Below are 41,351 nucleotides of genomic sequence, written 5' to 3'. Positions count from 1 at the left end.
TGGCCTCCGAAAACAAAACACCCTGCGAAAGCGTAGCCCTCGCAGGGTGTGGGGGTGACCATCTCATTAAACCGGCTATTCAGAGCCGGTTTTTTACATCCCTCGTTCAAACCACACGACGCGGGACCAGAATTCGATTGGAGCGGGTGAAGGGAATCGAACCCTCGTTATCAGCTTGGGAAGCTGGAGTAATGCCATTATACGACACCCGCTCAGAGCGGCTGACTTTGTACCAGATGTGCGCACGGATTTGAAGTTTTTCTTCGCATAGGGTGCGGTCAGTCGTCTATGCAAGCCTCAAACCAGAGCGGTCGTTCGCGGCAACCCCCGTCGCGGAAGTGGCGGGGGTTGCTCGCGAGGACTCGGTTTCAGATTGCCAGTGCATGGTAGCCCTGCACGTAGTTGTAGCGCGGGCGACTTTGGTGGTGGCCCGGTGTGAGGAAGCTCAGCAGGGCGTTGCGGCTGTCACGGCAGGCGGCCTTGTGTTCCATGTCCAGGAAGTGCCCGGTGGCTTGCACGGTGCTGAAGCTGCTGTGCTGCACGTGGTTGGCGAAGAGCCTGGCGTCGGCGGCGGTGGTGTATTCATCCCATTCACCGTTCAGGAACAACACCGGTATGTTGATCTTTTTCGCGGCCTCTACGTAGCACTGCTGATTGCTTCGCAGCACGTCAACGATGTGGAAATGCATCTGCCCATACTCATGTTCGGCCAGGCTGCTGACGTGGCGATAGTTGAAGCGCTTGAACAACGGCGGCAGGTGTTTGCCAATGGTGTTGTTGACCAGATGCCCCACGCGGTCGCGGTCCAGGTTGCCCAGGTAATCGACCCCGCGTTCCAGATAGTCGCGCATCGGCGCGTTGAGCACCGGTGAGAACGAGCTGATCACGGCTTTCTCGATGCGCCGCGGACGTTGGGCGAGGGCGCTCAAGGTGGCGGCGCCGCCCCAGGAAAACGACAGCACGTGTTCGGCCGCGAAATGGTCGATCAGTTCCAGGAGAATCTGGCCTTCGATCTCTTTCGTCAGCATTCTCTCGTGCCGGTTGTGTGCTTTTGACTTGCCCGCGTAGGGCTGGTCGTACAACACGACGTTGAATTGCGGATGGAGGTTTTTGACGGTCTGTGCAAACGACGCAGTGGTGGCCATCGAGCCGTTGACCAGGATAATGGTCTTTTGTGCGGCGTCTGCGCGATAGAACTCCGTGTAAACCCGATACTGACCCTGTATATCCAGCACAGCGATTTCTGGCCTCATGTCATAAGACTCCTGGCAAGCGGGTATGCGCGCAATGAGATTGCACGACCAATGTGACAGCTAGGCATACGCCTGGAAGATAAAGCCCATGTCGATCCGAGCAGACTGGTCGACGGGTATTGTTATAGGCGGGCAGTTCGCCGGGGAACAGGATGGAAGCCGAGGGTTCCGGCCGGCAAAAAGTTTCTTAGAGGTATAAGGTGACTCGCCGGTCACATTTTGGCCGACGGTTTGATTCAAGCAGGGGGGCGGCGGATGCGCAAGTCCCCATCTGAAAATTGTTCGACACTTTCTGCCCAGCGGTAGTGAGCTTCAGATCAGCGCGATTTCTTCCGGGCTCAGGGCGCGGTATTGGCCCGGCGCCAGGCTGGCGTCAAGCAGCAACGGGCCCATGCGCTCGCGATGCAGGCGCAGTACCTTGTTGTCGAAGTGGCCGAACATCCGCTTGACCTGGTGATAGCGCCCCTCAACGATGCTCAAGCGCGCCGACCTCGGCCCCAGCAGCGTCAGTTCTGCCGGTTGTGTGGTGAGGTCTTCGAAGGCGAAGTACAGCCCCCGGGCGAACGTGACGGCGTACTCGGCGGTAATGAGTTGTTCAGTCTCGACGTAATAAACCTTGGGCAGCTTGGTTTGCGGCTGGGTCAGGCGTCGCGACCAGGCGCCATCGTTGGTGATCACCAGCAACCCGGTGGTGTTGAAGTCCAGCCGTCCGGCGATGTGCAGGTCTTCTTTATCCGGTTCGCCCAGCAAGTCGAGCACGGTGCGATGTTGCGCATCACGGGTCGCACTGACGCAACCGGGTGGTTTGTGCAGCATGAAATAGCGCGCCGGACGACCGGCTTGCAGCACTTCGTCGTCCACTTCGACGCGACTGAATTCGCGCACTTGGGCATGGGGGTCGTTCACGGCCTGACCGTCGATCCGCACCCGGCGTTCGACTAATAGCAGGCGGACCTGCTGGCGATTGAAACGCGGCAGATTACTCAGAAAACGATCGATGCGCATGAGCGGTACGGGGACGGAGCAAGGGCGGGTATCTTACGTGATCGATCGGGGCGTGGCATGCAATTGAGCCTGGACCTGGGCGCAACGCGGGCACAGGCAGGATCGGTCCCGCAGTTCGGCCGGCAAGGCCTCGAGCACAGCCGGGTCGATGTGCACGCTGTAGCACCAACAGGTGCGGTCAACGGTTTGCGGATTGGCCAGGGTGCAGTCATTGGCCCCGCCGCAGGCTGGGCAAAGTTCAGGTTTATTCATAACTGGAATGAGGCATTTCCACGCAGGTTCGGTTGGACCCGGTCTGTCGGGCGCGTTGCAAGGCATGATCGGCCCGGCATAGGAGGCTGTGCAAGGAGTCTTCGTCCTGCAACGTTGTGAGGCCAATGCTGACGGTCACGAGCAATTGTTTGCCACTGCAGAAGTAGCGCTGTTTTTCGATGTACAGGCGAATCTTCTCGGCGACGTTCAGGCCGGTGTGCCCATCGGTGTCCTTGAGCAGAATGACAAAAGCCTCCATGCTCCAGCGACAGACAATGTCCGAGTGCCGCAGGTTGTCTGCCAGATCCCGAGCGAACCCGGCCAGCAGCTGATCGCTGGCAACGTGGCCGTGGAGGGTGTCCAGGCGTTTGAAGTCGTCGACCTCCAGCAATAGCGCCGACAGCGACTTCGGTTCGCGTTGGGCTTCATGCAGCGCTTGCACCGCCAACAGGTTGAAGCCATGGCGGTTGGGCAGTTCGGTCAGGTTGTCGAGGGTGGCTTGGGCGTCGATGCGGCGTTGGTAGCTGTTGAGCAACCGGTAAAGGATTGCCAGGACAATCAGCGTGATCAGCACGCCGATCAGCAGGTTCAGGTACAGCGTCTTGAGCAGGTTGTCGCGGACCGAGGCGTGGGGGGCGTAATAGCCCAGCAGTGAAATGACCACAAAACCTGTGCCGAGCAGCACCACCACGGCCAGCAGCGGCTTGCGCTGGGAGTACAACGGCGAACGGAGCGGCATGGCGATTCCCTCGGCGCAGACCCAATGGGGTCAGTTTAGTGGCGTTACAGGAAAAGGCATGGGGATTTGCGGTTTGTAGAGCGAGGATGGTGGCCGAAATACGGCAAAGCGCTACATGTTTCAACGTATTGCAAAAACGCACCAGATTCCGATTTTGCTGTCTGAATATTCGTCAGTCACCCAAAGATGACTGCCGCCCATCAGCGTCGCTGATGCGGCCCATTCGCGGTCCAGGAGGCCGCCATGTATCGACGACTGTTTCTCCTTGCGCTTCTCGGTTTGACTCTTTCGGCCTGCGTGCCTTACTACGACGGAGACTCGAGCTATTACCGTTCCGAGGTCTACACCTCACCGACACCCATCTACTACGGCGGAAGCTATTATTCGTCGCCGCGAGGCTACTACGCTCCGCGGTACTACCAGCCGGCGCCGCGCTACTACTCAGCTCCGCGGTACTATCAACCGGCTCCCCGCTATTACTCACCACCGCGGGGGGCATACGGGTCTTATCCAAACAGAGGTGGCTGGGGCGGCCACGACCGGGGCGGCTGGCGTGATGACCGTGGCGGTCGAGGCGGGCGTGATCATTGGGGGCACGGTGATCGCGGCAGATGGGACAATCACCGCTGATTCCGGAGGCAGCAAAAAGCGGCGCGTTGAGCGCCGCTTTTTTGTGCCTGCAATAAATCCTGTAGGACAACGCTTGTGGGAGCCAAGCTTGCTTGCGACGGCATTGAATCAGTCAACATCTGGGTGACTGACATTGCGCTATCGCGAGCAAGCTTTGCTCCCACAAGTGTCAGCTTCACAGGTGTCCCCGGGTTCTTTACTCGCTGGCCAAATCCGCCAACGGATGTCGACCTTCCCAGGCCTTGTGAAAGTGCGCCTCGACCGCAGCCTCGGGCACATGGTTGATGTCCGGCCAGTGCCAGTGGGGTTTTTGGTCCTTGTCGATCAGTCGCGCCCGCACGCCCTCGCTGAACTCCGGATGACGGCAGCAGTTGAGGCTCAGGGTGTATTCCATCCGAAACACACCGGCCAGGGACAAATGCCGGGCCCGGGTGATTTGTTCCCAGACCAGATGAGCGGTCAACGGGGCGCCTTCGGTCATGGTCCTGGCTGCCCGGGCGATCAGCGGATCAGGATGCTCCACCAACAGGCTAAGGGCTTTCCAGGCACAACGTACGTCGCTGACGTCCAGCCATTCGTCGATTTGTTGTCGGCGCGGTAGCCATTGGGCTTCGGGCAGTCGCGCGACGGCCTCCTGCTGCAAGGCCTTGAGCAGACTGTTGAGTTGCATCTCGATCTGTTCCTGCCAGTTGAGTTGCAGCAGGCCTTCGATCAGGTCGTCTTGTTGTTCGTCCAGCAAAAAGCGGTCGGCCAGGCCCAGGTCGATGGCGTCCCGGGCATTCATGTGGGCACCGGTCAGGCCGAGAAACAACCCGAGCTTGCCCGGCAGGCGCGACAGAAACCAGCTGGCACCGACATCCGGGTACAAGCCGATGCTGATTTCCGGCATCGCCAGGCGACTGCTCGGCGTGACGATGCGGGTGCTCGCGCCTTGCAGCAGACCCATGCCACCGCCCAATACATAGCCGTGGCCCCAGCACAGCAGCGGTTTGGGATAGGTGTGCAGGCTGAAGTCCAAGCGGTATTCGGCTGCGAAGAATTGTGCGGCCAGCGGCGGTACTTCGCCGGGATGGGCTCGGCAGGCCTCCACCAGGCTGCGCACTTCACCGCCGGCGCAGAAGGCCTTGGCGCCGTTACCGCGCAATAATACGCAAACGATTTGTGGTTCCCTGACCCAGGCGTCTAGACGTTCGCGCAGGGCATTGATCATGGGCAGGGAAAGGGCGTTCAGGGACTTCTCGGCATCCAGCGTTGCAATGCCGATGCGAGCACCGTCGATGCCGGTGAGTTCTTCGAAGTGCAGATTCATCGTGACCTCGATCGGAAATTTGAATGATCAGTATGACCGCTGTGGGGGAAAGTGCCGGATCTACGTCAGATCAATTGACAAGACATGTAGGCTTTCCTAGGGTGCGCCCAGTGATTTTTACCGAGTGCAACCATGACTGCTGACGACCGTATCAAACTCGAACCGAGCTGGAAGCAGGCACTGCGCGCCGAGTTCGACCAGTCCTATATGGCCGAGTTGCGCGAGTTCCTGCGCATGGAACATGCGGCCGGTAAGGAGATTTATCCGCCTGGGCCGCTGATTTTCAATGCCCTCAATTCCACCCCGCTGGACAAGGTCAAGGTGGTGATCCTCGGCCAGGACCCGTATCACGGCCCGGGTCAGGCCCATGGCCTGTGTTTCTCGGTGCAGCCGGGCGTGCCAGCACCGCCCTCGCTGGTGAACATCTTCAAGGAATTGAAGCGCGATTTGAACATCGACATCCCGAATCATGGCTACCTGCAAAGCTGGGCCGACCAGGGGGTGTTGCTGCTCAACACCACCATGACCGTCGAGCGCGCCAATGCCAATGCCCATGCGGGCAAGGGTTGGCAGCATTTCACCGATCGGGTTATTGAAGTGGTGAGTGATCACCAGCCTCATCTGGTATTCCTGCTGTGGGGGGCTCATGCCCAGAGCAAGCAGAGGCTGATCGACGCCACCAAACACTTGGTGCTGACGTCGGTCCATCCGTCGCCGTTGTCGGCTTATCGCGGTTTCCTGGGGTGCGGGCATTTCAGTCGGACCAACAAATTCCTCGAACAGCAGGGTGAGGCGCCGATCGATTGGCGGTTGCCGCCGCTGTAGGTGCTGGCGAAGCCTGCGATCTTTCCACTGCGTGTTGAATCTCAAGCGAAAGATAGAGATCAAAAGATCGCAGCCTCGGCAGCTCCTACCGGTTCCAATACCTGAACAACGGCTCCGCCAGAAACAACACGAACAACAGCCGCATCACCTGCAACGCCGTCACCAACGGTACCGACAGTTGCAGCGTCTCTGCCGTCAGGCTCATTTCCGCGATGCCGCCGGGCATCATGCCCAGGGTCAGCGAACGCAGGTCCAAATGGGTCAGGGCGCTGAGGCCCAATGCCGCCAGGGTGGCGATCAGCATTGTCAGGAATGTGCCGACCAGGGTGCGGCCCAGGAACGACGGCGCGCGCCGGAAGAACTGCCGATTGAAATGGCAACCCAATCCGCTGCCGATCAGCCATTGACCGATCTGGCTGGCACCGTTGGGCAGACCGATATGCAGATCCCAGCCAATGCTCACCGCCGCACTTACCAGCAATGGCCCGAACAACCAGGGATTGGGTTGGCGCAAGCGTTCCCAGGTCCAGGCGAGCAGGGCGCCCGCCGGGAACAGGAGTGCCAGCCACCGCCAGTCCACGGTCGTGGCGTGTTGCACCGGGGCGCCGTCGCCCAACAGGTACTTGAACGCCGCTGGCACACACAGCACCACCACCAGCACCCGCAAGCTCTGCCCGGCGGCGACACGGCTCAGGTCCGCACCGTTGCGGGCGCCAAGGTTGACCATTTCGCCGGATCCGCCGGGCATGCTCGAGAAGAAGGCCGTGGCGCGGTCCTCGCCGGTGCGACGCATCAGCCAGACCCCCACCACGCTGGACACGCTGGTGATCAGCGCGCCGAAAAAAATCAGGCCGAAGTGGCTCAGCACCTGCTCCATCACCACGGGGGTGAAGTGCAGGCCGATGCCGATGCCCACCACCCATTGGCCGCACTTGCGGCCGCCGGGAATTTCCATCAGCTGCCACGGCGTCAGGCAGCGCACCAGGATGATCGCCAGCAACGAGCCGACCATCCACGGCAAAGGCCAGCCCACCAGGCTGGCCAGGTAACCGCCGGCCAGGCCGACCAGCGGTGTTCCCCACCATTGCTTGAGGTTTTTCTCAGGCATTGGCCAGGGCACGACGTTGAGCGCTGCGGCGACGCCAGATCCGCAGCAATGGCATGAACAGCATGATCGCCGTCAGGATCCAGCAACCGAAGGTGATGGGGCTCGACCAGAGGATTTCCAGCGCACCGTTGGAAATCGACAGCGCGCGACGCAGGTTCTGTTCCATCAGGCCGCCGAGGATGAAGCCCAGCAGCACGGGTGACAACGGGAAGTCCAGCTTGCGCAGGATGTAGCCGAAGATGCCGATGCCGATCATCAGGAACAGGTCGAACGTGGTGGCGTGTACCGCATAGACACCGATCCCGGTGATGATCGCGATGACCGGCACCAACGCCCAGTTCGGCACCGCCAGGATGCGGGTGAAGACGCGGATCATCGGGATGTTGAGGATCACCAGCATGATATTGGCCACGAACAACGACGCGATCAGGCCCCAGACGATGTCGGGCTGTTGCTGGAACAGCAACGGACCCGGGGTGATGTTGTACAGCGACAGCGCGCCGATCATCACCGCTGTGGTGCCCGAGCCTGGAACGCCGAGTGTCAGCATCGGCACCAGCGCGCCGCACGCTGCGCCGCCGATGGCGGTTTCCGGAGCGGCCAAGCCGCGTTTGTCACCCTGGCCGAACGTGCCGTTGGTGCCGGCGATGCGCTTCTCGGTCATGTAGGCCACGGCGCTGGCGAGGGTCGCACCGGCACCCGGCAGCACGCCCATGATGAAACCGAGCACGCCGCACCGCAGGTTCACGATGAAGACCGAGGCGGCTTCCTTGAAGTTGAACATCATCCGCCCGGTGGCTTTCACCGCTTCCTGACCCCGGTGAGTCTTCTCCAGCAGCAACAGGATCTCACTGATGGAAAACAGGCCCAGCACCAGCACGACGAACTGGATGCCGTCGGCCAGGTGGATGTTGTCCCCGGTGAAACGGTAGACACCGCTGTTGGCATCGATCCCGACGCTGGACAGGAACAGCCCGATCAACGCCGCGATAAACGTCTTGAGCGGACGGTCGCCGGCCATGCCGCCGAGGCAGACAATGGCAAACACCATCAGGACGAAATACTCTGCCGGCCCGAACGCGATCGCCCATTTGGCCAGCAGCGGCGCGAACAGCACCATGCCGCAGGTGGCGATGAGCGCACCGATGAACGAACTCCACGCCGACAACGACAGCGCCACGCCGGCCAGGCCCTGGCGCGCCATCGGATAGCCGTCGAGGGTGGTCATCACGGTGGAGGCTTCGCCCGGAATGTTGAGCAGGATCGAGCTGATGCGCCCGCCATATTCGCAACCCAGGTACACCGCCGCCAGCAGGATCAGCGCCGATTCCGGCGGCAGTCCCAGGGCAAAGGCAATCGGGATCAGCAGGGCCACGCCGTTGATCGGCCCCAGGCCCGGCAACAGGCCGACCACTGTGCCGATCAGCGTGCCGGTCAAGGCCGTCACCAGATTGTAGGGCGTCAGCGCAACGCCAAAACCCTGGCCGAGATAATTCAGGGTATCCATATCAATTCTCCAGGATGTCGAGCAGGCCCAGGGGCAGCGGCACGTCCATCAGCTTGTCGAACAACAAGTAAAGACCGATGGCCATCAGGCTGATGATCACGACGCTGGGGACCCAGCGCCCGCCGTACAGGCGTGCCATCGGTACACCGATAAGAATGCTGGACAGGATGAAGCCCAGGGGCTCGAAGGTGCCGGCGAAGACCAGCAACAGCGCGATGCAGAGGCCGATCTTGTTCAGGGTTTCGCGGTCCAGTTGCGGATCGTCATCGCTGTGCACCACGGGGGCGGGACGGAACACCATGTACACCAGTGCCAGGGACATCAGCCCGAGCATCAACAAGGGGAACGCGCGCGGGCCGACCGGCTCATAGGAAAAGGCGGCCTGATAAGGCCAGGCCATCAGCGCCAGTCCGAGGCAGACCAGCAGCAGTATCGAAGCGAAAATGCGTTGAAGGGTGAGCATGACTAACTCCTGGACGGCGCCGCAGCCAGGCCGGCGCCGTCGTGAGAACAGAGACGGTTACTGAATCAGGCCGAACTCTTTGGCCAGCACCTTGTAATCAGCCACTTGCTTCTTCACGTAGGTGTCCAGTTCCGGGCCGGTCATGGCAAACGGGAACAGCTCGCGCTGGTCACGCAGCTTGGCGAACTCTTCGGAAGCCAGCAGCTTGTCGAAAGCGTCTTTCCACCAGGCGTAGTCTTCGTCGCTGACCTTTGGCCCGAGGTAGAAGCCGCGGACCACCGGCCAGACAATGTCGTAGCCTTGTTCCTTGGCGGTCGGGATGTCTTTCATTTCCGGCTCGTCGATGCGCTTCTCGGCGAACACGGCCAGCAGGCGCATGTCACCGCTCTGGATGTGCGGCATGGAGTCGGAAATGTCCGTACTGCCAACCTGGATGTGCCCACCGAGCAGCGCGGTGGCGATTTCGCCGCCGCCTTCGAGGGCGACGTAGCGCAAATCGCGGGGGTTGATGCCGGCAGCCTTGGCGATGAGGGCGGTCTGCATCCAGTCCTGGCTGCCGACGGTGCCGCCGGAGCCGATCACCACCGAGCCTGGATCTTTCTTCAGGGCCTGGACCAGGTCCTCGAGGGTTTTGTAGGGCGAATCGCTCTTCACGGCGATGGCGCCATAGCTGGTGCCAACGGCGGCGAGCCAGCGCACTGCGCTTTCATCGAAACGGCCGAACTTGCCCTGGGCCAGGTTCAACAGCGAACCACTGGACCAGGCCACCAGCGTGCCAGCATCGGCGGGGCGCTGGGCAACCACGGCGTTGTAGGCCACCGCGCCGACGCCGCCCGGCATGTAGGTGACGCGCATCGGCTTGGTTAGCAGCTTCTGGTTGACCAGGGCGCTCTGGGCCAGTTTGCAGGTCAGGTCGAAGCCGCCGCCGGGGGACGCTGGGGCGATGCATTCGGGGCGCTTCGGCTCTTTGGATGGGTCGGCGGCGAGCAATTGCCCGGCGAACATCAGGCAACCGGCGGCCAGGGCTACTTTACGCAGTGATAAGTTCATTACTGTCTCCACAAGAAATTGTTGTTGTGTGTGGTGAAAACGGGTCGTTGACAGGTACGCGTGCTCATTGCCGACGGCTGGCGAAAATCGTTGCCAGGCTTGACGGCGCAAGGGTCTTTGCAGAAGCGGTGAGGACAAGCAGGCGCTGGGCCTGGGGCTGCATGGACAGCATGATGGGACTCCGCGTTGTTTTTCTTATAAGTCGAAAACACATCAGGGTGTTTTTCGTGCGTGACAGGCAGTCGAAACTGTCCGTGAGAGGACTCTAATGGCCTAACCTTTCGCTAACCTTTCAATAGCTTTCAGTGCGTTTTTGGGCTTCACACTGGCGGATGCGGCTGTAAACTCCGCGCCAAAGAATGGTGCCGGCCATCCCTGAATCGAGGAAAAACCCATGCGTGTCCTGCTCGTCGAAGACCATCTGCAGCTCGCTGATAGTGTCGCCCAGGCGCTCAAGAGCGCGGGGTTGACCGTGGATGTGCTGCACGATGGGGTGGCCGCCGACCTGGCCCTGGGCAGCGAAGAGTATGCCGTGGCGATTCTCGATGTCGGGCTGCCGCGCATGGATGGCTTCGAGGTACTGGCCCGGTTGCGGGCTCGCGGCAAGACCCTGCCGGTGCTGATGCTGACCGCTCGCAGCGACGTCAAGGACCGGGTCCACGGGCTGAACCTGGGGGCCGACGATTACCTGGCCAAGCCGTTCGAACTGACGGAGCTCGAAGCCCGGGTCAAGGCGTTGCTGCGCCGTAGCGTACTGGGCGGTGAGCGTCAGCAGCGTTGCGGTGGGTTGGTGTATGACCTGGATACCCGCCGCTTTACCCTCGACGATGAACTGCTCACCCTGACGTCCCGCGAGCAAGCCGTGCTGGAGGCGCTGATCGCCCGGCCCGGGCGGGTGATGAGCAAGGAGCAACTGGCGGCCCATGTGTTCGGCCTGGATGAAGAAGCCAGCCCCGATGCCATCGAAATCTACGTCCATCGCCTGCGCAAGAAGCTCGACGGTCATGCCGTGGCCATCGTGACGTTCCGCGGCCTGGGGTATCTGCTGGAAAATCGTGATGCATAAGCCCGACAGCTTGCGCTGGCGGCTGCTGGGCAACCTGGCGCTGTTGCTGGTGGTGCTGATGATCGCCAGCGGCCTGAGCGCTTACTGGAATGGTCGTGAGGCCGCGGACACCGCGTACGACCGAACCCTGCTGGCTTCGGCCAGGACCATCGCCGCCGGTCTTTCGCAGCGCGACGGCAGCCTCAGCGCGGATGTGCCGTATGTGGCCCTGGACACCTTCGCCTACGACAGCGCCGGGCGCATCTATTACCAGGTCAATGACATCAACAAGCAGTTGATCTCCGGCTACGAAAACCTTCCCGGTCCGCCGCCGGGCACACCACGCACGGACGATTACCCGGCCCTGGCGCGCTTCTACAATGCCCAATACCAGGGGCAAGACGTACGGGTGGTGAGCCTGCTCAAGGCGGTGAGCGAGCCAAACATGAATGGCATGGCGGAAATTCGCGTGGCGGAAACCGAGGAGGCGCGGGTTCGCATGGCCCGTAGCCTGATGGCCGATACGTTGTTGCGCCTGGGTATGCTGGCAGTTGGAGCGTTGCTGCTGGTGTGGTTCGCCGTCAGTGCCGCACTGCGGCCGCTGGAACGGTTGCGCACCGCGGTGGAGGAGCGTCAATCGGATGATTTGCGTGCGTTGCCGCTGGTGGAGGTGCAGCGTGAACTCTGGCCACTGGTGCGTGCGCTCAACCATTTCACCGAACGCCTGCGCGTGCAGTTCGAGCGCCAGGCGCAATTCATTGCCGATGCGGCCCATGAGTTGCGCACGCCCCTGGCCGCGCTCAAGGCCCGTCTTGAGTTGGGCTTGCGCGCCAGTGAACCGGCGGTTTGGCGGGAAACCCTGGAAACCGCGGCCCAAGGTACGGACCGGCTGACCCACCTGGCCAACCAGCTGTTGTCCATGGCGCGCGTGGAAAACGGTGCCCGGGCCATCGCCGAGGGCGGTGCGCAACTGCTCGATCTGAGCCAGTTGGCCCGGGAATTGGGCATGGCCATGGCCCCGCTGGCCCACGCGCGCGGCGTGGCGCTGGCCCTGGAGGCCGACGAACCGGTCTGGCTGCGGGGTGAGCCGACCTTGTTGAACGAACTGCTGAGCAATCTGGTGGACAACGCCTTGGCCCACACGCCCTCGGGAGGCAACGTGATCCTGCGGGTCTGCGCGCCGGCGGTGCTGGAAGTCGAGGATGATGGGCCCGGTATTCCGTCGCATGAACGGGAGCGGGTGTTCGAGCGCTTTTATCGACGCAACCAGCAAGTGGCCGGTTCGGGGCTGGGGTTGGCGATCGTCGGGGAAATCTGCCGTGCGCACCTGGCCCAGATCAGCCTGCACGACGGGCAAGAACGTGGGTTGAAGGTGCGGGTGAGCTTTACCCCCAACTCAGACTGACTTGTGGGAGCAAGGCTTGCCCGCGATGGCAGCGATGCGGTCTTTGGCGAGACCGAGGCGCCTGTTTCGCGAGCAAGCTTTGCTCCCACAAGTCCTTGAGCCACATGTTGTGGCTGCTCACGTTCATTGGCTGTCGGCCTGGGCTGCTTAATAGAACATCGACCGTGCTTCTTCGATATCCGCGCACCGATCCTTGTTATCCGGGTCGATGCCCAGCTTCCTGAAGGCCGGCACGGCGAACAGGTCGACCCGGCTGAAGGGGTGGTCAGTGTCCTTGTAGCAAAGCAGCGCGGCGACCTGCACCAGGTCGACATAGTCGAGCTGCTTCGAATTCCGGGATAGGTCCTGATACTGCCCCGGAAGCTTCACCAGCCGTTCCGGAAACTCCCAGACGCTGAGCAATTTGTCTCCGAGTACGGGATGGATCGTTTCGATGACATGGTTGAGGCTGACCGGATCCGACAGCAATTCATTGTTGTCTTGCGCGTACGTCAGGATCGGCAGCACGCCGATCTGATGCACCAGCCCGCCCAGTGCGGCCTGGTCGGGCTTGAGTTGCGTGTAGCCACGGCACAACGCGTAGCTGACGCCGGCGATCTGCAGGCTTTTGCGCCAAACCTCGCGCATCTTCTGTTCCACGACCTCGGAACGGGCGTGGAAAATCTGCTCCATCACCAGGCCGATGGCCAGGTTGCTGCTGTAGTTGACCCCCAGTCGGGTGATCGCCGTGTGCAGGTCAGTGACTTCCTGGGTGGCGCGGAGCAGGGGGCTGTTGACCACTTTTATCAGGCGAGCCGACAGCGCCGTGTCCCGGCCGATGACTTTGCTCAGGTTGCTGACACTGATTTCCGGGTCTTCGGCGGCCCGGCGAATCTGTAGGGCCACTTCCGGTAACGTTGGTAGGACCAGGTCATCGTTATCGATGGCCTCCACCAAATCCCGTTGGACCTTTTCCGCCAAATCGCTCATTTACATTCTCTAGGGTGTTGCGATAAATGCTGCGATCAGCGCTGGATTTCGCGGTCGCGGTCCAGTTCGTAAGGCAGTTCCAACAGTTGCAAGGCCGGGCCTTCCAGGGTGCCGAGGTGCAGGTCGCCATCTTCCACCGCTTCGGCTTGCAACACCGCCAGCAGCTCGATGTGTGACTCGGCACGGGCTGCAATCACCACTTCGCCGATGGAACTGGCATGGGTGGGGGAAAACAGGGCGGTGCCGGGTTCCGGCAGCTCGTTGGCGTCCAGTTGCAGGCGATAAAGGCGCCGCTTGAGCTTGCCCAGGTACTGCATGCGGGCGACGATTTCCTGGCCGGTGTAGCAGCCTTTCTTGAAGCTCACGCCGCCGACGGCTTGCAGGTTGAGCATCTGCGGGATGAACAGTTCGCGTGTGGCCGGCATGACCTGGCCGATCCCGGCACGGACCTGGCCGAGCAGCCACGGGTTCAGGTCCACCTCGGCGAGTTCGGCGCGCAGCTGGTTTTTCAATGCATCGGCCTGGTCGGCGGGCGCCCACAATTCGGCGCGGCCAGGGGAAACGCGAATGGCGATCAAGGCTTGATGGCGAACCACGCTGTCGGCATCTGCCGGCAGGTCAAGACCCAGGCCGATCAGCACCTTGTCGGCATTTTCCAGGCCGAAACGAACCCAGGCGGCGCTTTCATCGGTGAGCTTGGATTTGGAGAACACGGAGTATTTCTTCAGGTCCGCCAACTGCGGTTCGAGCAATGGGCTGGCCATGGCCAACAATACGCCGTCACCTTCGAGCAGGATGCGGAAACTCGATTGCATCCGCCCCTTCTGGGTACAGCGGGCGCCGAGGCTGGCCTGGGTGTCGCTCAGGTAGTTGAGGTTGCAGGTCAATTGACCTTGCAGGAATTTGCCGGCATCCACGCCGCGGACTGCAAGAACGCCTTCGTGGGACAGGGTGCAGAAAAAAGCGGAATCAGCCATGGGTCATCGCAGGATAAAAAGTCTGGTGGACATCATAAGGGCGCGCCCTTGAAATGGGTAGTTCACAAAGGATCGGCGGTGACCGAACAAAGCGGTCTGTTGCGCCGCGGCTGGGGCTGTATACTTGCGCTCTATTTGAGGAGCGCTCCATGGTCGAAGATGTTGAACTGAATCGCCTCTACTGGCACAGCCGCCGCGGCATGCTTGAGCTGGACGTGTTGCTGGTGCCATTCGTGAAAGAGGTCTACCCCCATCTGAATGAAGTGGACCGTGCGTGCTACGTGCGCCTGCTTGAGTGCGAAGACCAGGACATGTTCGGCTGGTTCATGGAGCGCAGCGAATCCGAAGACCCTGAGCTACAGCGCATGGTCCGGATGATCCTGGACCGTGTCCAGCCCAAGTAATCGCTTCGAATGCCGCTGGCAAGCCTCCGGGCAACTGCTGGCGGCCTATCTTCTGGCCCAGGGGCTCGCCCTGGTGGTGTTGTTGGCATTGGCCGTTCCTTCCTGGCTCGCAGTGCTGGGCGTTGCCCTTTGCTTGGTCCATGGTGCCTGGACGATACCGCGCCAGATATTGCTGACCCATCGCCAGGCGTTCTGCGGGTTACGTCGCGATGCCAAGGGCTGGCAGTTGTTGAACAACGGCGGGGGCTGGCAAACGGTGCAACTGCGTCCTGACAGCCTGGCGCTGCCCTTGATCATCGTGTTGCGCTTTCGCCTGTCCGGTGAGCGACGGGTCCGCTCGCTGTGCGTGCCCCGCGACGCGCTGGCGCCGGATGTTCATCGGCGCCTGCGGGTGCGGCTCAGATTCAGCCGGCGTAGGTGGGCGGCACCAGAATAGTGTCAAGGGCCTCGGGCAGCAGGCCCGGGTAGTCGAGGGTGTAATGCAGGCCCCGGCTTTCCTTGCGCTCCATGGCCGAGCGGATCATCAGTTCGGCCACCTGCGCCAGGTTGCGCAGCTCGATCAGGTCTCGGCTGACCTTGTAGTTGCTGTAGGACGCTGCACTTGTGAGGCTCAAACCCAAGTAACAGAAGGGTTACAGCCCATGCTTCAACCATCAGCCGCCGCACCTGCAAGAACCCCGTTCAAAATTCAGCTCTCCAAGCCTTGGCATTATCGTCGAGCAGGAATCTATTACCTTCGAGTCAGACCGAAAGGCTCGAACGCTTTAAGCTACACGCTTTCACTACGGACATCGGACAGACCCAAGGCAATGGCTCTAAGTAAGCAGATACAGACCACCCTGAGACGGTTTCACCTCGACAGGCCTGAGGCCACTTGGGAGGAGCTGCGAGATCACCTCAAGGACATCGCGGAGGACATCCTGGCGACCCCTACGGAGTGGGAGCGCATGGATTCAATGGGGCTGGTCTACTCGGATGTCCAAGAGGACCTCTACCGTATTGCGGTCACTTCAGCGTTAACCCATGCGCAGGCCCAGGCGGTCACCTTGAGCCGTCAGATAATGCGCGCAGCTCAGGATCGTGTATTGGGGGACCCCAGGGGCCTTGTGGGGCTCATAGATGAAATGAATAGGCCGCTTACCTCTCATAGGGAGGGTCTTGATTCCCTGTCCCTATCTGTAGGTGCCTCCAAAGATCGCACTAATAGCCGTCGCTCGAAGGGCGAGCCTGCATTGACGTTTGAAGCCCTTGCGGGCCTCTACATGGCGGAACAAGAAAGCAGTCTCCGGGATAGCACCTTGAAAGACATCAAGACTTCTTGCCGCCAGTTGGTCGATGCATTGGGCCCATTGGACTTGAGAAGGCACACCAGGGCAGACCTAATAGGCATGCGGGGCAAGCTGGGTGAAGGTCGTAAGGTTTCGACCGTCAATAAACTCCTAACCCGTCTTTCCACGGTTCTGGCCTGGGGAGTGAATAACGGCTATCTGGAGAAAACCTTCGACAAGAAACTGAAGATCGCAAGGGGTTCTGAGAGTAGCCGAGAGGCATTTACCCAGGAGCAGGTGCGTCAGCTCATGGCGTATGTCAATGGTCTCCCCGTGTCCTCCTGGGAGCGTTGGGCCTTGAGTCTGGCCGTGATAACTGGAGCGCGCCTCAATGAAATCAGCCAGCTCCGCAATGCTGATGTCCGTGAGATTGGTTCCACCTGGGTTATTGATCTCAACACCGATGACGGTAAATCACTGAAGAACAAGCATTCCGTACGTGTCGTGCCCCTTATCGATGGCGCATACGGGTTCGACTTGGGGGCCTTCCTGGGATTTATCAATGGGGCACCTAAGGATGGCCGTATATTCAATGTCAGGTCTGAATATGTCGGTCAGGCCCTTGCGGCAGTGATCCGAAAGGTCCTCCAGACCAAGGCGGGTGGGTCCCTGACGTTCCACTCTTTGCGCCATTCGTTGGCATCGTTGCTGAAGGAGCATGAAGTTCAATTGACTACGGCTCAAGGCATCCTTGGGCATAGTTCGCAGTCGATTACATTTGACCTTTACGGGGGAGGGCAGCGGGTGAGCGTTGAGAGACTGGCAGATGTTCTAAGGAAAGTATTTGAGAAGTCGGACAACCAATTTCCCGAAGCCTAACGACCCAACATAACGCTAATGTAACGAGGCCAACCATGAACGCACTTGTCCAACTCCCGACAACTGTCCGCGCTGTAACTTCCTTTCCGTTCGATGTCTACGGCTATCGCTTGCATGCCGTAGAGAAGCCTGTTGGTTTGAAGGCTGGCATCGTCCCCGCAGGCATTGGGTATATGCCGTGGGTAATCCGCATGCTGAAAATGGCAGATGATCTTCAGCGTCTCACAGTGCGTGAGGAGATGGCGCGTTCGGAGTATCAACGGTTCGGCAGGTGGCCCGCAGATCTTGTGGGAACATGGCGATGGGGCGAGAAGAACGCCTCCTGAGTTATTCTGAATGGTCGCGCCAAGTCCCGTCCAGAGCTGCAAATAGTTACTACCTGATTGTTTAAAACGAAGGGTCGGCCTTAACGGATGGCCCTTTTGTTTGCCCAAGGCTGGGTAGGTCTGCCGAACGATCCAAGAGATACAAGAAAATTGTATCTTTGCCCTACATGATTCGTGTAGGGGCCGCCCAGAAGCCTGCGGCCTCTTTCACGTCGGTAGCCTATTCGCGCAAATACCACAGGTGCGGGGTATCGCTTTCGACATTGACTGATAAATTATCGGCCAGTCTCCCTAAGATGCTTTGGGCTGGGCATCCAGCGCACGACGTTCTGTTCATTGCTACATGGAGCGCAAGGGCGGCGGGTTTGAAAGCCCCGGCCACATGGGGCACTCAGGCGCGGCGGTCCCATGGTGCTGGGAGTGGAATAGCAACACTGATCGATATTCCCTCGGTTAGTCTGCCGACCGACGCGCAAGGGCTATCAGGGCTTGATAGACCTAACCAAAGATCCAAGCGGCAAAAGTACCAGAAAGCAACCTCTGCTCGGTCGATCAAGTTCTTCTGTACGGTGCCTCAGTCAGACGCACCCAAGTCCACCTTCCATGCACCGAGCGGTAATGAGGTGCTGACCTACAGCATTGACACCGGGGCTTCAGGGACGCTCACAGTCAACCTCGGCTCCCTCATCTACATCTACAAGCTGTCCGATATCGTGGGCCGGATCGAGGTAGCTGTATGAAGTTTGTTAAGCAGAGCTTTATGGGCGTCGATTTGGACATCCTGATAGGGCATCCTGAGCATGACATTCTGTTCATCGCCACACAGGTTGCAAGGGCTGCGGGATTGGTAAATCACCGATCAACAGTTGGTAACTTCAAGGCCAGTAAGCACTGCAAGGTTAGGCTCTCTATTGGAGAGGTGTTCGTCCCGTACACAGATCATGTACAGGATATTCCCAAGGCTGAGAATGGGCGCGCCTTCCATTCGACGACGAGCTTGTTGACTGAGCCTGACACCTACCAAATGCTCCTTCGGGGCCACGCTCCGCAGTCCGAGCCATTCCGTAAGTGGGTCACCGAAGAGGTCCTCCCAGCTATCCGAAAGACTGGCTCCTACAACGTCAACGAGAGCGAGACACCCGAGGCCCTTCAGTTCTCCGGGGAGTTCGCAGCGCTACATCAGGCCCTCGCTGAGCTGACCGGGGAGGTCCGCAGTCTCAAGGATGTCATAGCAGGGCTCCAAAACTCCTCACTCAAAGCGACCCCAGAGCCCAGCCCATACGAGGGGCAGGCGGCAGTCGCAGTGTGTGATCCTGCTGGTTTCCAAAAGCGCCTCTATATTGAACTGGCTGAGCCTTACCTTGACCAGATCGCATCGGAACGGGTCATGAAGCGCGCAAAGTTCATCAATTGTTTGGCATAAGCGCCATATGCTGACTGAAAAGCCATCTTTTAGATATTCCTGCCTGAATTTTCTTCCAAGTAACCAAAAAACCTCGCGGGCCAGAATGCGTTGCAACGCACGTTCTGGATGGCACCTGAGGTTTTTGCTATTGGTTTGCCGGATCGCTTCACCAAGGCCCTCTCCGAGGCTTGCAGAAACACTCACTTATGAGAGTCCCAAGTAAAAGCCCTCACTGGAAAGAAGACACACAACCATTGAGGGCCACGACATGCAACAACTCCGCGACTACGACAAGATCAAGGCCGAGGGTGGACCGTATGACTCGCTCATTCAGGCCGCCTCGGAGCAACAAGGGGTTCCTTACGATCTCCTACACAAGCAAATTTTCCTGGAGTCCTCCTTCAACCCCAAAGCGGTGAGCCCCACCGGCCCCCGTGGTCTCGCACAGATGACCCGAGCCACTGGGTTGGCGTATGGCCTGGAGCACGACGAGGATTTTTTCGATCCCGCTAAGTCCATCGAGGCTGCCGCTCGGCACATGAAGGACAATATCAAGATGGCCGGTGGCGATCAGCTCAAGGCCCTCCTGATGTACAACCAAGGGGCAGGACCGAAAGGTTCTCCCCAGCTCCAAGCGTATGACCGTGGGGACTTCTCCGGGGTCAGCGAGGAAGGCTTGAACTACATGCGCAAGCTCATGGACGTGACCAACACCGGCAAGAAGGCCGAGCTGGATGGTTTCGTAAAGCCAGCAGGCGGGTTTGAGGCTCCCGCTGGACTGGAGGCTCAACCTAAGGCGACTCCGGGGAACGTCCCGGATACCCTTGCCTCCTTCGGTTTTCAGGGCAAGGACGTCGCTCCTAAGGCCCCAACCTTTGCCCAGGAGCTGTACGCTACCACCGGCAAGACCGAAGAGACCGACCCGGATAAGCTGTTCTACAAGCTGGGCGAGACCGCCGATGAGGCTATCCAGAACTCCCAGATTGGCGTGATGATCCGAGCAGCCTCCCAAGGCGCCCAGGATGCAGACTTCATGTCGGCTTATCAGATGGCTCGGGATGTGTTTAACGACCCCTTCGAAGGTGGTCGTCTGGAGCGCTGGGAGGAGTCCGACTACGAGAACCTCAGGAACTCGAAGCTTGACCCTCAGTTCTACGATGTGGTCCTTCGGGGCCGCAAGCAGGACTTCGAGAGTAACGTCGCGCTGGCCCTCCGAAACCAAGAGCTATCCGCTCAGGCCGAAGGGGCGGGCTTAGGGGCCCAGCTATTGGGTGGTGCTGCTGGCATTCCCCTCGACCCCTGGAGCTACGTGTCCCCAGGTAAGGCCGCAGCAGGGAACCTTGGGGCCCGCTTGGCTGGCGGTGCGTTGGCCGGTGGCGCCTTGGGTGGTCTTTCGGAGCACGGTGCCGCTAAGGCTTCGGGCCGGGAGGAACACCTGGGGATGGCAATTGCTGGTGGTGCGGCGTTCGGTGGAGTCCTCAATGGGCTCCTCGGGGCCCGACCGGCAAGGAACTCTTGGGATGGCCCAGGGCCGCTTGAGGGTGAACTCCTGGGCCCGGAAGGTGGACCCACGGGCATAGCCCACGATCTTCCTCGGCTTGAGGCGGACTCCCTGGAAGGCATGCTCGGCCAGTTGCAGTTACCCAATCCAGAGGCACCGCTCAAGGGATCCATTCGACGGCTTCAGATGCGTGAGGCTGCGCGCTTGGCGGACGGTGAGGATCCATCAGGGATGCCCTTCCGGGATGGCGAGGAGATCAAGGAGAGCCCGGCAGGGCGCTACATGGATGTTCCTTTCGATCCCGAGGCTGCCCGCACTGCTGAAGGTTCGATCCTGAGTGGTGGCAACCCGATCAACCCCAAGACCCTGGAGACCTTCAAGGACCTCGACCCATTCGGCAACCGGGCCAACCCTGGGTTCAAGCTGGGCGGGGAAACGGAGATTGGATTCAAGCTTGCGTACTCGGAAAACCCTGAGATCCGTGGGTTGGCCTACGATCTCTTCAGGTCCACCACGGGCTACCAGACCGGCTCCAATGGCAAGTTCGGGGCTACCGCCTCGGACATCGTTGAGCGCCTTCGGTCCCAGGACAATGTGGCCCACAATGCGTTCTCTGAGCGGTTCGATGAGATCCTGAAGGATCCTTACTGGCGAGCCCAGGATGGAACTTCAGCAGGTAAGCGGGAGACCGCAAGCCGTCGAATCGTTGAGGCCATGGAGTCCAACGGCGCAAGTAAGGTCAAGCTGACCCCTGCGGAGACCCAGCTTCTCAATGAGCTGCGGGACCATATGACGCAGAAATGGGACTACATCGAGAACCCTGGGCAGTTCGGCAACTTGAGTGCCAAGAGTCTTCTCGAAGAAACCCGTCACGCTGGTTCCTACTACCCGCAACGCTACAGCACAGCCGCGAAGCAGGAAATGATCCGGCGCCTGGGCAGCGGGGAGGCCCTTCAGGAAGCGATCTCACGGTCCTGGCTGGCGAGCTACATGAAGCGCCCTGAGGTCCGTGCTCGGGTCGATAAGATGATCCAAGAGCGAGCCGGGGAAACCCCAATGACACCTGAGGCCATCCGTGAGGCGGTCGCCAAGTACGCTAACGACAAGGCCAAGGGTATCGCTCAGACCGAGCAGTTCAACCGTAGCTCCCTCTTGGATGAACACTTGGACGACTGGGTTGGCATTGAGAACAACGACTACCTCGAAGCCAGGAACCTGTTCGATTCGGACGTGGAGATCAACCTCCCGGACGGCTCCCTGTTTTCCGTGAACGATCTCCGTGAGTTCGACATCATGCGAGTGGTCCCTCAGTACGACCGCAGGGTTAACGGTGACGTGGCCCTGATGGGCGGCACTGGGAAGACCACGAAGCAGATTAAGGACATGGCTACCAAGATGCGGGGCAAAGGCGAGTCGCTCGACTCAGATTTAGCGATTGAATCCAATGCACTCATGGAAGCCTTGAAGATGTTCACAGGTCGGGCTCGTAGAGATCCTGATGACGCCTGGGCCACGGTTGCGCGGTCCTTGAACGACATTGGGTTCACGACCAAGAACGCCTATATGGGCATCCAGAACTTCACCGAGGCAGCCAGTATCATCGTCAAGGGTCACCAGAAGATGCTCCTCAAGGGCATCCCTGTGCTCAAGCGCTGGGCGACAGCCAAGGAGAAGCTGGAGCCTGCGGATATCAAGCAGATGCACGGCTTGATCTTCGGGCGAGAACTGGATGACATCTTGCGTCCAACCCGCCAGGACATTGTGGATCGCCTTCGGCAGACCAGCAGCCTTGCAGCTTCCCAGGTAGCAGGGTCCATCAAGTGGGCTACAGGCGAAGTGGCCGCAAGGTCCCCGTTTACTTGGCTCCTCCGTGAGTCCGGTAACTACATCCTGGACGCTGGCCGTCAGGGCCTCATGGTTGACCTCATCGACCATACCCTGAACAAGACGGCCTCGACCCTCTACAGCCCGGAGAGGCTCCGTTCGGCGTCCATTACCCCTGAGCAATTCAAGGGCATTCAGTCGCTCATCAAGAAGCACTTCAGGCAGGACCCAGAGTCCGGCAAGTGGCGCATTGAGAACGCCGAGAAGCTGGCCGCTGATACCCGCTCGATGGACCTGTGGCGCCTTGGGGACCGGATCGCTGATGAAACAATGCTGCGACCTCATAAGATGTCCTCAGCCTCTATGAAGGCTGGGAGCGCCTATTGGGACATGGCCCTTCAGTTCAAACGGTTCGTCCTGAAGTCACTCAATGCTCGTGTCATTCGTGGCTGGGCAGAGGCCACCCGCAACGGACAGGCACTCGACCAGGGCCTTCTGGTCCTTGTGTCTCTCGGTCTGGCTACTGGCTACTATGTGGCGCGAGTCCAGTTAAATGCTTTGGCTATGCCCGACCGGGCTCGCAAGGAGTACCTCGATAAAGCGATGACCCCTGGAATGCTGGCGTATGCAGGGATCTCCCGCAGCTCCCACGTAGGGGCGCCTCTGGGTGTCCTCAACTTCTTCACGGCCCCCTTTGGATACGATCAGGCCGCGATGGTGCGCACCTCGATCCTTCCGCGTGAACCCAAGGAGAAGCAGGGGGACAAGCCCATCAAGTTCAGTCCCCTTCAGTCTGACCTCATGACCGGCTTCATGGGCCGTGTGGGTGAACAGATCCCGGCTGCGGGTGTGATCGGCAACGGCGCCCAGGCTGCCAACGGGGCAATCCATTTGCTCCGGGGAGATCGCAGGGATGACCTTCAGGGTCACCGCACAGGGATGTACAACGCCCTCAAGCAGTTCGTCCCCAACGATCCGGCCACCCAGTTCTTCATGCAGAAACTTGCCGAGTCTCAAGGCGTGGAGATCAAGCGGTAACTATCGGCTATCCAGCCAAGCGATTTCCTCGCATGACTGCAACTCTTTCAGTCTCCTTAGGTAAAGGTCCTCAGGCATCGAGCCCGAGCTGAAGTGGGTTCTGGCTTTCGCCCTTTCTTCAGCCAAGCAACGTAGAGTTCTTCCCAGCTTTTCGTCCTTAATCCTGCGCGCGATCTGTGGTCGTTTGTCCCACCATGCTTCTTTAGCTATGGCCCCAAACATCCAGAGCATCACCAGCGCGGTGACAGCTTCGGCAAGAGATGTCATGTGCTTCCTTGTCTATCCGGTCATCCGGTCATCCGGTCCACGAGATTACCCGGAGGCTTTGCAGGCAGACAACAGGGGATTTAAAAACCCTCACTTTAAGGGATACACGAAGATAAGCCCGCATGGATCATCATGCGGCCCTTCAGTTTCTCAATGCCAGCTCTCAAGGTTGGCCTCTGCTGACCCGCTCGGGTCGCCTTCTTGTTCTTCGCCAGTCGCTGCCATCACGGGCAAGCCAAGTCGGACAATCGGAGGACAATCGGGAGCTGATGAGCCCGAGCCTAAGGCAGACAGGCGTATCGTGGTGTTTCGCTCTGTGTCCTTTTCGGATGACCTTGGGCCTTTTCGAGAATTGGGGGCGCTCGGACTGACCACGAGAACAGGGGGGGCTTAAGAACTTAAAGATTTCCTGAGGAATCAAATAATTGTCTTGTGAAACAAGCAATTAAATCTCTTAGGTATCTTTAGGTTCCACTCTCCTCTCTGAGAGGTCTCATAGTTGGGACGGGTCTTGTCAGACCGCGATTCCTGATTTCCTTGGGTCTTTCGATTCTCTTCTCGTCACCTCTTTGTCCATCGCTGGGCAGTCTAAGAACACGGTCTTTCTGTTTGCTCCTTGCGCCAATACCGGTCCCATTGTCGTGGGCCCGTGTGCCGGTCATTGGGAGCGAACGCAGGGGGCAAACAAAAGGAAAAACGACAAATGAACATCGACATCACTCATAAGCACGCTGGGCACATCGTCATAATCGAAGGTCACCCATTCAAATCGAACAATGCTGGCAAGTGGGACCTTATCGAGATATGGAAAGCCCTGAAATTGGATGCCAACAAGTCTCCAAGTCAGTGGCGAACCAAGGAAGCGCAGCGTCTGGTAACTCTGCAATTTTTGCATAGTAAGCAGGGACGTCTTGGAGGAACTTGGGCGACCAAAAGGGCGGTCATTGAGTATGCCGCCTGGGTGTCTCCTGAATTCAAAGATACGGTCTTCGATGCCTTCGAGGCGATCCTTGAAAGCCCAGAGGTAGCCCGAGTAGTCGCCAAGATCATGCATGACTCCGGTCGGCTGCACAGCTCCTCGATCCTTGAGCGAATGCTCAATGAGAACCAAGAACGCAACCAGATACTACGGAGCCTCAACCGAGGCCGCACGTTGAGCCGTGAGCAAAAGGAGCGTCGGAAAGTGAGCCGTCAGTTCCGCGCAGAAGCCAAGAGGCAGCGTAATGCAGGTCAGCAGTATTATTGATGGCCCAGGCTTCCAACATACCTCCGATCACTACTGTGCGAAGCCTGCTTGAAGCCATCCAAGTTTCCCGACTCGCATGAAGAAAGGAGTGAGCCCTCGGAAAGCCTTGGGCCGTCCGACCTAAAAGTCTGCTCTGACAGACCCATCCATATCCACATGCCGGCAGTCGGCGGATACCTTCTGATGAAGCTCTGAGATCCTAATGAGGGCCTCGGGGCTTTCTTTTCGAATACCTTACTATTTTTGTAGGGTATTGTGGCCTGCTAAATGGGGCTTTGAAAAATGGGGACAAAATTCCGAGACCCCATCTCATCGCAACTTTGCGCACGGACTCCCCCCATATGCCCCTTCGGATTACTCAGGAAAGCGCCGCAGCAAGGCTCTCCTGGGCAAAGAAAGTGTTAGCTTGGTGTCACAAGTGCTGTTATCGTCAGTGCCCTAAACCTGCCTCACAAGGGCGGCACAAGGATCGTATCCTTAGCCTCCTTCAGTGTCTCAGGGTAGTCGAGAGTGTAGTGCAGGCCCCGTGATTCCTTGCGTTCCATCGCGGAGCGGATCATGAGGTCTGCCACCTGCGCCAGGTTGCGCAGCTCGATCAGGTCTCGGCTGACCTTGTAGTTGCTGTAGAACTCGTCGATTTCATCCAGCAACAAGCGCACCCGGTGTTGAGCCCGTTGCAGCCGCTTGTTGGTGCGCACGATGCCGACATAGTCCCACATGAAACGCCGCAGTTCGTCCCAGTTGTGCGCAATGATCACATCCTCGTCCGAGTCGGTGACCTGGCTGGCGTCCCAGCAGGGCAGGGCGGCGGGAACACTGACCTGTGGCAGTTGTTCCAGAATGTCCGTTGCCGCCGAGCGAGCGTAGACGAAACATTCCAGGAGCGAATTGCTGGCCATGCGGTTGGCGCCGTGCAGGCCGGTGAAACTGGTTTCGCCGATCGCGTACAGGCCTGGTACGTCGGTGCGGCCCTGTTGGTCGACCATCACGCCGCCGCAGGTGTAATGGGCCGCCGGGACCACCGGAATCGGTTCCCGGGTAATGTCGATGGAGAATTCCAGGCAGCGTTCGTACACCGTCGGGAAATGACTCTTGATGAATGCCGCTGGCTTGTGGCTGATGTCCAGGTAGACGCAATCGATGCCCAGGCGCTTCATTTCATGGTCGATGGCCCGGGCGACGATGTCCCGCGGCGCCAGTTCCGCCCGGGGGTCGAAACGTGGCATGAAGCGCTCGCCATTGGGGAGCTTGAGGTGGGCACCTTCACCGCGCAGGGCCTCGGTCACCAGGAAACTCTTGGCCTGCGGGTGATACAGGCAGGTGGGGTGGAACTGATTGAACTCCAGGTTCGCCACCCGGCAGCCCGAACGCCAGGCCATGGCAATGCCATCGCCACAGGCGCCGTCGGGGTTGCTGGTATAGAGGTAGACCTTGGCTGCACCGCCGGAAGCCAGGATCACGAAGCGCGCGCCATAGGTGTCGACTTCGCCGGTACCTCGGTTGAGCACGTAGGCGCCAAGGCAGCGATCGCCGTCCAGGCCCAGGCGTTTTTCGGTGATCAGGTCGATGGCGACGCGCTGTTCCAGCAGTTCGATGTTGGGCCGCTTGCGTGCCTGGGCCAGCAGCGTCTTGAAGATCGCCGCGCCGGTAGCATCGGCCGCATGGATGATGCGCCGATGGCTATGGCCGCCTTCGCGGGTCAGGTGAAACTCGAAGCCACCGTCTTCCGTTGCCGATTGCTCGTCACGGGTGAACGGCACGCCCTGGTCGATCAGCCACTGGATGGCTTCCCTGCTGTGCTCGACGGTGAAGCGCACCGCTTGCTGGTCGCACAAGCCACCACCGGCATTGAGGGTGTCTTCGACATGGGATTCAATGGTGTCGGTATCGTCCAGGACGGCCGCTACGCCGCCTTGGGCCCAGAAGGTCGAACCGTTGGCCAGGTCACCCTTGCTCAAAACGGCAATGCGCAGGTGCTCCGGCAAGGTCAGGGCAAGGCTCAATCCGGCGGCGCCGCTGCCGATGACCAGAACATCGTGTTGGAACTGTTGGCTCATTCGAATAGTTTCCGCTCAAGGCGACCCGGGTCGGGGTGGGCGCGAGATATCCGTTTCAACGGGTCAGGCAGCCATGCAGCCCACTAGTATATAGAGGGGGGGAGCGGCACAATAGCCGGGCATTCATGGCAATGTGAAACCAGCGTGACAGAAAAGCGAGACGCTTCGTCGGATCACGATTTTGTCGGGCAGGCGATGAGATGGCCGTTTCAAGGATAAAACGCGGTTTATCTCATCACGGTTGCTCAATATTCGTTTCGAAGAGCTACAAGTAGTGGGAACTTTTGCCAAGCGCCTACGTTCAATAGACGGTTGTCTGCAGAAGGGAGCAGAGTCGGGTTGGTGCTGGATTTCGTTGGAAATCCGCCCGCAGGCCCGGTGACAGATTATTCGCGCAGCCGGGGTGTCTCGTGCTGCGTTTTTCGTGCGTGCCAGGATCAGCGCGCGCCGGAAACTTGCTTGAAAGGGGGAGAACTTTTGCGAAAAGCCCGAGTCTATGTTTGCAAGCCCGGTCGTTTAGTACTGCAAGCCTCCTTCGAGCTTATCGAGGAGTGTTCATGCTAACCCAGGAAGAGGATCAGCAGCTGGTCGAGCGCGTTCAACGCGGCGACAAGCGAGCGTTCGATCTGCTAGTGCTGAAATACCAGCACAAAATTCTCGGGTTGATCGTGCGTTTCGTGCACGACACCCATGAAGCCCAGGATGTCGCTCAGGAAGCCTTCATCAAGGCATTCCGGGCGCTGGGAAATTTTCGCGGGGACAGCGCGTTCTACACGTGGCTTTACCGCATCGCCATTAACACGGCGAAAAACTATCTGGTTTCACGCGGCCGCCGGCCGCCGGATAGCGATGTGAGTTCGGAGGATGCCGAGTTCTACGATGGCGATCATGGCCTCAAGGATCTCGAATCACCGGAGCGAGCATTGCTGCGGGATGAGATCGAGGGCACTGTCCATCGGACCATCCAGCAATTGCCTGAAGATTTGCGTACGGCTTTAACTTTACGTGAGTTCGACGGTCTGAGTTACGAGGACATTGCGAGTGTCATGCAGTGTCCGGTGGGTACCGTGCGCTCCCGGATCTTCCGCGCCCGGGAGGCCATCGACAAAGCCCTGCAACCGCTGTTGCAGGAAAACTAAAGACAGCGGCGATAGCCAAGAGAGGAACGCCATGAGTCGTGAAGCCCTGCAGGAATCGCTGTCCGCAGTGATGGATAACGAAGCGGACGAATTGGAATTGCGTCGGGTGCTCAATGCCTTCGACGATGTTGAAACCCGCGAGACCTGGGCTCGTTACCAGATTGCCCGGGCGGTGATGCACAAGGATCTGTTGCTTCCGCGCCTGGATATCGCTGCGGCCGTTTCTGCCGCATTGGCTGACGAAGCGACACCGGTGAAGGCTTCTCGCGGACCATGGCGCAGTCTCGGTCGCCTGGCAGTGGCCGCTTCGGTCACCGTCGCCGTGTTGGCAGGCGTGCGTTTGTACAACCAGGATGAGATTGCCGGTGTGCAGTTGGCGCAGCAGTCCAATCAGCCAAGCCTGGCCGCTCCACAGGTCAAGGGCCCGGCGGTACTGGCCGGCTACAGCGAGGGTTCGGAAACCGCGGGCCCTATGGTCAACGGCGTTCTGCAGGGCCAGCCAGGCTGGCACGACCAGCGTCTGCCCAGCTATCTGCGCCAGCATGCCCAGCAGGCGGCCATGAAAGGTACTGAAAGTGCACTGCCTTACGCCCGTGCAGCCAGCCTGGAAAACCGTTAAGGAAGGAACCTTTGCGCGCCATACCTCTATTCACGCTGTTGCTGGGTGGCTGGTGTGTGCTCCCAGCCTATGCCGATGAAGCTCAGGACTGGTTGAGTCGTCTGGGCCAGGCCGAGCAGCAGCAGAGCTTTCAAGGTACTTTCGTTTACGAGCGCAACGGTAGTTTTTCTACTCATAACATCTGGCATCGCGTCCAGGATGGCAAGGTCCGTGAGCGGCTACTCCAGCTTGACGGCTCGGCACAGGAAGTCCTGCGCATTGATGGACATACTCAATGCGTCAGCGGCTCCTTGATCGCGGGGCTGGGCAATACGCCTGACGGAACCACTCGCACCCTCGATCCACAAAAACTCAAGAACTGGTATGACCTTGCTGTCATTGGCAAGTCGCGCGTGGCCGGGCGTCAAGCGGTCATTGTTGCGTTGACACCCAAGGACCAGCATCGCTATGGCTTCGAGCTGCATGTGGACAAGGAAACCGGCCTGCCGCTCAAGTCTTTGTTGCTCAACGACAAGGGCCAGTTGCTAGAGCGATTCCAGTTCACGCGCTTGAATGTCGTCGCACCGACAGACGAGGATCTGCAGGCCAGCGCCGATTGCAAGGTGGTCGCGCCGGATGCCAGTAAAGCGGTCACGGCGAAAGCGGCCTGGCACTCGGACTGGCTGCCACCGGGCTTCGAACTGATCGCGAGTGCCGTGCGCAAGGATCCGGACTCCAAGGCCGAGGTCAATAGCCTCATGTACGAGGATGGCCTGGCTCGCTTCTCGGTTTTCCTGGAGCCGCTGAACGGTGCGAGCGCCACCGACACTCGTACGCAACTCGGCCCGACGGCGGCGGTGTCCCGTCGACTGACGACGCCGCAGGGCGAGATGATGGTCACGGTGGTTGGCGAGATTCCTATCGGCACGGCGGAGCGGATTGCGCTCTCCATGCGTTCCGACGTCACGGCGGCTCAGTAATGGGCCGTTTGGGTGATTCGATGGGGCGAAAGGCATCTGGCATCGGGGCTTGATCGAAATGCTGAAACTTTCTGACAGCATTTTCATTTGCAAAAAATCGGCTTTTTTTCTATAGGTCAGAGCCGCTCGGCCCTGGCCTAGTCTGTTCCCGGAACAAAAATACCGGCGTATCGTTTCCCGGTGTTTCTTGATCCATATCGCTTAACCCTGCTCGTCGTAACGGGAGCCGTATGTCGATACCACGCTTGAAAACCTATCTCTCCATTTTTGCCACTGTGCTGGTGCTCGGCCAAGCCGTTCCCGCGGTGGCGGTCGAGTTGCCTGATTTCACGCAACTGGTCGAGCAGGCCTCGCCCGCGGTGGTGAACATCAGTACGACCCAGAAGCTGCCGGATCGTCGTGTATCGGACCAGCAGATGCCCGACCTGGAAGGCCTGCCGCCGATGCTGCGCGAGTTCTTCGAGCGCGGGATGCCGCAGCAACCACGTTCGCCCGGTGGCGGTCGCCAGCGTGAAGCGCAATCGTTGGGGTCGGGCTTCATCATTTCGCCTGACGGGTACATCCTGACCAACAACCACGTGATTGCCGACGCCGACGAGATCCTGGTCCGCCTGGCCGATCGCAGTGAGCTCAAGGCCAAGCTGATCGGCACCGACCCGCGTTCCGACGTGGCGCTGTTGAAAATCGAGGGCAAGGATCTGCCGGTGCTCAAGCTGGGCAAATCCCAGGACCTGAAAGCCGGCCAGTGGGTGGTCGCCATCGGTTCGCCGTTTGGCTTCGACCATACGGTGACCCAGGGTATTGTCAGCGCCATCGGCCGTAGCCTGCCGAACGAAAACTACGTTCCGTTCATCCAGACCGACGTGCCGATCAACCCGGGCAACTCCGGTGGCCCGCTGTTCAACCTCGCCGGCGAAGTGGTGGGGATCAACTCCCAGATCTACACCCGTTCGGGCGGCTTCATGGGCGTGTCTTTCGCGATTCCGATCGATGTCGCCATGGACGTCTCCAGCCAACTGAAAAGCGAGGGCAAGGTCAGTCGCGGCTGGTTGGGCGTGGTCATCCAGGAAGTGAACAAGGACCTGGCCGAGTCGTTCGGCCTGGAGAAGCCAGCCGGTGCGCTGGTGGCGCAGATCCAGGACGGTGGCCCGGCAGCCAAGGGTGGCTTGCAAGTGGGTGATGTGATCCTGAGTCTCAATGGCCAGCCGATCGTCATGTCCGCCGACCTGCCGCACTTGGTGGGAGCCCTCAAGGCGGGCGCCAAGGCCAATCTGGAAGTGATCCGCGAAGGCAAGCGCAAGAACGTCGAGCTGACTGTCGGCGCCATTCCTGAAGAAAGCAAGGAGTTGGATTCGCTGCCAAAATCCGACGTCGAGCGCAGCAGCAACCGCCTCGGTGTGGCGGTGGTCGAACTGACCGACGAACAGAAACGTACCCTGGAACTGCCAGGCGGCGTTGTGATCAAGGAAGTGCAGGACGGTCCTGCCGCCATGATCGGCTTGCAACCTGGCGACATCATCACGCACTTGAACAACCAGGCCATTGGTTCGGCCAAGGAGTTCACCGACATCGCCAAGGCATTGCCGAAGAATCGCTCGGTGTCGATGCGCGTCCTGCGCCAGGGGCGTGCAAGCTTCATCACCTTCAAGCTGGCCGAATGACCGGTTAGTGGCTCTATAAAAAACCGCCTCCAGAGAGGCGGTTTTTTATTACCTGGCGCTTACTCAGCCCATCATGTCCTTGACCATGCGCTCCTGCTCCATGAGCTCCCGTTGCCGCGCATCGATGCGTGATGACAGCGGGAAGTTGGTGCCGGCGCGGCGTTTGGCAAAATCCAGTTGCTGGATGGCCTGGCGATAATCGCCCACCAATGCGAAGTATTCGGCACGGGCCTGGTGCAGGCCGATGATGTTGCCCGACAAGCCACGGGTCTCGGCCACCATGTACCAAACGTCCGGATCGTCCGGACGGCTCTTGAGCAGGGTTTCCAGGGCCTTCTCGGCGTCGGCGGCGCGGTTCTGCTTGAGCAGCAGGTCGACGCGCACCTGGTTGAGGGGGTAGTTGCCCGGGTACTGGCTCAGCATCCGGTCCACACGCGATTGAGCGTCGGCCAATTTGTTGCTGGTGATGTCCAGGTCCACCTGGGCCAGGTTATAGATGATTTCGTTGGGCGATTTGGCCAGCAGCGGCTTGAGGTTCTCTCGCGCTTCATTCAGTTGGCCGCCCTTGATCTGGGCGATTGCCAGGCCATAGCGCGCCACGTCGTTCTTCGGATTCTCATCCAATTGCGCGCGGAAGCGCTTGGCGCCCAGACCCGGGGTTTCTTCATAGGTCAACAGTACGCGTGCGCGAATCAGTTGATAGCGCATGCTGTCTTCGATACCGCCAGGCTTGGCCTGTTCGGCACGGTTACGGGTATCGGCGATCCGCGATTCCGTCACCGGGTGAGTCAGTAGGAATTCGGGTGGCCGGGCGTCGAAGCGGTATTGGCGCATCAGGCGTTCGAACATGGTCGGCATGGAGCGCGGGTCGTAGCCGGCCTTCTCCAGGTTCTGGATGCCGATGCGGTCGGCTTCCTGTTCGTTCTGGCGAGAGAAGCGCCGTTGTTCCTGGATCGCGGCGGCCTGGGTCCCGGCAATCGCCGCGATCCCGGCGTCACCACCACCCGCGGCAGCGAGCACGATGCCGGTCAGCAGTGCCGCCATCATGGGCACCTGCATGCGCTGCTGGGCTTCCACGCCGCGAGCGAAGTGGCGTTGCGACAAGTGCGCCAGTTCGTGGGCCATGACCGAAGCGTATTCGCCTTCGGTCTGTGCATTGAGAAACAGGCCCCCGTTGACTCCGACGATGCCGCCGGGTGCGGCAAAGGCATTGAGCTGCGGACTGTTGATCAGGATGAACTCCAGTCGCCGGTCGTTGACCTGGCTGGTTTCCACCAGTTTGTAGACGCTGGACTCAACATAGTCCTTGAGCTGCGGATCGTTGAGCTGCGAAACCTGGCTGCGCAGCAGGGCCAGCCAGGCGCGACCCAACTGGTGTTCCTGTTCCGGCGAGACAATGGCGGAGCTGGCGTCGCCAAGTGACGGCAGGTCGTCGGCGAAGCCTGGTGAGGCCAGCAGGCAGGCGAGCGTCAGCAGGGTAGGGCGCAGGAATGTCATGCACGAAGCCTTAGTCGACAAAGATTCTAATGTATCCGGACACCAGGCCGGGGACCAGATATTCTAGGTCACTCAATGACCTGCTGCGGAGTGAAACAATGTCCGATGCTGTAGCCCACGATGCCGAGCTGGACGCCAGCGGCCTGAACTGTCCGCTGCCGTTGCTCAAGGCCAAGCTGGAACTCAATCGCCTGGCCAGCGGCGCTGTGCTCAAGGTGACCGCCACGGATGCGGGTTCCCAGCGAGACTTCCGCACCTTTGCCCGATTGGCCGGTCATACGCTGCTGCTTGAAGAAGACGATAACGGCGTCTACCGCTATTGGCTGAAAAAAGCCTGATCACCGACGGCTTCCCCTTAAGGATTTTTAATGTTCAAAGTGTTACGCGACTGGATCCAGCGCTACTTCTCCGACGAAGAGGCGGTGGTGCTGGCAGTGCTGCTGTTCCTGGCCTTTACCGCCGTGCTCACCCTGGGAGGCATGTTGGCACCGGTGCTGGCGGGCATGGTGCTGGCGTACCTGATGCAAGGGCTGGTCACGACGCTGGAGCGTTTGCGCCTGCCGGGCACCGTGGCGGTGGGGTTGGTGTTCGCCTTGTTCATGGGGTTGTTGGTGGTGTTCATCGTGGTGGTCGTGCCGTTGCTCTGGCACCAGTTGGTGACCTTGTTCAACGAATTGCCGGGGATGCTCGCCAAGTGGCAGTCCCTGTTGCTGCTTTTGCCCGAGCGCTATCCACACCTGGTGTCCGATGAACAGGTGCTGCAGACCATCGAAGTGCTGCGTGGCCAGATCGGCAAGTTCGGCCAGTGGGCGCTGACGTTTTCGCTGTCCAGCCTGCCCCTGTTGGTCAACATGATGATTTACCTGGTGCTGGTGCCGATCCTGGTGTTCTTTTTCCTGAAGGACCGGGAAATGATCGGACGTTGGGTGAGTGGTTATCTGCCGCGTGAGCGGACGCTGATCACCCGGGTGGCCCAGGAAATGAATCTCCAGATTGCCAACTACATCCGCGGCAAGGTCATCGAGATTTTCATTTGCGGAGCGGTGACGTATATCGGCTTCGTGGCCCTGGGACTCAACTACGCCGCACTGCTGGCATTGCTGGTGGGTATTTCGGTGGTGGTGCCTTATGTCGGCACCGTGGTGGTGACCGTGCCGGTGGCGTTGATTGCGCTGTTCCAGTGGGGCTGGAGCGACCAGTTCATTTACCTGATGGCGGTCTACGGGATCATCCAGACGCTCGATGGCAACGTGCTGGTGCCGTTGCTGTTCTCCGAGGCGGTGAACCTGCACCCGGTGGCAATCATCTGCGCGGTGCTGCTGTTTGGCGGGCTGTGGGGATTCTGGGGGGTGTTCTTTGCGATTCCCCTGGCGACGTTGATCAAGGCGGTGCTGGATGCGTGGCCGAGCAAGGAGCCGATTGTGGCGCCGTTGTTGTAGCTTGAGTAATAAGAGTGGGATTTATCGTCTCATCGTCGGAACCCTGCCCGGAGCAAGCTCGCTCCGGGCAGGGTTCCGACGATGGCGCCAGTATTGACGACGGAGGATTTCAGGTCTTCTCCAATGCCTGGGCCGCCGCCAACACCGCGTCCACATGCCCCGGCACCTTCACGCCGCGCCATTCCTGGCGCAGCACGCCGTCCTTGTCGATCAGGAACGTGCTGCGGTCAACGCCCAGGTATTCCTTGCCATAGAGCTTTTTCAACTTGATCACGTCGAACAGTTGGCAGACGGCCTCGTCCTTGTCGCTGATCAGTTCGAACGGGAATTCCTGTTTGCACTTGAAGTTCTCGTGGGACTTGAGGCTGTCCCGGGAGACGCCGAACACTTCGGTATTGGCGGCCTGGAACTGCGCATACTGGTCACGAAAACCCTGGCCTTCGGTGGTACAGCCAGGCGTGCTGTCCTTGGGGTAGAAATAGATCACCACCTGCTTGCCCCTGAGGGCGGCGAGGCTGATGGTCTGCCCACTGGTGGCGGGAGCCTGGAAATCGGTAACCGGTTGGTCGACGGCAACGGCCATGAACGCTTCCTTACATTGGGTTTTGTGGGCGCCACGGTTCGATCAGGGCATCCAGGTTCATCGCATCGGCGAAGTCCAGGAAATGATCGCGCAGCCAACTGATCTGGGTGCCGGCCGGCAGCGTCACGGTGAAGGTGGCGTTGAGCATGGTGCCGCCGGTCTGTGGAGCCTGGTAAGTGTCGCAGGTCAGGTTTTCCAGCTCGACGTGGTGGTCCATGAAGAACTGGCACAGCTCGTTGATGATGTCCGGACGGTAGGCCGAACTGACATAGGCCACATAGGGCAGGGCCTGGGGACGGTTCTCCAGGGCGGCGCTGCGTACCACGTTGGCGGTGAAGGCGTACTTCTTGGCCAGCATCGGCAGGCTGCCTTCCAGGCGGGCCAGGGCGTCCCAACTGCCGGAAACCTCGAGTACGAGCGCACAGCATTCGCCATGACGGGTCAGGCGTGAAGTCACGACAGCGCAGCGGTTTTCGTGGCTGGCGCGGCACAGGACGTTAGTCAGCTCCATTGGGTTGGCGCCAAGGGCACTGATAACAAGGAATTGTTCGCGGACTGTGGGGGTGGACATGCAGCATTCCTAAAGCGATGAGCGGTCGGCACCAATTTGCAGCTTGGCACGGCGCCAGGTCCGGAAAACGAACGGCTCAAGCCCTGTTCCCGGGGTTGTGCTGCATTTCCGGGAGAGCGGGAATACACCCGGACAAACGCAGGATCGGGGCTTGTGGCGACGAAAACGGAGGCTGGAAACCGGCGTATGAGCTTATCGATGCCGATCAAAGTCTGAAGGGTAGCGAAAACCATCGCCAAGGGGAATGGTAGTTCGCTTGTACAAGCATCTTGGCGCCAGTACCATTACCGCTCTCTTTTTCCGGCAGGAGCGGTTTCATGATTGCGGGCAGTATGGTGGCACTGGTCACACCCATGGATGCAGAAGGGCATCTTGACTGGGCCAGCCTCAGCAAACTCGTGGACTTCCACCTTGAAAACGGCACCCATGCCATTGTCGCCGTTGGCACCACGGGCGAGTCGGCGACCCTCGACGTCAATGAGCACATCGAAGTCATCCGGGCCGTGGTCAAGCAGGTCAACGGTCGCATTCCGGTCATCGCCGGCACGGGCGCCAACTCGACCCGTGAAGCCGTCGAGCTGACCCGCAATGCCAAGGAAGCCGGTGCCGACGCCTGCCTGCTGGTCGTTCCTTACTACAACAAGCCGACCCAGGAAGGCTTGTACCAGCACTTCAAGTACATTGCCGAAGCGGTCGACATCCCGCAGATCCTCTATAACGTTCCTGGCCGCACCTCCTGTGACATGCAGGCCGAGACCGTGATCCGCCTGTCCACCATCCCGAACATCATCGGCATCAAGGAAGCCACTGGCGACCTGAAGCGCGCCAAGGCGATCCTCGATGGCGTGAGCAAGGACTTCATCGTGCTGTCCGGCGATGATCCGACGGCGGTCGAGCTGATCCTGTTGGGTGGCAAGGGCAACATCTCCGTCACCGCCAACGTCGCTCCGCGCGAAATGGCCGACCTGTGCGAGGCTGCGCTCAGGGGCGACGCCGAAACCGCGCGGGCCATCAACGAAAAACTGATGCCGCTGCACAAGGACCTGTTCATCGAAGCCAACCCGATTCCGGTGAAGTGGGCTTTGGTCGAGATGGGCCTGATGCACCAAGGTATCCGCCTGCCGCTCACCTGGTTGAGCAAGGCCTGTCATGAACCGCTGCGGCAGGCCATGCGCCAGTCCGGCGTCCTGGTTTAATTCGAGGAAGTACAACGCATGAAGCGAATGGCCGGACTTTCCGCACTTGCCTTGATCATCTCCAGCACCAGCGGCTGTGGATGGATCTGGGGACCGGAGGGTTACTTCCGCGACCGTGGTAGCGACTACCTGCAAGCGCAACAGACTGCACCGATGCAATTGCCGCAAGATGTCAACGTCGCCAAGCGCCTGGACCCGCTGCTGCCGATCCCGCGCAACGTGGCCGACGACACCGCCAAGGGCGAGTACGTCGTGCCGCGTCCGCAACCGCTGTCGGCGATTGCCGACGCCAGCGACTACACGCTCCAAAAGAGTGGCGATTCGAGCTGGGTCATGGCCCAGCATCCACCGGCCGAAGTCTGGCCCGTGGCGATCCAGTTCTTCCAGGACAACGGTTTCCGCCTGGACGAGCAGCGCCCGCAAACAGGCGAATTCAACACCACCTGGCAGCGCTCCGATGAATTGTCCGCCGCCATGGCCAAGCGCCTGAGCGCCGCCGGTGTCGCCGCCGACAGCGAAACCCGCGTGCGGGTGCGCATCGAGCCGGGCGTGCAGCGCAACACCAGTGAAATCTACGTGGTCAGCGCCGAGCGCCCTGCCGGCAGCACTGCCGACGTGGCGTTCACCAACCGTTCGGTCAACACCGGCCTCGACGCTGCCCTGGTGGACGACATGCTCGCCAGCATGAGCCGCACCGCGGAGCAGGGTGGTTCGGTCTCGATGCTGGCCTCCCGCGACTTCGATGCGCCGAGTCGCGTCAGTCTGAGCGAAGACGGCAGCGGCAACCCGGTGCTCAACGTCGGGTCCGACCTGGACCGTGCCTGGTCAAGCGTGGGCCGGGCGCTGGAGCAGGGCGAATGGCGAGTTGAAGACATCAACCGCAGCCTGGGCCTGTACTACATCAACCTCGCTGAAAAAGCCGAGAAGAAAGACGAGAAGCCAGGTTTCTTCAGCAGCTTGTTCGGTGGCAAGCCGGACAAGGAAGAAATCGAAGCCCGCGCCGAGCGTTATCAGGTTCGCCTGAGCAAGGTGGGCGACAGCGTACAGGTGACCGTCGAGAAGAACATCAATACCGTGGCGCCGGCCGATGTGGCCCGCAAAGTGTTGAGCGTGATTCAGGACAACCTGGGCTGATCCGATGCGTTTTGCCGTTCTCGGCAGCGGTAGCCAGGGGAACGGCACGCTGGTAGCCAGCGCCGATACTTGTGTGTTGGTCGATTGTGGTTTCTCCCTGCGGGAAACCGAGAAGCGCCTGTTGCGCCTGGGTGTGCACCCGGCGCAACTGAGCGCGATACTGGTGACCCACGAACATGCCGACCACGTGCATGGCGTGGGTTTGCTGTCTCGGCGCTACAATCTGCCAGTGTTCCTCAGCCGTGGAACGCTGGGCGGCCTGCGCAAGCCCATCGAGCCGGCTGGTTTCGTCGCCGGTGGCGAGCAATTGCGCATTGGTGCCCTGGACATCAGCGTGGTCAGCGTGGCGCACGATGCCCGCGAACCCACGCAATACGTGTTCAGCGACGGGGAGCGGCGCTTCGGCTTGCTGACCGACCTGGGCTCCTATTGCGACAGGGTCATGGACAGTTACCGGGACCTCGATGCGTTGATGATCGAGTCCAACCATTGCCGCGACATGCTGGCGCGAGGGTACTATCCGTATTTCCTCAAGCAGCGGGTCGGCGGGGAACATGGACATTTGAACAACCACCAGGCGGCATTCCTGGTGGCCGAGTTGGGCTGGCAAGGCTTGCAACACCTCGTCCTGGCCCATCTGAGCAGCAAGAACAACCTGCCGCAGCTGGCCCGGCAATGTTTTGTCGACACCCTCGGGTGCGACCCGGACTGGCTGCAACTGGCCGATCAAGATTCAGGGCTCGACTGGCGATATATCGCCTAGCCCATCTACTTAGCAAGCGGAGCCCATCATGGAAAAACGTGAAGAACTCTACCGCGGCAAAGCCAAGTCGGTTTACAAGACCGATGACGCCGACCGCTTGATCCTGCTGTTTCGCAACGACACTTCGGCGTTCGACGGCAAGCGCATCGAACAACTGGACCGCAAGGGCATGGTGAACAACAAGTTCAACGCCTTCATCATGCAGAAACTCGAAGCCGCCGGCGTGCCGACCCAGTTCGACAAGCTGCTGGGCGACAACGAATGCCTGGTCAAGAAGCTGGACATGATTCCGGTCGAGTGCGTCGTGCGTAACTACGCCGCCGGCAGCCTGGTCAAGCGCCTGGGCGTAGAAGAGGGCATGAAGCTCAACCCCTACACCTTCGAACTGTTCCTGAAGGACGACGCCAAGGGCGACCCGTTCATCAACGAATCCCACGTCGTAGCGTTCGGTTGGGGCACCGCCGAGCAATTGGCTCGCATGAAAGAGCTGTCCCTGAAGGTCAACGACGTGCTGACCAAACTGTTCGACGACGCCGGCCTGCTGCTGGTGGACTTCAAGCTTGAATTCGGCGTGTTCAGCGACGGCTCCATCGTCCTGGGCGACGAGTTCAGCCCGGACGGCTGCCGTCTGTGGGACAAGGACACCAAGAAGAAGATGGACAAGGACCGCTTCCGCCAAGGCCTCGGTGACGTCATCGAAGCCTACGAAGAAGTCGCCCAGCGTCTGGGTGTACCGCTGTAATCGACGCAAACATCTGATAGCACAGAAAAATTTTCGCTCGGGGGTTCGCTTCCGGCGAATGTGCTGGTATGATGCGCGCCACTGGAGAGATGCCGGAGTGGCCGAACGGGACGGATTCGAAATCCGTTGTACTGGCAACAGTACCTAGGGTTCAAATCCCTATCTCTCCGCCACTATTGAATACGACTAAGCCCCTGAAATGGTTGAACATTTCAGGGGCTTTTTCGTTTCTAGGATTTGGATTAGGGCATTTCTAGGGCAAAACAATTGCCGCCGCACATGCCCGGGAAAATTCTGCTGCCACGCTCACCTTATTTGCAGAAGGCAGCGCCGGCCCATTCCCCATATCCCTGCTGCCATGCAATCCGCCTCACTGACATGTAACCCGATCGCATCTCTCTGGCGCCCAGACATAACTCGTTGATATTTACCCGATTCGCTGTGACGGATTCTGTTTCGATTTCCCACCGGCCTGAGTAACGTTACGCAGACGAAGTAATGGTTCAGAGCGAAGACCAAGACGGTTAAGAATGATCATAAAAAACAGGGGAAGTTGTCTTGCCGGCCGGAACGGAGACCTCATTGACCGCCTATTTTCCACCGTTGACTATCGGGAGTCAGACTTACGATTTCGCTCATCTTGAGCCGTTCACATTCTCTGTTCAGAGCGCATTGGCGGGACGTGAGTTGAGCGTGCACGTGACCTTTTCGAGTCACTGTTTCAGTCAGGGCTATAACGAGGCCACACACCCTGCAGGAGAGCAGATTATTTTTGACCAAGCGGGACGACCGCGCTCGTTCTGTTCCATCCGTTATCGCTTGTCACTGATGCTACCGCCCGTGATCCAGGGCCTGAACCATCCTCAGGTCAAGGTAAGAGAAACAGCTGCGCAGCGAAACTGGGCATATTCAATAACGATCATAGACCCGAACGGGCCCTATCATGTGTTCTTTGAAATACGTCGAGCTGCTGCTGATAAGCCTCAGGATCTGAATCTGGTTATCGAAAGCGCTTATCACCAGACCGAGAAGCCGCCTAGGTTACTGGGCCGAATGGGCTTTATATTGCTGTGCGGCAAGATCCATATGCGCCAGCCGACATCGACCCAGCGTTAAGGGCAGAAACGAAAAAAGACGCCATGGGCGTCTTTTTCGTGTTCGGTAAAGCAGATCCAGACACCACTTACGAACCGCCTTGCGCGGTTACGGCTTCGCCGCTGGGAAGCGCTCTATCTCATCTGGTCAGTCGCTTCGACGGGATAAATCTAGAGAAGATTGGTAGGCTCGTCAATCGGTTTCCGTTTCTTAGCGAGGAAACCGATACAGAGAACAAAAAAACAGTCGGCGCTCGCTAGCGCGGATCGATGTTATCCAGCACTCGATTCGCCAACAGTTCGCTCAGTTCGATCACCTGCAGAATACCCATTGCCACACGTCGGCGTGATCCTTCGAGGTCGAATGTCAGGTCGTTGATCATGGCGTTGGCCGAGGCCAGGTTTTCGCTGAGGTTGGCGAGCAGGGTTTCATTGTCGATGCCCTCGACGACGGTGAAGAGCTGATCCGGTGATGGATCGCTTTTAGTGTCGGCTTCCTTTGGCTTCAAGTAGTAATCCAGCGCCCGGTCGGTGGCTTCCTGGACTTTTTTTGGATCGAGGCCGGTGGAGCTGGGGTCCGTTTCCGGTGGATTTGGGGTGACCTTGAACATGGTAAAACTCCTGTACCTGTCTGAGCCACCATGACTTGTCGCTAAACAAGTAAGGGTGGCGGCTGCACGCAGGTTAGCGAACCGGGGGTACAGGAGCCCGGCAGATCCGAAGATCTCCCGCGCACAGCCACCATTGCAACCGTTGCAGCCATGAATACCTGCAACGACATCAGGAGTGCTGATGCGTCCATACCCTTCGGGTCGCTAAACCCGATCACTGATGAGCAGTGACAGGAACCAAGCTACCGGGGCGGGCAAAGGCGCACAAGCGGGCGGATTCTGGCTTAGTTGTAGGCAAAGGCGCAAGGTAACGTAGCCGGGATCCATGGGCTTGGTGTTTCCGAGTATGTATGGTTGTAGGACTGGCTACCCGTCTTGCTGAGATGGCCGAGTAAGCAAAAGCGTGTTCACTGTTTATGACTGGAGTGCGTCCGTGGCGAGGGAGCTTGCTCCCGTTGGGCTGCGAAGTGGCCCTTTTTTTGTGAGTGCTGTCGCACTGGAGCGCCAGCCCGGTCGAGGGTGTCAGAAATTTTGTGTTCGGGCATAACATGAGTAAGAGGTGCATGTATGCCAACCAAAAAGAAACCGCTT

The 41,351-nt window shown here is 59.6% G+C and carries 37 protein-coding genes, 2 tRNA genes and 2 pseudogenes; 23 read left to right on the top strand and 18 right to left on the bottom strand.

What is annotated here, in order from left to right; genetic code table 11:
- Window positions 1-138: 138 nt before the first annotated feature.
- From N4Q37_RS26285 to N4Q37_RS26265, 5 genes and pseudogenes are all read right to left on the bottom strand, one after another.
- Window positions 139-212: transfer RNA gene (locus N4Q37_RS26285), tRNA-Gly, on the bottom strand.
- A gap of 156 nt (window positions 213-368) precedes the next feature.
- Complete coding sequence (locus N4Q37_RS26280; protein ID WP_260963106.1) at window positions 369-1,253, bottom strand: alpha/beta fold hydrolase; 885 nt, start codon at window positions 1,251-1,253, stop codon at window positions 369-371.
- A gap of 312 nt (window positions 1,254-1,565) precedes the next feature.
- The gene (locus N4Q37_RS26275) at window positions 1,566-2,258 is read right to left on the bottom strand and encodes a pseudouridine synthase (RefSeq protein WP_260963105.1); all 693 of its coding nucleotides are present in this window, start codon (window positions 2,256-2,258) and stop codon (window positions 1,566-1,568) included.
- Window positions 2,259-2,291: 33 nt separating this feature from the next.
- Window positions 2,292-2,510, bottom strand: a complete 219-nt coding sequence (locus N4Q37_RS26270) for a cysteine-rich CWC family protein (protein WP_260963104.1) — start codon at window positions 2,508-2,510, stop codon at window positions 2,292-2,294.
- A pseudogene (locus N4Q37_RS26265) lies at window positions 2,503-3,114 on the bottom strand (GGDEF domain-containing protein); the annotation flags it as partial. The gene N4Q37_RS26270 and the pseudogene N4Q37_RS26265, both read right to left, overlap by 8 nt.
- Window positions 3,115-3,492: 378 nt before the next feature.
- Between N4Q37_RS26265 and N4Q37_RS26260 the strand changes: the two are divergent.
- Window positions 3,493-3,879, top strand: a complete 387-nt coding sequence (locus N4Q37_RS26260; protein ID WP_260963103.1) for a hypothetical protein — start codon at window positions 3,493-3,495, stop codon at window positions 3,877-3,879.
- A gap of 196 nt (window positions 3,880-4,075) precedes the next feature.
- Here N4Q37_RS26260 and N4Q37_RS26255 read toward each other — a convergent pair whose 3' ends face one another.
- Complete coding sequence (locus N4Q37_RS26255; RefSeq protein ID WP_260963102.1) at window positions 4,076-5,188, bottom strand: enoyl-CoA hydratase/isomerase family protein; 1,113 nt, start codon at window positions 5,186-5,188, stop codon at window positions 4,076-4,078.
- Between the two features lie 132 nt (window positions 5,189-5,320).
- On the opposite strand from N4Q37_RS26255, the gene ung reads away from it, so the two are divergent.
- Entirely contained in the window at window positions 5,321-6,013 is a 693-nt protein-coding gene (gene ung / locus N4Q37_RS26250; protein ID WP_260963101.1) for a uracil-DNA glycosylase, read from the top strand.
- Between the two features lie 85 nt (window positions 6,014-6,098).
- Here ung and N4Q37_RS26245 read toward each other — a convergent pair whose 3' ends face one another.
- From N4Q37_RS26245 to N4Q37_RS26230, 4 genes are read right to left on the bottom strand one after another with little or no spacing between them, the layout of a single operon-like run.
- Complete coding sequence (locus N4Q37_RS26245; protein ID WP_260963100.1) at window positions 6,099-7,121, bottom strand: AbrB family transcriptional regulator; 1,023 nt, start codon at window positions 7,119-7,121, stop codon at window positions 6,099-6,101.
- Window positions 7,114-8,628 carry a tripartite tricarboxylate transporter permease gene (locus N4Q37_RS26240; RefSeq protein WP_260963099.1) on the bottom strand — a complete coding sequence of 505 codons (1,515 nt, stop codon included), beginning with the start codon at window positions 8,626-8,628 and terminating at the stop codon, window positions 7,114-7,116. The genes N4Q37_RS26245 and N4Q37_RS26240 overlap by 8 nt, the downstream gene beginning before the upstream one ends.
- A 1-nt stretch (window position 8,629) precedes the next feature.
- The gene (locus N4Q37_RS26235; RefSeq protein ID WP_260963098.1) at window positions 8,630-9,091 is read right to left on the bottom strand and encodes a tripartite tricarboxylate transporter TctB family protein; all 462 of its coding nucleotides are present in this window, start codon (window positions 9,089-9,091) and stop codon (window positions 8,630-8,632) included.
- Window positions 9,092-9,148: 57 nt separating this feature from the next.
- Window positions 9,149-10,141: a Bug family tripartite tricarboxylate transporter substrate binding protein gene (locus N4Q37_RS26230; RefSeq protein ID WP_260963097.1), complete on the bottom strand. Its 993-nt coding sequence runs from the start codon at window positions 10,139-10,141 to the stop codon at window positions 9,149-9,151.
- Window positions 10,142-10,535: 394 nt separating this feature from the next.
- Here N4Q37_RS26230 and N4Q37_RS26225 point away from each other — a divergent pair, with 394 nt between their 5' ends.
- Together N4Q37_RS26225 and N4Q37_RS26220 are read left to right on the top strand one after the other, a co-directional pair.
- Entirely contained in the window at window positions 10,536-11,207 is a 672-nt protein-coding gene (locus N4Q37_RS26225; RefSeq protein ID WP_260963096.1) for a response regulator, read from the top strand.
- Window positions 11,200-12,591 carry a sensor histidine kinase gene (locus N4Q37_RS26220; RefSeq protein WP_260963095.1) on the top strand — a complete coding sequence of 464 codons (1,392 nt, stop codon included), beginning with the start codon at window positions 11,200-11,202 and terminating at the stop codon, window positions 12,589-12,591. The genes N4Q37_RS26225 and N4Q37_RS26220 overlap by 8 nt, the downstream gene beginning before the upstream one ends.
- A gap of 147 nt (window positions 12,592-12,738) precedes the next feature.
- Here the strand turns inward: N4Q37_RS26220 and N4Q37_RS26215 are convergent, their stop codons facing one another.
- Window positions 12,739-13,560, bottom strand: a complete 822-nt coding sequence (locus N4Q37_RS26215) for an HDOD domain-containing protein (protein WP_260963094.1) — start codon at window positions 13,558-13,560, stop codon at window positions 12,739-12,741.
- A 35-nt stretch (window positions 13,561-13,595) separates the two neighbouring features.
- On the bottom strand, window positions 13,596-14,537 hold the full coding sequence (gene ygfZ, locus N4Q37_RS26210) for a CAF17-like 4Fe-4S cluster assembly/insertion protein YgfZ (protein ID WP_260963093.1): 942 nt from the start codon (window positions 14,535-14,537) through the stop codon (window positions 13,596-13,598).
- Window positions 14,538-14,686: 149 nt separating this feature from the next.
- Between ygfZ and N4Q37_RS26205 the strand changes: the two genes are divergently transcribed.
- Together N4Q37_RS26205 and N4Q37_RS26200 are read left to right on the top strand one after the other, a co-directional pair.
- Window positions 14,687-14,941 carry an FAD assembly factor SdhE gene (locus tag N4Q37_RS26205; protein ID WP_003184348.1) on the top strand — a complete coding sequence of 85 codons (255 nt, stop codon included), beginning with the start codon at window positions 14,687-14,689 and terminating at the stop codon, window positions 14,939-14,941.
- On the top strand, window positions 14,925-15,377 hold the full coding sequence (locus N4Q37_RS26200; protein WP_260963092.1) for a protein YgfX: 453 nt from the start codon (window positions 14,925-14,927) through the stop codon (window positions 15,375-15,377). Before N4Q37_RS26205 ends, N4Q37_RS26200 begins: the two co-directional genes overlap by 17 nt.
- On the opposite strand, the pseudogene N4Q37_RS26195 reads toward N4Q37_RS26200, so the two are convergent.
- A pseudogene (locus tag N4Q37_RS26195) lies at window positions 15,346-15,531 on the bottom strand (L-aspartate oxidase); the annotation flags it as partial. The gene N4Q37_RS26200 and the pseudogene N4Q37_RS26195 overlap by 32 nt on opposite strands.
- A gap of 51 nt (window positions 15,532-15,582) precedes the next feature.
- Between N4Q37_RS26195 and N4Q37_RS26190 the strand changes: the two are divergent.
- The 5 genes from N4Q37_RS26190 (at window position 15,583) to N4Q37_RS26170 (ending at window position 24,695) form a co-directional block, all read left to right on the top strand.
- Window positions 15,583-17,088: a tyrosine-type recombinase/integrase gene (locus N4Q37_RS26190; RefSeq protein ID WP_260963091.1), complete on the top strand. Its 1,506-nt coding sequence runs from the start codon at window positions 15,583-15,585 to the stop codon at window positions 17,086-17,088.
- Window positions 17,089-17,123: 35 nt separating this feature from the next.
- Window positions 17,124-17,414, top strand: a complete 291-nt coding sequence (locus tag N4Q37_RS26185; protein WP_260963090.1) for a hypothetical protein — start codon at window positions 17,124-17,126, stop codon at window positions 17,412-17,414.
- 736 nt (window positions 17,415-18,150) lie between these two features.
- On the top strand, window positions 18,151-18,837 hold the full coding sequence (locus tag N4Q37_RS26180) for a BRO-N domain-containing protein (protein WP_260963089.1): 687 nt from the start codon (window positions 18,151-18,153) through the stop codon (window positions 18,835-18,837).
- Window positions 18,838-19,087: 250 nt separating this feature from the next.
- Entirely contained in the window at window positions 19,088-23,182 is a 4,095-nt protein-coding gene (locus N4Q37_RS26175) for a transglycosylase SLT domain-containing protein (protein WP_260963088.1), read from the top strand.
- A 970-nt stretch (window positions 23,183-24,152) separates the two neighbouring features.
- Window positions 24,153-24,695, top strand: a complete 543-nt coding sequence (locus N4Q37_RS26170; RefSeq protein WP_260963087.1) for a KilA-N domain-containing protein — start codon at window positions 24,153-24,155, stop codon at window positions 24,693-24,695.
- A 449-nt stretch (window positions 24,696-25,144) separates the two neighbouring features.
- Here N4Q37_RS26170 and nadB read toward each other — a convergent pair whose 3' ends face one another.
- On the bottom strand, window positions 25,145-26,752 hold the full coding sequence (gene nadB, locus N4Q37_RS26165; protein ID WP_260963086.1) for an L-aspartate oxidase: 1,608 nt from the start codon (window positions 26,750-26,752) through the stop codon (window positions 25,145-25,147).
- Between the two features lie 557 nt (window positions 26,753-27,309).
- Between nadB and rpoE the strand changes: the two genes are divergently transcribed.
- The 4 genes from rpoE to N4Q37_RS26145 all read left to right on the top strand — a co-directional run bounded on the left by rpoE (window position 27,310) and on the right by N4Q37_RS26145 (window position 31,130).
- Window positions 27,310-27,891: an RNA polymerase sigma factor RpoE gene (rpoE, locus tag N4Q37_RS26160; RefSeq protein ID WP_085585129.1), complete on the top strand. Its 582-nt coding sequence runs from the start codon at window positions 27,310-27,312 to the stop codon at window positions 27,889-27,891.
- 31 nt (window positions 27,892-27,922) lie between these two features.
- Window positions 27,923-28,510 carry a sigma-E factor negative regulatory protein gene (locus tag N4Q37_RS26155; protein ID WP_260963085.1) on the top strand — a complete coding sequence of 196 codons (588 nt, stop codon included), beginning with the start codon at window positions 27,923-27,925 and terminating at the stop codon, window positions 28,508-28,510.
- 11 nt (window positions 28,511-28,521) lie between these two features.
- A complete protein-coding gene (locus N4Q37_RS26150) occupies window positions 28,522-29,469 on the top strand; it encodes a MucB/RseB C-terminal domain-containing protein (RefSeq protein ID WP_260963084.1) in 948 nt (315 codons plus the stop codon).
- A gap of 230 nt (window positions 29,470-29,699) precedes the next feature.
- Entirely contained in the window at window positions 29,700-31,130 is a 1,431-nt protein-coding gene (locus tag N4Q37_RS26145; RefSeq protein WP_260963083.1) for a DegQ family serine endoprotease, read from the top strand.
- A gap of 63 nt (window positions 31,131-31,193) precedes the next feature.
- On the opposite strand, the gene N4Q37_RS26140 is transcribed toward N4Q37_RS26145, so the two are convergent.
- The gene (locus tag N4Q37_RS26140) at window positions 31,194-32,627 is read right to left on the bottom strand and encodes a M48 family metalloprotease (RefSeq protein ID WP_260963082.1); all 1,434 of its coding nucleotides are present in this window, start codon (window positions 32,625-32,627) and stop codon (window positions 31,194-31,196) included.
- A gap of 98 nt (window positions 32,628-32,725) precedes the next feature.
- On the opposite strand from N4Q37_RS26140, the gene N4Q37_RS26135 reads away from it, so the two are divergent.
- Entirely contained in the window at window positions 32,726-32,965 is a 240-nt protein-coding gene (locus N4Q37_RS26135) for a sulfurtransferase TusA family protein (RefSeq protein ID WP_260963081.1), read from the top strand.
- Window positions 32,966-32,995: 30 nt separating this feature from the next.
- Window positions 32,996-34,066 carry an AI-2E family transporter gene (locus N4Q37_RS26130; RefSeq protein ID WP_260963080.1) on the top strand — a complete coding sequence of 357 codons (1,071 nt, stop codon included), beginning with the start codon at window positions 32,996-32,998 and terminating at the stop codon, window positions 34,064-34,066.
- Window positions 34,067-34,175: 109 nt separating this feature from the next.
- On the opposite strand, the gene N4Q37_RS26125 is transcribed toward N4Q37_RS26130, so the two are convergent.
- The gene (locus tag N4Q37_RS26125) at window positions 34,176-34,649 is read right to left on the bottom strand and encodes a peroxiredoxin (RefSeq protein ID WP_260963079.1); all 474 of its coding nucleotides are present in this window, start codon (window positions 34,647-34,649) and stop codon (window positions 34,176-34,178) included.
- Between the two features lie 10 nt (window positions 34,650-34,659).
- Window positions 34,660-35,220 (bottom strand): glycine cleavage system protein R, encoded by a 561-nt coding sequence (locus N4Q37_RS26120; protein ID WP_260963078.1) that lies wholly within the window; start codon window positions 35,218-35,220, stop codon window positions 34,660-34,662.
- Window positions 35,221-35,537: 317 nt separating this feature from the next.
- Between N4Q37_RS26120 and dapA the strand changes: the two genes are divergently transcribed.
- From dapA to N4Q37_RS26090, 6 genes are all read left to right on the top strand, one after another.
- Window positions 35,538-36,416, top strand: coding sequence for a 4-hydroxy-tetrahydrodipicolinate synthase (gene dapA / locus N4Q37_RS26115; protein ID WP_260963077.1), 879 nt, complete (start codon window positions 35,538-35,540; stop codon window positions 36,414-36,416).
- Between the two features lie 18 nt (window positions 36,417-36,434).
- The gene (gene bamC, locus N4Q37_RS26110) at window positions 36,435-37,550 is read left to right on the top strand and encodes an outer membrane protein assembly factor BamC (RefSeq protein WP_260963076.1); all 1,116 of its coding nucleotides are present in this window, start codon (window positions 36,435-36,437) and stop codon (window positions 37,548-37,550) included.
- A 4-nt stretch (window positions 37,551-37,554) separates the two neighbouring features.
- On the top strand, window positions 37,555-38,313 hold the full coding sequence (locus tag N4Q37_RS26105; protein WP_260963075.1) for an MBL fold metallo-hydrolase: 759 nt from the start codon (window positions 37,555-37,557) through the stop codon (window positions 38,311-38,313).
- A gap of 28 nt (window positions 38,314-38,341) precedes the next feature.
- Window positions 38,342-39,055, top strand: a complete 714-nt coding sequence (purC, locus tag N4Q37_RS26100) for a phosphoribosylaminoimidazolesuccinocarboxamide synthase (RefSeq protein ID WP_030141208.1) — start codon at window positions 38,342-38,344, stop codon at window positions 39,053-39,055.
- Between the two features lie 83 nt (window positions 39,056-39,138).
- Window positions 39,139-39,228: transfer RNA gene (locus N4Q37_RS26095), tRNA-Ser, on the top strand.
- A 409-nt stretch (window positions 39,229-39,637) separates the two neighbouring features.
- Window positions 39,638-40,171, top strand: a complete 534-nt coding sequence (locus tag N4Q37_RS26090; protein ID WP_260963074.1) for a hypothetical protein — start codon at window positions 39,638-39,640, stop codon at window positions 40,169-40,171.
- A 235-nt stretch (window positions 40,172-40,406) separates the two neighbouring features.
- Here the strand turns inward: N4Q37_RS26090 and N4Q37_RS26085 are convergent, their stop codons facing one another.
- Window positions 40,407-40,760 (bottom strand): DUF6124 family protein, encoded by a 354-nt coding sequence (locus tag N4Q37_RS26085; RefSeq protein ID WP_260963073.1) that lies wholly within the window; start codon window positions 40,758-40,760, stop codon window positions 40,407-40,409.
- Between the last annotated feature and the right edge of the window lie 591 nt (window positions 40,761-41,351).

It is taken from the genome of Pseudomonas citri, from assembly GCF_025336485.1.
Lineage (GTDB): Bacteria > Pseudomonadota > Gammaproteobacteria > Pseudomonadales > Pseudomonadaceae > Aquipseudomonas > Aquipseudomonas citri.
Note: the sequence above shows the minus strand (reverse complement) of the source record. Positions and strands in the feature narration are given on the sequence as shown.

What these genes read in the sequence shown, in the direction of transcription:
- N4Q37_RS26155 (WP_260963085.1), top strand. Translation starts at nt 27,923, where the DNA reads ATGAGTCGTGAAGCCCTGCAGGAATCGCTGTCCGCAGTGATGGATAAC.
- N4Q37_RS26240 (WP_260963099.1), bottom strand. Translation starts at nt 8,628, where the DNA reads ATGGATACCCTGAATTATCTCGGCCAGGGTTTTGGCGTTGCGCTGACG.
- N4Q37_RS26185 (WP_260963090.1), top strand. Translation starts at nt 17,124, where the DNA reads ATGAACGCACTTGTCCAACTCCCGACAACTGTCCGCGCTGTAACTTCC.
- N4Q37_RS26275 (WP_260963105.1), bottom strand. Translation starts at nt 2,258, where the DNA reads ATGCGCATCGATCGTTTTCTGAGTAATCTGCCGCGTTTCAATCGCCAG.
- N4Q37_RS26175 (WP_260963088.1), top strand. Translation starts at nt 19,088, where the DNA reads ATGCAACAACTCCGCGACTACGACAAGATCAAGGCCGAGGGTGGACCG.
- rpoE (WP_085585129.1), top strand. Translation starts at nt 27,310, where the DNA reads ATGCTAACCCAGGAAGAGGATCAGCAGCTGGTCGAGCGCGTTCAACGC.
- purC (WP_030141208.1), top strand. Translation starts at nt 38,342, where the DNA reads ATGGAAAAACGTGAAGAACTCTACCGCGGCAAAGCCAAGTCGGTTTAC.
- N4Q37_RS26270 (WP_260963104.1), bottom strand. Translation starts at nt 2,510, where the DNA reads ATGAATAAACCTGAACTTTGCCCAGCCTGCGGCGGGGCCAATGACTGC.
- N4Q37_RS26280 (WP_260963106.1), bottom strand. Translation starts at nt 1,253, where the DNA reads ATGAGGCCAGAAATCGCTGTGCTGGATATACAGGGTCAGTATCGGGTT.
- N4Q37_RS26085 (WP_260963073.1), bottom strand. Translation starts at nt 40,760, where the DNA reads ATGTTCAAGGTCACCCCAAATCCACCGGAAACGGACCCCAGCTCCACC.
- ung (WP_260963101.1), top strand. Translation starts at nt 5,321, where the DNA reads ATGACTGCTGACGACCGTATCAAACTCGAACCGAGCTGGAAGCAGGCA.
- N4Q37_RS26190 (WP_260963091.1), top strand. Translation starts at nt 15,583, where the DNA reads ATGCTTCAACCATCAGCCGCCGCACCTGCAAGAACCCCGTTCAAAATT.
- N4Q37_RS26255 (WP_260963102.1), bottom strand. Translation starts at nt 5,188, where the DNA reads ATGAATCTGCACTTCGAAGAACTCACCGGCATCGACGGTGCTCGCATC.
- N4Q37_RS26145 (WP_260963083.1), top strand. Translation starts at nt 29,700, where the DNA reads ATGTCGATACCACGCTTGAAAACCTATCTCTCCATTTTTGCCACTGTG.
- N4Q37_RS26105 (WP_260963075.1), top strand. Translation starts at nt 37,555, where the DNA reads ATGCGTTTTGCCGTTCTCGGCAGCGGTAGCCAGGGGAACGGCACGCTG.
- dapA (WP_260963077.1), top strand. Translation starts at nt 35,538, where the DNA reads ATGATTGCGGGCAGTATGGTGGCACTGGTCACACCCATGGATGCAGAA.
- nadB (WP_260963086.1), bottom strand. Translation starts at nt 26,752, where the DNA reads ATGAGCCAACAGTTCCAACACGATGTTCTGGTCATCGGCAGCGGCGCC.
- N4Q37_RS26120 (WP_260963078.1), bottom strand. Translation starts at nt 35,220, where the DNA reads ATGTCCACCCCCACAGTCCGCGAACAATTCCTTGTTATCAGTGCCCTT.
- N4Q37_RS26130 (WP_260963080.1), top strand. Translation starts at nt 32,996, where the DNA reads ATGTTCAAAGTGTTACGCGACTGGATCCAGCGCTACTTCTCCGACGAA.
- N4Q37_RS26220 (WP_260963095.1), top strand. Translation starts at nt 11,200, where the DNA reads ATGCATAAGCCCGACAGCTTGCGCTGGCGGCTGCTGGGCAACCTGGCG.
- N4Q37_RS26170 (WP_260963087.1), top strand. Translation starts at nt 24,153, where the DNA reads ATGAACATCGACATCACTCATAAGCACGCTGGGCACATCGTCATAATC.
- N4Q37_RS26135 (WP_260963081.1), top strand. Translation starts at nt 32,726, where the DNA reads ATGTCCGATGCTGTAGCCCACGATGCCGAGCTGGACGCCAGCGGCCTG.
- N4Q37_RS26205 (WP_003184348.1), top strand. Translation starts at nt 14,687, where the DNA reads ATGGTCGAAGATGTTGAACTGAATCGCCTCTACTGGCACAGCCGCCGC.
- N4Q37_RS26225 (WP_260963096.1), top strand. Translation starts at nt 10,536, where the DNA reads ATGCGTGTCCTGCTCGTCGAAGACCATCTGCAGCTCGCTGATAGTGTC.
- ygfZ (WP_260963093.1), bottom strand. Translation starts at nt 14,537, where the DNA reads ATGGCTGATTCCGCTTTTTTCTGCACCCTGTCCCACGAAGGCGTTCTT.
- N4Q37_RS26140 (WP_260963082.1), bottom strand. Translation starts at nt 32,627, where the DNA reads ATGACATTCCTGCGCCCTACCCTGCTGACGCTCGCCTGCCTGCTGGCC.
- N4Q37_RS26245 (WP_260963100.1), bottom strand. Translation starts at nt 7,121, where the DNA reads ATGCCTGAGAAAAACCTCAAGCAATGGTGGGGAACACCGCTGGTCGGC.
- N4Q37_RS26180 (WP_260963089.1), top strand. Translation starts at nt 18,151, where the DNA reads ATGAAGTTTGTTAAGCAGAGCTTTATGGGCGTCGATTTGGACATCCTG.
- N4Q37_RS26125 (WP_260963079.1), bottom strand. Translation starts at nt 34,649, where the DNA reads ATGGCCGTTGCCGTCGACCAACCGGTTACCGATTTCCAGGCTCCCGCC.
- N4Q37_RS26260 (WP_260963103.1), top strand. Translation starts at nt 3,493, where the DNA reads ATGTATCGACGACTGTTTCTCCTTGCGCTTCTCGGTTTGACTCTTTCG.
- N4Q37_RS26230 (WP_260963097.1), bottom strand. Translation starts at nt 10,141, where the DNA reads ATGAACTTATCACTGCGTAAAGTAGCCCTGGCCGCCGGTTGCCTGATG.
- N4Q37_RS26215 (WP_260963094.1), bottom strand. Translation starts at nt 13,560, where the DNA reads ATGAGCGATTTGGCGGAAAAGGTCCAACGGGATTTGGTGGAGGCCATC.
- bamC (WP_260963076.1), top strand. Translation starts at nt 36,435, where the DNA reads ATGAAGCGAATGGCCGGACTTTCCGCACTTGCCTTGATCATCTCCAGC.
- N4Q37_RS26235 (WP_260963098.1), bottom strand. Translation starts at nt 9,091, where the DNA reads ATGCTCACCCTTCAACGCATTTTCGCTTCGATACTGCTGCTGGTCTGC.